This window comes from Lutibacter oricola (assembly GCF_900106565.1).
In the GTDB taxonomy this organism is placed as follows: Bacteria; Bacteroidota; Bacteroidia; order Flavobacteriales; family Flavobacteriaceae; genus Lutibacter; species Lutibacter oricola.
The window spans coordinates 1,038,085-1,095,755 of the sequence record NZ_FNNJ01000001.1 but is presented as its reverse complement, the minus strand read 5'-3'; the positions used below and the strand labels follow the sequence as shown (position 1 = coordinate 1,095,755).

At 29.5% G+C, this 57,671-nt stretch carries 51 protein-coding genes and 1 tRNA gene (2 of these 52 only partly in view); 24 read left to right on the top strand and 28 right to left on the bottom strand.

The window, feature by feature from the left end:
- A protein-coding gene (locus tag BLU40_RS04500) for an MGH1-like glycoside hydrolase domain-containing protein (protein ID WP_090120151.1) crosses the window boundary here: on the bottom strand, positions 1–228 show its 5' end (the start). Its footprint begins 1,068 nt before the window's first position; only the first 228 of its 1,296 coding nucleotides appear in the window; it begins with the start codon at positions 226–228; its stop codon lies off the left edge, out of view.
- Positions 229–349: 121 nt separating this feature from the next.
- Positions 350–3,016 (bottom strand): TonB-dependent receptor domain-containing protein, encoded by a 2,667-nt coding sequence (locus tag BLU40_RS04495; protein WP_090120149.1) that lies wholly within the window; start codon positions 3,014–3,016, stop codon positions 350–352.
- 129 nt (positions 3,017–3,145) lie between these two features.
- On the opposite strand from BLU40_RS04495, the gene BLU40_RS04490 reads away from it, so the two are divergent.
- On the top strand, positions 3,146–4,174 hold the full coding sequence (locus BLU40_RS04490; protein ID WP_090120146.1) for a LacI family DNA-binding transcriptional regulator: 1,029 nt from the start codon (positions 3,146–3,148) through the stop codon (positions 4,172–4,174).
- Here the strand turns inward: BLU40_RS04490 and BLU40_RS04485 are convergent.
- The 5 genes from BLU40_RS04485 to BLU40_RS04465 all read right to left on the bottom strand — a co-directional run bounded on the left by BLU40_RS04485 (position 4,157) and on the right by BLU40_RS04465 (position 8,710).
- Positions 4,157–5,368 carry a BaiN/RdsA family NAD(P)/FAD-dependent oxidoreductase gene (locus BLU40_RS04485; RefSeq protein WP_090120144.1) on the bottom strand — a complete coding sequence of 404 codons (1,212 nt, stop codon included), beginning with the start codon at positions 5,366–5,368 and terminating at the stop codon, positions 4,157–4,159. The genes BLU40_RS04490 and BLU40_RS04485 overlap by 18 nt on opposite strands.
- Before the next feature lie 8 nt (positions 5,369–5,376).
- Positions 5,377–5,718 carry a GIY-YIG nuclease family protein gene (locus BLU40_RS04480; protein WP_090120142.1) on the bottom strand — a complete coding sequence of 114 codons (342 nt, stop codon included), beginning with the start codon at positions 5,716–5,718 and terminating at the stop codon, positions 5,377–5,379.
- A 98-nt stretch (positions 5,719–5,816) separates the two neighbouring features.
- Positions 5,817–6,746 (bottom strand): GYDIA family GHMP kinase, encoded by a 930-nt coding sequence (locus BLU40_RS04475; RefSeq protein ID WP_090120140.1) that lies wholly within the window; start codon positions 6,744–6,746, stop codon positions 5,817–5,819.
- A 1-nt stretch (position 6,747) separates the two neighbouring features.
- Positions 6,748–7,437 (bottom strand): HAD family hydrolase, encoded by a 690-nt coding sequence (locus BLU40_RS04470; protein WP_090120137.1) that lies wholly within the window; start codon positions 7,435–7,437, stop codon positions 6,748–6,750.
- Between the two features lies 1 nt (position 7,438).
- The gene (locus BLU40_RS04465; protein WP_090120135.1) at positions 7,439–8,710 is read right to left on the bottom strand and encodes a hydroxymethylglutaryl-CoA reductase, degradative; all 1,272 of its coding nucleotides are present in this window, start codon (positions 8,708–8,710) and stop codon (positions 7,439–7,441) included.
- A gap of 147 nt (positions 8,711–8,857) precedes the next feature.
- On the opposite strand from BLU40_RS04465, the gene BLU40_RS04460 reads away from it, so the two are divergent.
- The 5 genes from BLU40_RS04460 to BLU40_RS04440 all read left to right on the top strand — a co-directional run bounded on the left by BLU40_RS04460 (position 8,858) and on the right by BLU40_RS04440 (position 16,822).
- Entirely contained in the window at positions 8,858–11,041 is a 2,184-nt protein-coding gene (locus BLU40_RS04460) for a S9 family peptidase (RefSeq protein ID WP_090120132.1), read from the top strand.
- A gap of 32 nt (positions 11,042–11,073) precedes the next feature.
- Positions 11,074–12,564, top strand: coding sequence for a peptide MFS transporter (locus BLU40_RS04455; RefSeq protein WP_245729893.1), 1,491 nt, complete (start codon positions 11,074–11,076; stop codon positions 12,562–12,564).
- 107 nt (positions 12,565–12,671) lie between these two features.
- A complete protein-coding gene (locus BLU40_RS04450; protein WP_090120129.1) occupies positions 12,672–14,153 on the top strand; it encodes an MFS transporter in 1,482 nt (493 codons plus the stop codon).
- Positions 14,154–14,168: 15 nt separating this feature from the next.
- Positions 14,169–16,187: a peptide MFS transporter gene (locus BLU40_RS04445; RefSeq protein ID WP_090120127.1), complete on the top strand. Its 2,019-nt coding sequence runs from the start codon at positions 14,169–14,171 to the stop codon at positions 16,185–16,187.
- A gap of 92 nt (positions 16,188–16,279) precedes the next feature.
- A complete protein-coding gene (locus BLU40_RS04440; protein WP_090120124.1) occupies positions 16,280–16,822 on the top strand; it encodes a thioredoxin family protein in 543 nt (180 codons plus the stop codon).
- Here the strand turns inward: BLU40_RS04440 and BLU40_RS04435 are convergent.
- From BLU40_RS04435 to surE, 4 genes are all read right to left on the bottom strand, one after another.
- The gene (locus tag BLU40_RS04435; protein ID WP_090120122.1) at positions 16,812–18,872 is read right to left on the bottom strand and encodes a ComEC/Rec2 family competence protein; all 2,061 of its coding nucleotides are present in this window, start codon (positions 18,870–18,872) and stop codon (positions 16,812–16,814) included. The genes BLU40_RS04440 and BLU40_RS04435 overlap by 11 nt on opposite strands.
- 63 nt (positions 18,873–18,935) lie before the next feature.
- Complete coding sequence (lpxB, locus tag BLU40_RS04430) at positions 18,936–20,048, bottom strand: lipid-A-disaccharide synthase (RefSeq protein WP_090120120.1); 1,113 nt, start codon at positions 20,046–20,048, stop codon at positions 18,936–18,938.
- A 109-nt stretch (positions 20,049–20,157) separates the two neighbouring features.
- Positions 20,158–20,457 carry a hypothetical protein gene (locus BLU40_RS04425; protein ID WP_090120118.1) on the bottom strand — a complete coding sequence of 100 codons (300 nt, stop codon included), beginning with the start codon at positions 20,455–20,457 and terminating at the stop codon, positions 20,158–20,160.
- Between the two features lies 1 nt (position 20,458).
- The gene (gene surE, locus BLU40_RS04420) at positions 20,459–21,226 is read right to left on the bottom strand and encodes a 5'/3'-nucleotidase SurE (RefSeq protein ID WP_090120116.1); all 768 of its coding nucleotides are present in this window, start codon (positions 21,224–21,226) and stop codon (positions 20,459–20,461) included.
- 255 nt (positions 21,227–21,481) lie between these two features.
- Here surE and BLU40_RS04415 point away from each other — a divergent pair, with 255 nt between their 5' ends.
- From BLU40_RS04415 to BLU40_RS04380, 8 genes are all read left to right on the top strand, one after another.
- Complete coding sequence (locus tag BLU40_RS04415; RefSeq protein ID WP_090120384.1) at positions 21,482–23,590, top strand: carboxy terminal-processing peptidase; 2,109 nt, start codon at positions 21,482–21,484, stop codon at positions 23,588–23,590.
- A 38-nt stretch (positions 23,591–23,628) separates the two neighbouring features.
- On the top strand, positions 23,629–24,723 hold the full coding sequence (locus tag BLU40_RS04410; protein ID WP_090120113.1) for an ABC transporter permease: 1,095 nt from the start codon (positions 23,629–23,631) through the stop codon (positions 24,721–24,723).
- Between the two features lie 325 nt (positions 24,724–25,048).
- Positions 25,049–25,477: a hypothetical protein gene (locus tag BLU40_RS04405; RefSeq protein WP_090120111.1), complete on the top strand. Its 429-nt coding sequence runs from the start codon at positions 25,049–25,051 to the stop codon at positions 25,475–25,477.
- Between the two features lie 20 nt (positions 25,478–25,497).
- On the top strand, positions 25,498–25,818 hold the full coding sequence (locus tag BLU40_RS04400; protein ID WP_090120109.1) for a hypothetical protein: 321 nt from the start codon (positions 25,498–25,500) through the stop codon (positions 25,816–25,818).
- Between the two features lie 49 nt (positions 25,819–25,867).
- Complete coding sequence (locus tag BLU40_RS04395; RefSeq protein WP_139170915.1) at positions 25,868–28,723, top strand: sensor histidine kinase; 2,856 nt, start codon at positions 25,868–25,870, stop codon at positions 28,721–28,723.
- The gene (locus BLU40_RS04390) at positions 28,716–29,459 is read left to right on the top strand and encodes a LytR/AlgR family response regulator transcription factor (protein ID WP_090120104.1); all 744 of its coding nucleotides are present in this window, start codon (positions 28,716–28,718) and stop codon (positions 29,457–29,459) included. The genes BLU40_RS04395 and BLU40_RS04390 overlap by 8 nt, the downstream gene beginning before the upstream one ends.
- Before the next feature lie 32 nt (positions 29,460–29,491).
- Complete coding sequence (locus BLU40_RS04385; protein WP_090120101.1) at positions 29,492–29,941, top strand: acyl-CoA thioesterase; 450 nt, start codon at positions 29,492–29,494, stop codon at positions 29,939–29,941.
- On the top strand, positions 29,931–30,731 hold the full coding sequence (locus BLU40_RS04380; protein WP_090120098.1) for a DNA/RNA non-specific endonuclease: 801 nt from the start codon (positions 29,931–29,933) through the stop codon (positions 30,729–30,731). Before BLU40_RS04385 ends, BLU40_RS04380 begins: the two co-directional genes overlap by 11 nt.
- 62 nt (positions 30,732–30,793) lie before the next feature.
- On the opposite strand, the gene BLU40_RS04375 is transcribed toward BLU40_RS04380, so the two are convergent.
- Positions 30,794–30,875 (bottom strand) — tRNA-Leu (locus BLU40_RS04375).
- A gap of 126 nt (positions 30,876–31,001) precedes the next feature.
- On the opposite strand from BLU40_RS04375, the gene BLU40_RS04370 reads away from it, so the two are divergent.
- A complete protein-coding gene (locus BLU40_RS04370) occupies positions 31,002–32,390 on the top strand; it encodes a dipeptidase (RefSeq protein WP_090120096.1) in 1,389 nt (462 codons plus the stop codon).
- Between the two features lie 69 nt (positions 32,391–32,459).
- Here the strand turns inward: BLU40_RS04370 and BLU40_RS04365 are convergent, their stop codons facing one another.
- Positions 32,460–33,245 (bottom strand): hypothetical protein, encoded by a 786-nt coding sequence (locus BLU40_RS04365; protein ID WP_090120094.1) that lies wholly within the window; start codon positions 33,243–33,245, stop codon positions 32,460–32,462.
- Between the two features lie 195 nt (positions 33,246–33,440).
- Positions 33,441–34,004 (bottom strand): PhnA domain-containing protein, encoded by a 564-nt coding sequence (locus BLU40_RS04360; protein ID WP_090120091.1) that lies wholly within the window; start codon positions 34,002–34,004, stop codon positions 33,441–33,443.
- Positions 34,005–34,260: 256 nt separating this feature from the next.
- Between BLU40_RS04360 and BLU40_RS04355 the strand changes: the two genes are divergently transcribed.
- Positions 34,261–35,364 (top strand): DUF4407 domain-containing protein, encoded by a 1,104-nt coding sequence (locus tag BLU40_RS04355; protein ID WP_090120086.1) that lies wholly within the window; start codon positions 34,261–34,263, stop codon positions 35,362–35,364.
- Between the two features lie 13 nt (positions 35,365–35,377).
- Here BLU40_RS04355 and BLU40_RS04350 read toward each other — a convergent pair whose 3' ends face one another.
- The 6 genes from BLU40_RS04350 to BLU40_RS04325 all read right to left on the bottom strand — a co-directional run bounded on the left by BLU40_RS04350 (position 35,378) and on the right by BLU40_RS04325 (position 41,916).
- Positions 35,378–36,097, bottom strand: a complete 720-nt coding sequence (locus tag BLU40_RS04350; protein ID WP_090120084.1) for a tRNA-uridine aminocarboxypropyltransferase — start codon at positions 36,095–36,097, stop codon at positions 35,378–35,380.
- Between the two features lie 39 nt (positions 36,098–36,136).
- A complete protein-coding gene (locus BLU40_RS04345) occupies positions 36,137–36,346 on the bottom strand; it encodes a DUF6500 family protein (RefSeq protein ID WP_090120082.1) in 210 nt (69 codons plus the stop codon).
- On the bottom strand, positions 36,343–37,014 hold the full coding sequence (locus tag BLU40_RS04340) for a DNA alkylation repair protein (protein WP_090120080.1): 672 nt from the start codon (positions 37,012–37,014) through the stop codon (positions 36,343–36,345). Before BLU40_RS04340 ends, BLU40_RS04345 begins: the two co-directional genes overlap by 4 nt.
- 1 nt (position 37,015) lies before the next feature.
- Entirely contained in the window at positions 37,016–38,335 is a 1,320-nt protein-coding gene (locus BLU40_RS04335) for a S28 family serine protease (RefSeq protein ID WP_090120078.1), read from the bottom strand.
- A 120-nt stretch (positions 38,336–38,455) separates the two neighbouring features.
- The gene (locus tag BLU40_RS04330) at positions 38,456–40,246 is read right to left on the bottom strand and encodes an aminopeptidase P family protein (protein WP_090120076.1); all 1,791 of its coding nucleotides are present in this window, start codon (positions 40,244–40,246) and stop codon (positions 38,456–38,458) included.
- A gap of 86 nt (positions 40,247–40,332) precedes the next feature.
- Positions 40,333–41,916: an aldehyde dehydrogenase (NADP(+)) gene (locus tag BLU40_RS04325; RefSeq protein ID WP_090120074.1), complete on the bottom strand. Its 1,584-nt coding sequence runs from the start codon at positions 41,914–41,916 to the stop codon at positions 40,333–40,335.
- Between the two features lie 162 nt (positions 41,917–42,078).
- Between BLU40_RS04325 and BLU40_RS04320 the strand changes: the two genes are divergently transcribed.
- Positions 42,079–42,921 (top strand): AraC family transcriptional regulator, encoded by an 843-nt coding sequence (locus BLU40_RS04320; RefSeq protein WP_090120072.1) that lies wholly within the window; start codon positions 42,079–42,081, stop codon positions 42,919–42,921.
- Here the strand turns inward: BLU40_RS04320 and BLU40_RS04315 are convergent, their stop codons facing one another.
- Genes BLU40_RS04315 through hemW form a run of 4 tightly spaced genes read right to left on the bottom strand, consistent with a single transcriptional unit; the run spans position 42,922 to position 45,342 of the window.
- Positions 42,922–43,284, bottom strand: a complete 363-nt coding sequence (locus tag BLU40_RS04315) for an MmcQ/YjbR family DNA-binding protein (protein WP_090120069.1) — start codon at positions 43,282–43,284, stop codon at positions 42,922–42,924.
- Entirely contained in the window at positions 43,281–43,571 is a 291-nt protein-coding gene (locus tag BLU40_RS04310; protein WP_090120066.1) for a hypothetical protein, read from the bottom strand. The genes BLU40_RS04315 and BLU40_RS04310 overlap by 4 nt, the downstream gene beginning before the upstream one ends.
- Complete coding sequence (locus BLU40_RS04305) at positions 43,572–44,180, bottom strand: DUF4230 domain-containing protein (protein ID WP_090120063.1); 609 nt, start codon at positions 44,178–44,180, stop codon at positions 43,572–43,574. It abuts the gene before it with no gap.
- Between the two features lie 34 nt (positions 44,181–44,214).
- The gene (gene hemW / locus BLU40_RS04300) at positions 44,215–45,342 is read right to left on the bottom strand and encodes a radical SAM family heme chaperone HemW (protein WP_090120061.1); all 1,128 of its coding nucleotides are present in this window, start codon (positions 45,340–45,342) and stop codon (positions 44,215–44,217) included.
- 116 nt (positions 45,343–45,458) lie between these two features.
- Between hemW and BLU40_RS04295 the strand changes: the two genes are divergently transcribed.
- A complete protein-coding gene (locus tag BLU40_RS04295) occupies positions 45,459–45,746 on the top strand; it encodes an antibiotic biosynthesis monooxygenase (protein ID WP_090120059.1) in 288 nt (95 codons plus the stop codon).
- On the opposite strand, the gene ruvC is transcribed toward BLU40_RS04295, so the two are convergent.
- Positions 45,747–46,298 (bottom strand): crossover junction endodeoxyribonuclease RuvC, encoded by a 552-nt coding sequence (gene ruvC, locus BLU40_RS04290; RefSeq protein WP_090120381.1) that lies wholly within the window; start codon positions 46,296–46,298, stop codon positions 45,747–45,749.
- Between the two features lie 24 nt (positions 46,299–46,322).
- Here ruvC and BLU40_RS04285 point away from each other — a divergent pair, with 24 nt between their 5' ends.
- Together BLU40_RS04285 and BLU40_RS04280 are read left to right on the top strand one after the other, a co-directional pair.
- Positions 46,323–47,285, top strand: coding sequence for a lysylphosphatidylglycerol synthase domain-containing protein (locus BLU40_RS04285; protein WP_090120057.1), 963 nt, complete (start codon positions 46,323–46,325; stop codon positions 47,283–47,285).
- Positions 47,282–48,406, top strand: a complete 1,125-nt coding sequence (locus BLU40_RS04280) for a glycosyltransferase family 2 protein (protein ID WP_090120055.1) — start codon at positions 47,282–47,284, stop codon at positions 48,404–48,406. The genes BLU40_RS04285 and BLU40_RS04280 overlap by 4 nt, the downstream gene beginning before the upstream one ends.
- Here BLU40_RS04280 and BLU40_RS17830 read toward each other — a convergent pair whose 3' ends face one another.
- Entirely contained in the window at positions 48,407–48,541 is a 135-nt protein-coding gene (locus BLU40_RS17830; protein WP_262493697.1) for a hypothetical protein, read from the bottom strand.
- Positions 48,542–48,547: 6 nt separating this feature from the next.
- Complete coding sequence (mnmD, locus tag BLU40_RS04275; protein WP_090120054.1) at positions 48,548–49,207, bottom strand: tRNA (5-methylaminomethyl-2-thiouridine)(34)-methyltransferase MnmC2; 660 nt, start codon at positions 49,205–49,207, stop codon at positions 48,548–48,550.
- A gap of 305 nt (positions 49,208–49,512) precedes the next feature.
- Between mnmD and BLU40_RS04270 the strand changes: the two genes are divergently transcribed.
- The 4 genes from BLU40_RS04270 (at position 49,513) to BLU40_RS04255 (ending at position 55,829) form a co-directional block, all read left to right on the top strand.
- On the top strand, positions 49,513–50,565 hold the full coding sequence (locus tag BLU40_RS04270) for a branched-chain amino acid aminotransferase (protein ID WP_090120052.1): 1,053 nt from the start codon (positions 49,513–49,515) through the stop codon (positions 50,563–50,565).
- 117 nt (positions 50,566–50,682) lie between these two features.
- Positions 50,683–51,678 (top strand): quinolinate synthase NadA, encoded by a 996-nt coding sequence (gene nadA / locus BLU40_RS04265; RefSeq protein WP_090120049.1) that lies wholly within the window; start codon positions 50,683–50,685, stop codon positions 51,676–51,678.
- A gap of 12 nt (positions 51,679–51,690) precedes the next feature.
- Complete coding sequence (gene nadB / locus BLU40_RS04260) at positions 51,691–53,274, top strand: L-aspartate oxidase (RefSeq protein WP_245729892.1); 1,584 nt, start codon at positions 51,691–51,693, stop codon at positions 53,272–53,274.
- 122 nt (positions 53,275–53,396) lie between these two features.
- Positions 53,397–55,829, top strand: coding sequence for a hypothetical protein (locus BLU40_RS04255; RefSeq protein ID WP_090120047.1), 2,433 nt, complete (start codon positions 53,397–53,399; stop codon positions 55,827–55,829).
- A 47-nt stretch (positions 55,830–55,876) separates the two neighbouring features.
- On the opposite strand, the gene BLU40_RS04250 is transcribed toward BLU40_RS04255, so the two are convergent.
- On the bottom strand, positions 55,877–57,671 hold the 3' portion of the coding sequence (locus tag BLU40_RS04250; RefSeq protein ID WP_090120046.1) for a M13 family metallopeptidase. It continues 302 nt past the right edge of the window; the window shows 1,795 of its 2,097 coding nt (coding positions 303–2,097); the start codon falls outside the window, past its right edge; it ends in the stop codon at positions 55,877–55,879.

Sequence of the window (57,671 nt, the reverse complement as noted above, 5' to 3'; positions counted from 1 at the left end):
GGTATCACTCTCTGTATGAAATACAATATGAGGTATAAAACCATTTTCCCATTGAGCGTTTAACAATGTTTCAATTTCTTTTTGTGCTTTTGGCATATCAAAATGCGCAAAACCAATGGCTATAAATCCTGAATCCCACAACCATTGAAATGGGTATAATTTATCACACGGAATGGTAAAACCATCACGCCAATTTTTTAATAGTATTTCTTTTGCTTTGTTTTTCATTACGATAAAGTTCTAGGTAGGTTCAAATAAAATAAGTGTTAACAACAATAACTTAAAAAAACCCACCACCTATTGGTTATATAGGCGGTGAGTTTCGCCAAACATTAATTAAATCAAATTATTAAAAGTTAAAAGTTGCTGTTAAAAAGAATCTTCTTGGTAAAATTGGTCTTCCAAAGAAAAATTCGGCATCACCAGATTGGTCTACATTTCTTGGATCACCTTCAGTTACACCTTCATCATCAAACAAGTTAAATATTGAAAAACCTAATCTTAAATTTTCTTCATCTTCACCAATGTTAAATGTATAACCTGCTCCTAAACGAGCAATTGTAATTGCTTCTAGCTCTACATTGTTATTATCTGCTGCAAACTTTTCTCCTGTATGACTCATAGAAAACACTGCATCATATTTTTTATTATCAAAGTTTAACCCAATGTTACCTAAAAAGTTTGGTTGTCTAGCCAATTCGTTACCTTCATTACTTGTTGTTTTTGTGTTTGCAATTAAATCTTCATCAACATTTTTTGTTAATTCGTGATCTTGGTATGTAGCTGAACCAACAAGACTTAAATTATCTGTAAGTTTATAATTCCAATTTGCTTCTAAACCAATAGTTCTTGTGTTTTGTTCAGACCTTGTTTTATCTACTAAAATTCCATTGTCAAAGCCTTGTGTTAATTTAATTCTATCGCTTAAACCTACATAGTAAGCTGCTACAGAACCTGATAATTTACCATTACCATATTTTATACCTGTTTCAAACTGTACAATTTTTTCTGAATCATATTTAGCTCCTGTTTGCCCTGTAATAATTGGTGCAAACTGTCTAATTTGAGGAAAAAAGTAACCTTTAGAAAAGTTAGCATAGATATTTAAATTATCATTTAATTCGTGTAAAGCCGCTAATGACACTGCCCAATCAGACGCACTTACATTTGCTCTTACAAAACTTCCATCACCATATTTAACATTGCTTAATGCTGGTGTTAAACCTGCTTCATCATATACTTGTTCTTCAGCAATTGATCCATTATTAAAAGTACCTTGCGTATCTTCATATCTAAATCCAACATCAAAACGCCATTTATCAAAAATCATCTCGTCAGAAATATATAAAGCTGTTCTATTTTGAGAAAGGTATTTGTTTGAAGTCATACCAATTCTATCATATAAACCTCCTTGAGAATATGTTACATCGTCTCCGCTCCCATCAGTATAATTTAAGTTTATTATTCTTGGATTGTTATTAAATTCTGAAAGTACTCTATATTGATAATTAACATCTTCAGCTTCAGTACGAGCTAAAAAAGTACCAAGGGTAATATTGTGAGTTCCATTTTCAACATCTATAGTTTTTGTTAATGACGCTTCACCTGAATAATCTGTCATTGGACGTAATCTATCAATATGTAAATTATCAATAACTAAATCATTTCCGCTAATTGGTAATCCTCCTTGAAACTCTGCAGAATAACCTTGGTTAGCAGGATCTATACTATTTACATAAGAATCTAACGTCATAGGATTAGGATTTGCTCCATTTCCACCAATATATAAAGCAAAATTGTGTTTGTACTCTGCAAATTTAACTTTAGACTTAAACTTTAAATCTTCTGCAAAATCATATACAAATTCACCTAAAACATAACCTCCGTTAGTATAAACACCATCTTCAATTGGGCTTTCATATAAGCCTCCTGGTGTTTTAAATGAAGTATTCGCCAATTCTCCAGTAGCTAATGAGTAAACATCTTCACCATCATTACCTTTAAGTCTTGCTCTGGTTCCTCCTTCTAACGGTAAAGGCATAAAAAATTGTGCTTTATCATTTATATATTGTCCGTGAAGTGTAAAAGAACCTTTGTCAAATTTCTTTTTAATATTTCCTCTAAACTGAACACCTTTTGTAGGTAAACCAGTTTCAATTGGTCCATCATCTTTTCTAATAAAACCAGTAAAAGCATAAAATGTATTTGAATCTTCACCGCCTAATTTACCTCCTGTGTAAAAATCAGTTTTAAGTCTTCCTTTATCTGCCCATTCAACGTTTATTATATTTTCTTCATTTGTATCTCCTGTTTTACTAGTATAGTTAATAATCCCAGCAACGGAACCTGCACCATATAAAATTGCTGATCCACCACGTACAAATTCAACACCTTTCATACCAATATCTGGTCTTGCATACACATCGTGAGCAGATGAGTTTAAACCAAACGTACTCATTAATGGCATACCATCATATTGTAACGGGTTAAATACATATTGACCTCCAGAAGGTAAACCTCTTACAAATACATTTGTTGCAGTTTCACCACCACCACCTTCAGCAGTAATACCTGGTACTGTTCTAATAATATCAGCTTGACTATTTGCTGATAACTTTGTAATAGCTGCTTGTTTTACCGAAGAAATAGATAATGCAGCCTGTTTTTGAGAACGAAATGTACTAGATGCTGTAAGCATAACTTCATCCAACACATTACCACCTTCATTTAAAACGGCATTAATTATTATTGGCTTACCATCTAAATTTACTACCTTTTTAAAGCTTACATATCCAACATATGAAAACAACACTTCTTGATTTCCTTCTAAAGTAGTAGTAAATATAAATTTACCATCAAAATCTGATGTAGTTCCCGCAGTACTGCCTTCAATAGTAATATTTGCCCCCATAATTGGGTTACCATTTGCATCTTTAACGTTTCCCGAAATTTGGCTTTGAGCTAACAGCCCCTGAAAGGCGAAAACACACAAAGCGAACACAAGTAATTTTTTCATTATAGTTATAAATAATTGGTTAATATGAAGTAAAACTAATATTACCTCCAAGCAAAATCAATATAAAAATAGTCATTTTCTACCGCAAACGATTGCGGGAACGTTTGTTTTTTTTAGTATATTTGATTTATGAGAAAAAAGGTAAGTACTTTAAAAGAAATAGCGCAAAAACTTGATTTATCGACATCTACCGTTTCTAGAGCTTTAAATGACCATCCGGATATTAGTACTACAACAAAGCAAAAAGTTCAAAAATTAGCAAATAAACTTCACTATACCCCAAATATATTTGCGCAAGGATTTAGAAAAAACAAAACCAATATTATTGGTGTAATTGTACCTAATGTTACTCATTATTTTAGTTCTACACTTATAAAAGGAATTCTAAAAGAAGCTGATATAAAAGGCTATAAAGTTATTATTACCGAGTCTAATAATGATATAAAAAAACAAAGTGAAATGCTGCAAACAATGGCTCAATTTGGAGTTGATGGAATATTAATGAGTGTTTCTAAAAAAACTAAAAGCTTTACTGATATTTTAGATATTATGAACCGAATTCCACTGGTTCTTTTTGATAAGGTGTCCTATAAAATACCTTGCACTCAAATTGTTGTTAATGAAGCTGAGGCATCATATAAAGCCATTGAACATTTAATTCAAACAGGTAAAAAAAGAATAGCAATTATTAAAGAAAATAAGTTCTCTTATAATTCTGAAAGAAGATATGAAGGTTATTTAAAAGCACTAAAACAAAACAACATTGAAATAGATAACAAAATTATTGTTAGTTGCGAAGACTTAAATCTAGAACAAGGTAGAAGAATGACAAAACTTTTATTAAGTTTAAAACATAAACCTGATGCTATTTTCACCATTACCGATAGCGCTGCAATTGGAGTGATTAAGACGCTAAAAAGATTTAAAATTAAAATACCTCGTGAAATTGCTGTTGTAGGATTTAGCAACTCCTTATATTCAACAATTATAGAGCCTAAATTAACAACAATTGATCAGCCAGGTGAAAAAATAGGAAAAACAGCCGTTACTTACCTAATAAATGAAATAGAAAATCCTGAAGAACGAACAACAAGTAAAACGGTAGAAATTGCAACAAATTTAATTGTTAGAGATTCCTCTTTAAAGATTTCCTATTGAGTTCGCAACTATCCAACCACCAGTCCAGGCATTTTGAAAATTAAATCCACCAGTTACAGCATCTATATTTAAAACTTCACCAGCAAAAAATAAGTTTTTATGAAGTTTACTTTCAAAACGTTTAAAGTTTATTTCCTTTAAATCTACACCACCAGCAGTTACAAATTCGTCTTTAAAAGTACTTTTCCCATTGACTTGAAAAGTACATTTAGTTAGTTGACTTGCTAAATTTTCTAATTGTTTGTTACTTAATTGAGCCCATTGTGCAGTTTCAGAAATTTGAGCGGCTTTTACCAATTTAGACCACAATCGTTTTGAAATATCTTCAAAAACCGAACGCAAAATTACTTGCTTTTTTGCATTCTTCTTTTTTTGCGACTTTAAGAACTCTAAAACTCCTTCTGTTTGTTTAGACAGCCAATTTACTTCAATTTGGAACTGATAATTTTTAGCAGCCAATTCTAATGCTCCCCAAGCTGAAAGTTTTAAAATCCCAGGTCCGCTTAATCCCCAATGTGTTACTAATAATGGTCCTTTTTCCGCTAATTTTGAATTTAAAATTTTAACTGAAGCCTTTGGAACCGAAATTCCAGGAATATCCTTTAATCGTTCATCTTTAATATTGAATGTAAATAAAGATGGCACTGGTTTTATAATTTTATGCCCTAACACTTCTACCAAACTCCAAACTTTGGCATTACTTCCAGCAGCAATTAATACATAATCTGCTATAAAATCTTCTGAATTGGTTTTAACAATAAACTTTTCTTCTTTCTTTTCTATTGAATCAACTCGTGTACTTGTTTTTAAAACAACTTTTGCTTGTTTAGCACTTTCCACAAAACAATCTATAATAGTTTGCGATGAATTACTTTCAGGAAAAATTCTATTATCATCTTCAATTTTTAAAGGAACACCTCTATTTTCGAACCATTCCATAGTATCTCCGGTCATAAATTGATGAAAAGGACCTAACAATTCTTTTTTTCCTCTTGGATAAAACTCTGTTAAATCTTTAGGCACAAAACAAGCGTGTGTAACATTGCAACGTCCTCCTCCAGAAACCTTAACTTTTTGTAAAACTTTATTACTACCTTCTAAAATAACAACTTCCAATTCGGGATTTAATTCTGCTGCATTAATTGCTGCAAAAAAACCTGCTGCTCCACCTCCAACTATTATAAGTTTTTTCATATTTATATTTACTTTTTTTCTGTTGGCTGAGCGGAGTCGAAGCCCTTTTTGTTCTTAAAATGAGTTTTATTTTTACATTCCGAAAACTTTGGTAAATCTTCCTTTTTATCTTTAATTAATGTAAGTTTCTTCTTTCTACTCCAACCTTGAATTTGTTTTTCTTTATAAAAAGCTTCAGATATTGTTGTAAACTCTTCAACATAAATCAAATTAACTGGTAGTCTTTTTGCAGTATAATTTGCTCCAACTCCATTTTGATGTTGATTTAGTCTTAACTCAAGATTATTTGTACTTCCTGTATAAAAAGTTCCGTCAGAACATTCTAATATGTAAACAAATCCTTTTTTCATAACATGATTGGCTTCGACTCCGCTCAGCCGCCGTAATATTAATTAATATCCCATTATTACAACTTTAACCCTTTTAGCAAATCCGCTCAGCCACCTACTTATAAAATTAAATCTTTATATGGTATTATTGTTTGGAATCCTTTTTTATTGAAATAGTTTGAAGAATCCTGATTACCAGTTGCTAAAATAAAATCTCCGCCCCAAGCTCCTAAACTTTTTGTTTGTCCAAAATAATCAGAAAAATATGTTTCTTGAACGGTAGGTAATTGAATTGTTTTTGAAACTATTTGCTCGTGTTCAGCCATTAACTTTTCAAAATCGTTTAAATCATTACAATCAACAAAGGCATCAGTTAATCTTGAAATTAATTTAGTTTCAGTACTTAAATTTCCTTTTAACTCTTTAAATCGTTTTATACCTTCTCTGCTATTTTGCTTTTTATTTAAATACACAAAATACAATTGCTCTTTAAACGAAGGATTAAATTTCACTTCTTCAACTATTGGATCGCTTCCATTTCTTGTATATAAAATTGGTGTGTTATGTTTAGCACAAGCCAAATCATAACCGCTTCCACCAAAGGTTTTTTCTAGCAAAAAATACGGATTTACCTCTGCCCAATCTGCTAAATTGTTAATTAACGTAGATGAAGTTCCTAGTCCCCAATTTTTAGGGAAAGTTAAATGAGTTTCAACCAAAAATCCTTCTTCACTATTTAAAAATGAAGGATTTAGATTTCTAACTTCTTGTAAAATCTCCATTAAATTTTCAGCCAGTCTATCATTTCCTCCATCTTCATTCGATTCAAAATCGGCACTAAATAAACGTAGTTTTGGTAAATCGAAAATTGCTTCTAACCAACACTCGCCAGTATTTGTATAGCTTTTCCAAACTAATTGAGGTTCGCTAATTGGTTTTACAATTAAATTTTGCCCACAAGTAGTCGGTACTGCTAAAGATTTTGCTCCATCTAGCACAAAATATTCTCCTGTTAACAATAGTTTTCCGTTGCTATAAAATTCTTTCATTTTACTTTAAAAACTTTATTATTTCAGAAATATTTTCAACTTCTAAATAATTATATTTAGCTAAACTTCCATTAACTTCTTCATGAGACCAAGTAGTATGAAAAGGAACGTGTATTGCTTTTCCGCCAATCTCTAAAACTGGTATAATATCTGATTTAACTGAATTACCAACCATTAAAAAATTCTCTGGTGCACAATCTAAATGCTTTAACAGTTTTTTATAATCTGAAGTTTTTTTATCACTCATCACCTCAATATGATGAAAATGTTTTTCTAAACCAGATTTTATTAATTTACGTTCTTGATCTAACAAATCTCCTTTTGTAGCCATTACAATTCTATAATCTCCATTAAGATCTTTTAATATTTTCTCTACTCCATCTAAAACTTCAACAGGTTTATTTAACATCTCCTTTCCTAAGGCAATTATTTTATTTACAAGAGCAATATCTGCTGTATTATTTGTGATATTAGAAACAGTTTCAATCATTGAAAGCATAAAACCTTTTATTCCGTATCCATAAATAGAAATATTATCTATTTCAACCTTTAAAAGTTCTTTATTAATATCTTCTTCAGGCAGATAATCTTCCAATAATTCAGCAAACTTTTCTTCAGTTTCTCTAAAATAAGGCTCGTTGACCCAAAGTGTATCATCTGCATCAAATGCTATTACTTTTATATCTTTCATTTTACTTTCTTAGGTTATTATAAGCTTCAACAACTGCGTTATGAGTTACCGTTTTATTTTCAAAATAATTAATTAAAAATTGTTTATCTGCTTCACTCGCTCCTAAGCCTTTTATAATATTGGTTAAGTGCATTTTCATATGCCCTTTTTGAATTCCTGTGGTTGTTAAGGCACGTAATGCAGCAAAGTTTTGAGCCAAACCTGCAACAGCAATTATTTGCATTAATTCTTTTGCTGAAGGTTTTCCAAGCATTTGCATAGCTAATTTTGATAAAGGATGTAACGAAGTTAAACCTCCAACAGTGCCTAATGCTAAAGGAATTTCAATCCAAAATTTAAAAATTCCGTTTTCTATGGTAGCGTTGGATAGACTTCTGTATTGTCCATCTTTTGCTGAGTATGCGTGCGCACAAGATTCAATGGCTCTAAAATCGTTTCCAGTTGCAATTACAACAGCATCAATACCATTCATAATTCCTTTATTGTGTGTAACTGCTCTATGTGGTTCTACGTTTGCTATTTGAACTGCCTCCACAAATTTTTGCGCTAAATATTCTGAATTTTCAGCATACAATTCTTCCACTTTACAACTTACTTCTGCTTTTACTAAACATTCAGGAACATAATTTGAAAGAATACTCATTACAACTCTAATATTCTCATTTTCAAACTCATTTGCCATTGCTTCCAAACAAGAATTGATAAAATTAGCCCCCATACTATCAACCGTTTCAAAAGTAACATGTAGTTGATAATAGTTTTCTAATTCTTCAGTTTTGTCGCGTAACTCAACATCCAAAATTCCACCTCCACGCTTACGCATATTTTTGGTAATAGCTGACGTTGCTTTTAATAAATCTTCTTTTTTTGTATTGAAATATTTTTGAAGTTCAGCTTTATCTCCTTCATACATAAAATGTACTTGACCAATTTTAACAGTCGATAAAACTTCTGCCTTAAAACCTCCACGAGTACTCCAAAATTTTGCAACTAATGAGGCTGCTGCAACTACCGAACTTTCTTCAATAGCCATTGGCACTACATAATCTTTTCCGTTTATTACAAAGTTGGGTGCAATTCCAAATGGTAAATAATAATTTGAAATGGTATTTTCAATAAAATCATCGTGTAAATCTTGAATAATTTCATTCTCATTCCAATATTGACTTAAGGTGTTTTTGGCTTCATTATCGCCATTAAAAAAGTTCTCAATTAACCAATCTATCTTTTCAAATTTATTCAGTTTTGAAAATCCGTTTACAGTTTTAGACATATTTAATCTTCAATTATAAAAAAGCAAAGATACTTGATTAATTAAATATACTTATATATTAATACAATTGTATCTTTTATGACATTTTTCACCTACTATTTGCTATATTTTTCTTAAACTTGACACCTATTATAGAATTGATAATTTATGAAGAAATTTCTTGGCTTATTTTTATTACTAACTACTTTAGTTTCAGCACAAAAAAAAGATATTACACTAGAAGAAATTTGGGGAGGAGCGTTTAGAACACAATATATGAATTCTCTAAACTCTATGAATGACGATTTTTACACGTTATTAAATTTTTCGAAACAAGGTACTACCATAGACAAGTACAACTATGCTACGCTAGAAAAGGTTGAAACTATTGCCGATAGTAAAAATTTAAAACAACTTAATTATTTCGAAAGCTATAGTTTTAATAATAACGAAACTAAATTAATTTTAGGTACCGATCTTACTCCGATATACAGACATTCTACTTTAGGTATTTTTTATGTGTATGACATTGCTTCTAAATCGTTACAACTTATTGATGAAGATAAAATACAAGAACCAACATTTTCGCCAGATAGTAAAAAGGTTGCTTACGGAAAAAACAATAATATTTATATTAAAAACCTAGAAACCAATAAAGTTACTCAACTAACTAATGATGGTGAAAAGAACAAAATAATTAATGGTATTTGCGATTGGGTTTACGAAGAAGAATTTGCTTTTGTAAAAGCCTTTGAATGGAGTGCAGACAGTAAAAACATAGCTTTTTTACGTTTTGACGAAACTGAAGTACCAACCTTCTCAATGGATATTACAGGAAAAAGTTTATATCCAACTCAACAAGTTTTTAAATACCCAAAAGCTGGTGAAAAAAACTCTATAGTTATGCTAAACATCTATAATACTGAAGCTAATTCAACTTCAAAAATAGATTTAGGTAATTACGAATATATTCCTAGAATTAAATGGACAAAAAATGCCTCTGTTTTAAGTGCTATAACTTTAAACAGACACCAAAACAACTTGAATTTATTTTTTATTAATGCTTCAACTTCAAAAGCAAGTATAGTTTTAAACGAAACGGATAAGGCTTATGTTGAAATTAATGACAACCTAACATTTTTAAAAGACAATAGCTTTATTTGGACTAGCGAAAAAGATGGCTTTAACCACATTTATCATTATTCAAAAGAAGGAAAACTAAAAAACCAAATTACTAACGGTAATTGGGAAGTTACAGATTTTTATGGTGTTAACGAAAAAACAAAAACTGTTTATTATCAATCTGTTGAAGATGGTTCTATTAACAGAACTGTTTATTCTGTTGGATTAAATGGAAAAAATAAAAAACGATTAACTAATTCTCAAGGAACAAATTCGGCTTCTTTTAGTAAAAATAAAAACTACTTTATTAATACTTTTTCTGATGCTAACACGCCAACTATTTATACTTTACACAATAGCAATGGTGAGCAGTTAAAAGAAGTTTTAAATAATAATGAATTAGCAAACGAATTAAAAAACTACAAACTTTCTAAAAAAGAATTTTTCACTTTAGAAACTGAAAATGGAGCATTTAACGCTTGGATGCTAAAACCAAATAACTTTGATAAAAATACTAAGTATCCATTATTTATGACTCAGTATTCTGGTCCAGGATCACAATCTGTTTCGAATAAATGGAATGGTTATAATGATTATTGGTATCAACACTTAGCTCAAAAAGGATACGTTGTTGTTTGTGTAGACGGAAGAGGAACTGGTTTTAAAGGTAGAGATTTTAAAAAAGTTACTTATAAAGAATTAGGTAAATATGAAGTTCAAGACCAAATAGAATCTGCAAAAAAATTAGGCGAACTAAACTACATTGATAAAAACAATATTGGTATTTGGGGCTGGAGCTATGGTGGTTTTATGTCTAGCAACTGCTTATTAAAAGGAAACGATGTGTTTAAAATGGCAATTGCTGTTGCTCCAGTAACTAGCTGGCGTTTTTATGATAGTGTTTATACTGAACGTTATATGCAAACACCTCAAGAAAACCCAAATGGTTACGATGAAAATTCGCCTTTAAACTTTGCTTCATTGCTAAAAGGTAATTTTTTATTGGCTCACGGAAGTGGAGACGACAATGTACACGTACAAAACACAATGCGCTTAACAAATGCTTTAATAGAGGCTAACAAACCTTTTGAACAAGCCATTTATCCAGATAGAACTCACGGTATTTATAGAGGTAAAAACACACGTTTACACCTTTATAATAAAATGACTAATTTTATCGAGCAAAATTTAGGAAACAGAATTCAAACAATTAAGCTTTTAAAACAATAAAGGCTATTTATTTAAATATATAAATTCAAATTATGACTGAAATGCAAGTAAAACAAGGACATCCAAATGGTTTGATGACCTTATTCTTTTCTGAAATGTGGGAAAGAGTTTGTTACTATGGGATGCGTGTTCTATTAACACTTTATTTAGTGAAATCATTAATGAAGGGCGATGCCGACGCTGCCTTAATATACGGAGCATACACTGCTTTAGTTTATGCAGCACCTATTTTAGGTGGTAAAATGGCCGATAAATTTTTAGGTTATAGAAATGCCGTTTTGCTTGGTGCTATTTTAATGGCAATTGGTGAATTTTTAATTCTTGGAGGTTCTGAACACTTTTTAATGATTGGAATGGGAGCATTAATTGTTGGTAATGGTTACTTTAAAGCTAATATTTCTACAATAGTTGGAAAACTTTATGAAGACAACGATCCACGAAGAGACTCTGGTTTTACAATATTTTATATTGGTATTAACATTGGTGCTTTATTAGCAACTACTGTTATTGCTTATGTTGGTGAAACTTATGGCTTTAAATACGGATTTGGTTTAGCTGGTTTTGGTATGCTATTAGGTTTAATTATTTTTTGGGTAGGAAGAAATAATTACGCTGCTGCTGAAGGTTTAGGATTTACAGAAGAAGGAAAACAAAAAGTAGCTGGACCTTTAAATAAAGCGCATATGGTTGGTATTCTTTCTTTAGTATTAATTCCATTATGTTACTTTTTAATTCAACAAAATAGTTGGTTAGACTATATTCTTTTAGGTTTATTTGTATTTATAGCATACTCTTTAGTAAAAGCAGGAATTGATGCAGATACAAAAGAAAGTGTAAAAGTTTGGAAAGATAGGATGATTGCATTAATCATTTTTATGGTTATAAACATAACATTCTGGGCCTGTTTTGAGCAAGCTGGAACATCGTTAACATTATTTGCAGATAGAAACGTTGATAGAAGTATTTTTGGTTGGGAAATGCCAGCTTCAATGACACAGTTCTTCAATCCATTTTTCATTATTGTATTTGGATCTATATTTTCAGTAATGTGGGTTAAGCTTTCTAAAATTGGAAAAAATCCTAGTATTCCTCTAAAATTTGCTTTTGGTATTATTCAATTAGCGTTAGGTTTCTTAATTACTCAAGTAGGTTTACAATTTGTAAATGAAGCATATCAAGTACCTTTATTAACTTTAGTGTTTTTATACTTATTACATACAACAGGAGAATTATTCTTATCACCAATTGGGCTTTCAATGGTAACAAAATTATCTCCAAAAAGTATGGCTGGTACAGCAATGGGAGCTTGGTTTTTAAGTTTTGCTATTGCCAACTATGTTGGTGGACAAATTGCTGCTTTAACCGGAGGGCATAGTGATAGCGGTGAAAAAATGACAGCTGCAGAAGGTTTAGATAAGTACATAACTACTTTCTCTACAATTGGTTTTGTTTTATTAGGAATAGCATTACTAATTATTTTACTTAATAAACCATTAAAGAAATTAATGCACGGAGTAGAATAATTTCAGTATTATAAATGAACATCAAAAAATAATATAAATATGTAAAAAGCTCATACAAATAATTGTATGAGCTTTTTACATATAATTTCAAATTAAAAAATATAATAATGAGTACAGAAAAAAAATCATTTTTCGGAGTTATGAAATCCTATAACAAAGGGTTTTGGGTTGCAAGTATAATGGAATTATTTGAACGCTGGGCTTGGTATGGTTTATTTGCCGTTTTAGCTTTATACTTAACAGGATCAACAGATAATGGTGGACTAGGATTTACACACACCGAAAAAGGTCAAATTATGGGTATTGTAACCGCAATTCTTTACTTACTACCTATGATAACTGGTGTAATTGCCGATAAAATAGGTTATAAATTATCGCTTATAATTGCTTATCTACTTTTAATTTCAGGTTACTATGTAATGGGCGAAGTCACAAGCTATTCTTCTGTATTTTTAGTTTTCTTATGGGTTGCAGTTGGTGCTGCAATGTTCAAACCAGTTGCTTCAGCAATTATTACAAAAAATACCGATGAATCAAACTCAACACTTGGATTTGGTATTTTCTATATGATGGTTAATATTGGAGGTTTTGTTGGCCCTGCATTTTCATCGACACTAAGAACTCAATTTGGTTGGAAAATTGTATTCCTTCAAGCAGCTATCGTAATTGCTATTAACCTTGTAATACTAATATTCTTCTACAAAGAAAAAGACAGAGTTAAATCTACAGAATCAATGGGTGAAGCTATAATTAGTTCATTTAAAAACATTATTGAAGCTGTTAAAGATAGTCGTCTTTCTGTACTACTTATTATTATGGTTGGTTTTTGGACAATGTTCAACCAACTATTTTATACATTACCAACATTTATTGAAGATTGGGTAAACACTAAAGCATTACATGATTCTATAGCAAATGTATCTCCTTGGATTGCAAGTGCAATGAGTGGTGGTGGTGATTCTGTAAATCCTGAAATGTTAATTAATCTTGATGCAGGATCTATTATATTATTTCAATTAATCGTATCTTACTTTGTATTAAGAATGCGCCATGTAAGTGCAATGATAACTGGTTTTATAATTGCTGCAATTGGTATTGGAATCACGTTCTACACAGGTAATGGTTTATATACAATTTTAGGTATTATGATTTTTGCTATCGGAGAAATGATGACAAATCCAACTTTCTCTTCTTTTATTGCTTTAATATCACCTAAAGGAAAAGAAGCTCTATATATGGGTACATACTTTTTACCTATATTTTTAGGAAACTTTTTAACCACATTTATTTCAGGAAATTTATACCAAGCTTGGTCTGATAAATTAAGTTTATTACAGGCTGAAATGACAACTAGAGGTATTAAAATGCCTGAGGTTACAAAAGAATTTAGTAAGAATGACTACTTTGCTTTGGCTTCAGAAAAACTAGGTATGAATGAAAATGAAATGACGCAATTAATTTGGGACAATTATCAACCAAATAAAATATGGTATGTTATTGTTGGTATAGGAATTGTAACAATTTTAGCATTATCAATTTATGATAAAATGGTAATTAAACCAAAAGAAAAAGCTGCTGCCGAAGCATAATTTAAAATATTATATATGAACTCATCAAAAAACAACGAATTTTTTGAAACTCAAGTACTAGGACATCCTTCAGGATTATTTGTACTATTTTTTACTGAAATGTGGGAGCGTTTTTCATTTTATGGAATGCGTGCTTTATTGGTATTATTTTTAGTTAGTTCTTTAGGTATAGGTGGCTGGGATTGGCCTCGTGAAAATGCATTAGCATTGTACGGAACCTACCTTGCGCTACTTTACTTAACTCCAATTATTGGAGGAACTTTAGCCGACAAATATTTAGGAAACAGAAAAGCAATTATTATAGGTGCACTTATTATGACTTTAGGTCATGCAAGTATGGCTATAGAGTCTAATCCGTTATTTTTATACTTAGGTTTGCTTTTATTAGTAATTGGTACAGGTTTTTTTAAACCTAATATGAGTTCATTTATTTCAATTTTATACAAAGATTTTCCTGAGAAAAAAGATGGTGCTTACACCATTTTTTATATGGGCGTAAACGCTGGTGCCTTTCTTGGTATTATGCTTTGCGGTTATTTAGGTGAAATTTTAGGATGGAGCTGGGGATTTGGATTGGCTGGTATTTTTATGTTGTTGGGATTACTTCAATTTACATTGGCGCAAGGTATTTTTGGTGAAGCTGGAAATAAACCAAACGTAGTAAACAAAAAAATTGAAGCTGATGATCATACAGAAATAGAAGACAAATTAAATCCGTTTACTTTAATTGATAAAATTTTAATTGTAATTGTTGCAACTTTTGGATTAACTTGGGTTATTAATGATCCTTTATCTAAAATTGGAGATGTTAACTTTTTAGAATTTGGAGGAACAGACTATTCAGGTCAAACAATTATAATAACACTAATTTTATTTTTAGTTTTAATTGCTACTCGTATTGCTAGGTATAGCAAAATTACAAGAGATAAAATGATTGCAGTTGTTGTAATTGCTTTTTTCATTATCTTTTTCTGGGCTTCATTTGAACAAGCTGGTGGGTCTATGAGTATTTTTGCAAAAGATTATACCAACAGAATACTATCTGGTAATGCTGCCTTTATTTTTAACATAGTTGATGTTATTATAACTGTTGTACCTATTGCTTTAATTACTTGGGTTCTTTTCTTGTTATTTAAACAAACATTTAAAAAGTATTTAATTTCAAATTTAATATTAGGATTTAGTTTTATACTTATTTGGGGAATTGTTGGTTGGAAAATTTATAACAACTTCAACACATATTCATACGAAATAACTTACAACACTTATAAAACATCTGTAGATAAAGATGCAAAACCGCAAATTATTACTTCGGAAACAGCAGTGTCTGAAAATGCAGTTTTAGGTACACAAACTACCGTAATAAGAACTGCTAATGAATTTGCAGCTAATGATAAATTATCTATTATTGATATAGATAAAAAAGGTGTTAAGTTTAAATATTTAACTGAAGATCAGGCAGCAAATATAAATACTAGTATTAATGCAAAAATTGTTCGTAAAAAAGAAAATGAGATTGAAATTCCGGCAACTTGGTTTTTAATATTAAACTCATTATTTATTATTGCATTTGCTCCTCTATTTTCTAAATGGTGGGAAAGTAAATATAACCCAGCACCAGCTTATAAATACGCCATTGGTTTATTCTTTTTAGGTGTTGGATTTGCATTTTTAGCTTTTGGTGCAACTGGAATTCCACGTGGTGCTACAACGGCCTCTGTAAGTATTCTTTGGCTTGTACTAGCTTATTTATTCCATACTTTGGGTGAGCTTTGTGTTTCACCAGTAGGTTTATCGTATGTTAGTAAACTTGTACCTGCACGTATGATTGCTTTTATGTTTGGAGTTTGGTACTTAGCATTAGCAATAGGTAATAAAACATCAGGAAAAATGGGTGCAATGATTGATGTTATTACTGAAAAGTATGACATTGCAACGTTCTTTTTAATTTTTACATTTGTACCATTAATTATTGGTGTAATTGCTATTTTATTAAACCCTGTACTTAAAAAACTAATGCACGGTGTAAAATAAGTTACACGCTAATAAATTTTCATTTGTAATTTTGGCACACCATTTGCGTCAAACGTTAAGGAAATTAATACTAATAATAAAAAATTAATACATTGAAAAAACTACTAATTTTATCAATAACGCTTTTCAGTTTTACAATTTCAGCTCAAAAAATTAATTGGATGAGTTTAGAAGAAGCTGTTGAAGCTCAGAAAACAAATCCTAAAAAAATATTTATAGATGCCTACACATTGTGGTGTGGACCTTGTAAAATGCTCGACAAAAACACATTTAACAATAAAGATGTTGCAAGTTTTATAAATGAAAATTATTACGCAGTAAAATTTAATGCTGAAGGTAATGAATCAATTAATTTTAAAGGAAATACTTTTACCAACCCTAACTATGATGCTAGCAAAGGAAATGGTAGAAATAGTTCTCATCAGTTATCTCAATATTTTAGTATTAGAGCATACCCTACTTTAGTGTTTTTAGATGAAGAAGCTAATTTAATAGCTCCTTTACCAGGTTATAAAACACCAAAACAATTGGAACTATATTTAAAGTTATTTAAATCTGATGATTATAAAAATATTACTGAAAAAGGTGATTGGGAAAAATATCAAACAGATTTTACATACGAGTTTAAGGAATAATTAAATTTTCCTTTAATATAAAAGCTCCTTTTTGCATAGTATTGTAAAAAGGAGTTTTTGTTTTTATACAGCTCTGCTCCCACTTTTCTGCATAGCTTTTATAATTTGAACCATCAGCAATAATTAGTCTTGGTTTATAAAAAGCAATCACTCTTTCTAAATTTATTTTTGGTGAATTTTGCAAAACAATAATTGTTGGTTTTATAGTTTGAAATTGATACAAACCTAAAGTATCAATTACTAAAATAACATCTTCATTATAACCATGTAAATTCTTATTAAAATAATTTGAAATTTTAGGGCGGTTCAAATTACGTTTTAACAAATAGTTGTCTAAATTATAGTTATTCGAATTAATAGTATCAGATTTAAATACGCTTATCTGTTTTCCAACTCTTTTAAGTTTTAAACTTCCTTTAGATTGGTTAAACACAATAAACTCACTTGTATTTATTACTGTATACTTTTCAAAAAACAATACCGAAATCAGCAAAACAATACTAACAAGAAATAACACCATTCTGTAAAACAATTTTTTTTCTACCCATTTAAAAAACAGTAAAACAACCAAATAAATTGAAAGCATTAGAATTAATGAAATTGCAATTTTTTCAACAATAAACACTTCCTGATTCGAAATAAATTCAACAAATAAATTGAGCTTTTGCAATATATACATATAAGTTTTAGCCAAAAATTCAGGAAGAAAATTAATTAATGACAATACTATTACAATAAAACCTAAAATTAAAACAGCTCCTAATACTGGTATTATTACCAAATTTGAAATAAAAAACAAACCTGGAAACTGATGAAAATAAAATATACTTAAAGGAGCAACACCAATTTGAGCTGCCAACGAAACAGTAAATAACTGCCAAAAATAGTTTACAAATTTATACTTAGGTTTCCAAACACTGCTAATTTTTGGCTGCAACCAAACAATTGAAAAAACTGCTAAATAACTTAACTGAAATCCAACTTCAAACAAATAATTAGGATTAAATAACACCAAGAAAAATATTGAGATAAAGAGCGTATTGTAAATATTAGAAGGTTTATTTAAATACATTCCAATTGTTACCGCACTAAACATTGTAACCGCCCTAACTACTGAAGGTGATAATCCTGCTATAATTGCATATAACCATAAACAACAAATAATTAATACAGAAGCAATTATTTTTCCATTTTTGAAATAAGCAATAGGTTTAAATAAAAAATTAAAAATCAATAAAATAATTCCAATATGCAAACCAGATACTGCCAAAATATGAATTGCGCCAGCCCTAGAATAACTATCTAACAAATTAGAAGTAACGGTTTGTCGCTGACCTAACAACAATGCATTTATTACGGCTAACTCATTATTTTTAAAACCATCTTTTATTAATGAATTATTGATTCGTTTTCTAAACCTTTCTGCATAACCAACTATAGTTTTATTTCTAAAGTTCAACTTTTTATATTCATTTTTATAAATAGTAACTTGATGAAAAACTTGCTTATTATTTAAATACTTTTTATAACTAAACCTGTTTGGATTATCGGCTTTAGCAATAGTTGTAAATGGCTGCTTAAAATAAATAACATCATTAATTTCTAATAAACTTAAACTGTCTTTTTGAATACTCAACAGCAAATTTCCAGAAACTTTATGAGATCTAACCGCTTTAACTTCTGCTATATATTTATTATAATAACTCGATGATTTTAATACTTTTTTAATTGAAACTACACTGTTTACCAAAGTATTATCTTCAACATTAAAATTTGTATAATGATTTGCTTTATTAAAATGATTTTTAAATTCTACTGAAGAAATTCCAATAGTAAAGGAAAGTACAAATGTTAAAATTGTAAATAAATAGGATGTTTTATAGCTTGTTTTTGAAATTAAAAATACAATTCCTAAACCCAATAAAAGCACAGCTAAAACAATCAAAATAACTTTTATAGAAATATCAATAACACCTAATGAAGTTATCAATATTCCAAAAATTAAAAAGATTGTAAGTTGTACAGGTACAAACTTAAACATCTTAATCATAGCGTTATAAAACTACAAAAAAATATTTAGTTTTAATTTAACCTTTTTTACTTGATACTTTTATTAAATTTTAGCGTTTTTTAGTATAAGCTCAACAGTTTTTTTAGAGGCTCCTTTGCCTCCTAATTTTTTTTCTAAATCGAAGTAATCTAAAAACATTTGATCACGATCTTTTCCTTCAATTATTTTTTGAAGTTCAACAGTTAAAGATTCTTCTGTTAAATCGTCTTGAATTAATTCTTTAACAACCTCTTTATCCATAATTAAATTCACCAAAGAAATAAACTTTAAGTTTATCAATCGTTTACCAATTTGATAGCTTAACCAACTAGTTTTATAGCAAACAATTTCTGGAACTTTAAACAAGGCTGTTTCTAATGTAGCTGTACCAGAAGTTACAATTGCTGCGTAAGAAATAGACAATAAATCGTATGTTTTATTACTAACAAACTGCACATTTTCACTTGTAATAAATTGCTTGTAAAACTCGTAATCTTGACTAGGCGCACCAGCAATAACAAACTGGAAGTTATTAAATTTTGCAGGCATTTTTAACATTACAGAAAGCAACTTGGTAATTTCTTGTTTTCTACTTCCTGGCAATAAAGCAATTATTGGTTTATTAGATAAATTATGTTTCGTTCTAAAATCATTTTCACTAATTTGAACTCTATTAGAAATAGCATCTAATAACGGATGTCCAACAAAATTCACTTCATAATTAAACTTTTTATAAAAATCTTTTACAAAAGGTAATATTACATACATTTCATCAATATCTCGTTTTATAGCTTTAACTCTACCCGATCTACTTGCCCAAACTTGCGGAGAAATGTAATAAATAGTATTAAAATTTTCAGCTTTAGCCCATTTAGCTATTCGTAAATTAAATCCAGAATTATCAATAAAAATTAACTTATCTGGATTAAATTCTAAAATATCTTTTTTACAGAATTTTATAAACCCTAAAATGGTAGATAGGTTTTTAATAACTTCTGCAAACCCCATAAAAGCTCGCTCTTTATAATGCTTTACAAGTGTTCCGCCGGCAGTTTCCATTAAATCTCCACCCCAACATCTTATATCAGCATTTTTATCCTGTATTTTAAGTTGTTTTATAAGGTTAGATCCGTGTAAATCTCCAGATGCTTCGCCTGCAATTATATAATATTTCATTATTATTTGTTGAAACGTTAAATGTTTAAAAATTTAGTTATTTAATAAACTTTTACCAATAATTTAATCTTCAGTTTTTAGTTTTTTTACACTCTCTTTTTTTCTACTTCTAGAAAAACAATGTTAAAACCGCTACCAATATAGCTATAATAAAAGACGCTATTAAAACACCTCTTGCTCTATAAATCTGATTCTTTTTTAAAAACACAAAGAACACAAAAAAATTAGCAATAGCACCCAATACCAATACCTTACTTTCTAAATTACCTTCAATAATTAATGCTAAACTTTTTTCGAAACTGTACTTAGAATAAAACTCAACAAAAAGAAAACAACCAATTAGTGTTGCAATAGCTGCTGCTATAATACCTATTCCTATTTCTTTATATATTTTTCCTTTTGAAATCATTTTAATCTAAATTCCAAGAGTTTAATTTTTGAATAAAATGATGCGCAGTTAAATCGAATTGAACAGGAACCATAGAAATATAATTATTTGCAAGCGCCCACTCATCTGTATCTTCTCCATTATCCATATTGGTAAATTTACCTGTTAACCAGTAATATGTTTTTCCTTGTGGATTTTTTCTTTTATCAAATTCTTCTACCCAATTTGCGCGAGCTTGTCTGCACACTTTTACACCTTTAAATGTTTCTGCTTTTGGAAAATTAACGTTTAACACAACACCTTCTGGCAAACCATTTTCTATAACATTTAGGGTTATTTTTTTAATATGCGCTTTTAAAGGTTCAAAATTAGCATCCCAAGAATAATCTAATAATGAAAATCCAATAGCAGGAATACCTTCTACTCCTGCCTCAACAGCAGCACTCATTGTACCAGAATAAATTACGTTAATAGATGAGTTTGAACCGTGATTTATACCCGAAACACATAAATCTGGTTTACGTTTCATAATTTCACTTACAGCAATTTTAATACAATCTGCAGGTGTACCAGAAGTTTTATATTCTACTTGCGGGCCATCATCCACCTTAATTTTACTACAATGTAAAATATTATCAATAGTTACAGCATGACCCATACCGCTTTGCGGACCATCTGGAGCCACAACTACAACATCACCAATTTCGTTCATAACGCTAATTAATGTTCTAATTCCAGGAGCTGTAATTCCATCGTCATTAGACACTAAAATTAAGGGTCTTTTACTCATAATAATCTATTTTGAAACAACAAAATTACTATAAATTATCCTGTTTCAACTTAATAAACTTTAACATTTTATAAAGATTCATTTTACCACATTATAAGTAATATTGTAAATACTAAACAAAATAGTAGCCCTTTTTGTAGTTATTTTAGTATCTCCACAAGGTTATTTATAAAAAAAAGTTAAATTAGTCACTCACTAAAATAATGGCATTGTTTTAGTAGTTATAAAACATATAAAAAACAGTATTGACAGATGATGAATAGAAAATTCAAATTTATTTTACCGATTGTAGTAGCTTTTAGTTTTTTAATAGCTGTTCCAATCAATGCAAACAACAATCCAAAAGATAAAGTATTACTTACAATTTTAAAATATGTTTTAACTCAAGGTCATTATAAACCACAAGAAATTGACGATGATTTTTCTAAAAGAGTTTATACTAATTTTATTGATAGATTAGACCCTTCTAAACGTTACTTTTTAGAAAGTGATATTGAAGAGTTTTCTAAGTATAAAACATTAATTGATGATCAAATTAAAAATGAAGATTTAACTTTCTTCTATTTAGTTTACAATCGTTTTGACCAGCGTTTTAAAGAAGGACAAATATATTATGAAGAGATTTTAGAAAACGAATTTAACTTCAACAAAAAAGAAACATTAGATGTTGATTATGAAAATAAAGATTTTGCTAAAACACAAGCACAATTAATTCAAAATTGGTTAAAACAATTAAAATTTAGCACCTTATCTAGACTACACGATAAAGTTATAGCAGAACAAGACAAGAAAAAAGAAGACAAAACATACAAAGTAAAATCGTTTAAAGAACTTGAAATTGAAGCTAGAGAAGCTACTTTATCTAATATGAACGATTTTTATGAAAGAATGGACGAGCTGACTTATTCAGACTGGTTTTCTACATATATAAATTGTATTTCTGAAGATTTTGACCCGCATACAACATACTTTGACCCAATGGTTAAAAAGCGTTTTGATATTTCTATGGCTGGTAAGCTTGAAGGTATTGGAGCTCGTTTAATGAAAAAAAACGATTACACAAAAGTAAGCGAGTTAATTTCTGGAGGTCCAGCTTGGAAACAAGGAGAGTTAGAAGTTGAAGATTTAATTGTAAAAGTTGCACAAGGTGATGAAGAACCTGTAGATATTGTTGGTATGCGTTTAGATGATGCTATTGAATATATAAAAGGTAAAAAAGGTACAGAAGTTAAACTAACCGTTAAAAAAATTGATGGTAGTATGAAAACAATTTCAATTATTAGAGATGTTGTAGAGCTTGAAGAAACTTTTGTAAAATCTACTGTTGTAAAAAAAGAAGGTAAAACTTTTGGTGTAATTAATTTACCTAAATTCTATATAGATTTTGACGAAAAAAATTATAGAAATTCAACAACAGATATGGCTCTAGAAATTGAGCGACTAAAAAAAGAAAATATTGAAGGTTTAGTTATAGACTTAAGAAATAACGGTGGTGGTTCTTTAAAAACGGCCATCGAAATTTCAGGTTTGTTTATTGAAAAAGGACCTGTAGTACAAGTAAAATATAGAGGTCAGCCAGCAGCAGTACAAAAAGACAAAGATTCTAGCGTACAATGGGATGGACCCTTAGTTGTTATGGTAAACGAATTGTCTGCTTCTGCTTCTGAAATTTTTGCAGCCGCAATGCAAGACTATGGTAGAGCTATAATTATTGGTGGTAAACAAACCTATGGTAAAGGTACCGTACAAAGCGTTTTAGATTTAAATAAATACACCAACATAAAAGAAGATATTGGAGCTTTAAAAATGACCATTCAAAAGTTTTATAGAGTTAATGGTGGCTCAACACAACTTGAGGGTGTAAAAAGCGATATTATGTTACCTAGTAGATATAGTTATATGGAAATTGGTGAGCGTGATTTAGAGAATCCTCTAAAATTTGATAGAGTTCCTGAAGCTACTTATACTCGTTGGGATAATTATTCGAACTTTGATAAAGTTGTAGACAATAGCAGAAAAAGAATTTCATCGAATAAATATTTTAAATTAATTGATGAAAATGCAAAGTGGTTAAAAAAATCTCAAGACGATTCTATTATTTATTTAAACTACGAAGCTTATAAAAAAGATTTAAAAGCACACGAAGATGCTGCAAGTAAATTTAAAGACTTAAAAGATTTTACAACAAAACTTACATACAAGTCTCCAATATACGAGTTAGAACTTACTAAAAACGATGAAGATTTGGCTAAAAAACGTGAGACTTGGCATAAAAATTTAAAAAAGGACATATACCTTTCTGAAGCTTTAAACGTTTTAGCTGATTTAAAAATTAAGCCTTCGCATATATTAGTTAAAAACTAATACTAAAATTGTAAATTTACGCTTGAAATTACAAGCATTTGAAAAATACAAACAACTCATTAACGGATTTAGCACTTCAGAAGTTTAAAAAAAACACTACTGGAGTGCTAAGTTTTTGGTACATTATTGTTTGTGGCCTTGTTGCTATATTTGCTTATTTATTAGCCCCTGATAATAGTAGCAATGCAAACCAAATGCATTTAGAAATACACTCTAAAAAACCTGGTTTTAATGTTCAAATGCTAACACTGCCTTCAGAAAAAAAAATAGATCAAACTTTTTTTAACAAACTTTTTTACGGCAATAAAAACGCAGCAGCAGAAATTCCAATTTCTAACTATTCAATTTCAAATAACGAATTAACGTATACATTATATTCAGAAAATATTAAAACTGCTATTTCAAAAACTATAGATACTTCAACCTATAAAAACGCAGATATTTCAACATTTATAACATCTAAAACTTTTTATTTAGGTACAGACAAATATGGGCGTGATTTATTAAGTAGAATGTTAATTGGTACTCGTATTTCTTTTTTTATTGGGTTTATTGCTGTATTTATATCCTTAGTTATAGGAATTTCAGTTGGTGCTGTTGCAGGGTATTTTGGAGGTAAAGTTGATACTTTTATAATGTGGTTAATAAACATAACTTGGTCTATTCCTACACTTTTATTAGTAATTGCAATAACATTAGCTTTAGGCAAAGGTTTTTGGCAAGTTTTTATTGCGGTTGGTTTAACTATGTGGGTAGAAGTTGCTCGTGTTGTTAGAGGTCAAATTATGAGTAGTAAACAAATGCAATATGTTGAAGCCGCTAAAGCATTAGGCTTTTCGAATTTTAGAATAATTTTTAAACATATTCTACCCAATATTATGGCTCCTGTAATTGTAATTTCTGCAGCAAATTTTGCAGGTGCAATTTTAATAGAAAGCGGACTTAGCTTTTTAGGTATTGGAGCACAACCACCTACTCCATCCTGGGGTGCAATGATTAAAGATCATTATAGCTATATTATTTTAGGTAAAGCCTACTTGGCTATTATTCCTGGCTTAGCTATTATGAGTTTAGTAATGGCTTTTATGCTTATAGGTAACGCTTTACGAGATGCTTTGGATGTTAAAAGCTAAACTCTTCTTCACTTTATCTAACCAAATCGACAGTTTATAGGTTGCCCATTTTAATTTCTAAAACAGATACATACATTTGTTTAACAAGTAATTATATGAATTAATTGTAAATGAATTTTGAGAGGAAAATTGATTTAATATTTGACTGAGAAAAAGACTAGTATCCCCCGCATTTTTATTTACACAAAGGCAGTTGTTTATATTAAATAGCTGCTTTTTCAGTTAATCAAATCAAGGGTACACTTTATCGAATGATACTATTTTTAGAAATGAATCTAATTTAAGTTTGTTTAAGTTTAAAACGAATAAAATAAAAAATAAAATTATGAAAACACTATTTAAAATAGCTCTTTTAATATTAACAATTAGTTTTTCTAGTTGCGATAATGACAACCCAACTACTCCTAATTTAGATGATTGCAATTATGCTGGTTTCACTTTTTACGATAATACAAACACCACTCAAACATTAATTCCTGAATCTGATTTAACTACAGATTATTTTAATACCTCTAGCAATGGTCCTGAAGTAGAAATATATAAAACTACCGATCCAGGAAATTTTTGGTTTGTTACACAAGTTTTAAATTTAAATGGAACTGGAACTGGGCAATTAAGTGTTAACGGAACTATATACAATGTAAATGTAACTTGCCAAAGAGCTGGAACTGCTGTTGGCGAAGAGTTAAGATTCGATATTACTGCTAGCGGTTTAGAGGCTGAATATTGTGTGGTTATAGATTTATTTCACTAAATATAAACTTTAAAAATACTATGAGAAATTTACCTAAAATACTTGTAGTTTTAGCACTACTATTTATTGTTAGTTGCAAAAATACTTCAAAAGAAAAAAAAATAAACAGTACTAAAACTAAGGTAGAGAACAAAGCACTTTCTGATGCTGAAAAAACAGCCATTGTTAAGTATTATTTAACTAACGATAGAAAACTAAGCGAAAAAGATATTTTTAAAATAATATTTTTGAATGATGGTGTAGACAATGTTAAAGTTATACATTATGAAGGTAGAGACTCGTTTTTTACCTTTAAATTTTCTAAAGCACAAGATTATTATACTAAACATTTCAAAAAATAAACTTATAAATAAATAAATTGTTTAATTTAGTTTTTCAACTATACTAAAATTGAATAAAAAAAAACGCTATATAATTATTGTTTTCACATTATTTATGTGGAGTTTTTGTTTTGCTCAACAATACACAAATTACACTACCAAAAACGGATTACCTAGTAATCATATATACACCATAAGGCAAGATCATAATGGCTTTGTTTGGTTTTTAACAGACAAAGGAATGGTTAAATACAATGGTAATAATTTTAAAGTTTTTACTACAAAACAAGGTTTGCCTAACAACGATGTTTGGGAGGCTATGATTTCTTCGGATTCTAAAATGTGGTATTTTTCAAAATCGTCAGAGCTTGGTTATATAAAAAACGATAGTGTTTATAAGTTTCCTAATGCAATTGAAGGCGAAATAATGAACCCTATTTACTCTAACCAAGTTGGAGACAGTATATATCCAACTGGCCCAAGAGAATCGTACAAATTAAAAAATAACAAATGGCAAAAAATAAAATCTAGTTCAATTAAATCTCATGGAGAATCATTTGTTATACACAAAAAGGTTAAATCTATACTTACAAACCTAAGTGCAAATGAAATTAGAATTGTAAACAAAAAGGATAAAGTAATAAAAACAATTCAACTTCCAGAACGGTATGAAATGATTACTCGAAGAAAACAAATTAATGATAGCTTGTTTACTTGGATATCTTCAAAAAAATACAACATTTTAAATTTAAACACACTAAAATTCACCAATATAAGTTTTAAAGATGAAATTGGGTTAGAGGAAGTTGTACACGCTAGAATTACTATTATTAATCATGAGCTGCAAGTTTCTGGAACTGGCGTGGTTGCTGTTTTAGATAAAAATTTTAGAATGAAAAACCCTTTCTTTTTCCCAAAAGAAATTAAATCTCATTTTGCGCTAATTGATAAAACCAATACTATATGGTTGGCAACGTTCTCTAACGGTATTTATAAACTTCCTTATGTAAAACGAAACTTAACTTATAATTTAACTAATAACAAAACTGGAAAATTTAGTCTAATAAACAACAGTTTGTATACAACTGTTTTTAATAAAGGTTTTTTTAAATACAATAATAAAACCAAAACTTTTGATTCTTTTTTAAATGTAAAAGAATACCCTTTTAAAGCTGCTGAAATTAAAGAGTTTAATACAGTTATTTTTCCTTCAAAATATAAATTTACCACATTAAAAAAAGGAAAACTAAATACTCAAAACTTTAAAAATGTTCTTCCTGGAACTAACCCCTATGGTTTTCAATTTGTTTCTTTTGAAAATAGTATTTACAGCCTGTTTTCATTTGGATTAAACAAAATAAATCCAAAAAACATAACCATTGAAAAGGAGTACAAGCAGTCTGGATGCAACCAATTAATTACGTTTAAAAACAAGTTAATAATTGCCACAAATAATGGTTTAAAAGAGTTTAATAAAGGAAATATTACACCTTTATTAATTTCAAACAAAAAAATAAAAAAACCCATTTTAACTATTGACAAAATTTCAGATAGCATTTTACTTTTAAATACTGATGGCTTTGGAAGCTACATTACTAACTTAAAAACAATTAAACAGCTACCGTATACCAATTTTTTAACTGTTGAAGATGCTTATATAGAAAACAATTCTATTTGGTTAGCTACTAACGAAGGAATTTTAAAATACACTAAAAATGAAAACAATTATAAGTTTATAAAAAAATTAACCATTAGCCATGGTTTACCATCTAATAACATAAATGATATAATAATACATAACAATAAAATTTTTGCTAGTACACATAATGGTATTGTGGTTATACCTAAAAACCAAGAGAGTATTTCGCAATTTCTAAATATTTATATAGATAAAGCTTTATATAACAACACCAATATAACAAGTAATAATTCTACAATTGAATACGAAAACGATAACAATGTTTCTATTACCGTTTCTAGTATAAATTATGATGAAAGCTCTAAAGATATTAGCTATAAATATAAATTATTACCTGGCCAACATAAATGGATTACTACTACTTCAAAAACTTTAAACTTTACAGATTTACCTCCAAATAATTATACTTTAAGCCTGGTTTCAAATGGCATTAATAAAAATTTTAGCTTTAAAATAACTCCGCTTTGGTACCAAACAGTACTGTTTAAATTATTTTTTACAACTTCTTCAATTCTTTTACTTGTTTACATTTTAATGAAAATAAGAACTAGAGAATTAGCTAAGAAAACGGCTAAACTTAATACGCAAAAACAACTCGCTGAATTTGAATTACACGCATTACGCTCGCAAATGAATCCTCACTTTGTTTTTAATTCTTTAAACTCCATTCAATATTACATTAATAAAAATGAAATTGAACTATCTGAAAAATACTTGGTGCAATTTTCGAGGCTTATAAGAAAGTTTTTCGATTTTTCTAGAGATAAGTTTATTACGCTTCAACAAGAAATTTCTTTATTAGAAAACTATTTAGAAATTGAAAAAATGCGCTTTGGAAAAGATTTCAACTATCAATTTAATATAGATAACCAATTAAAAATAAATAAACTTAAAATACCCTCAATGCTCTTGCAGCCTATAGTAGAAAATGCTGTAAACCACGGTTTATTTCATAATGAAGGAAAAGGTATTATTAAAATAAATTTCTTCAAAACTGATTTAAATGATTTTACTGTTCAAATTTTGGACAATGGTGTAGGGCTCAAAAAAGCAAAAGAAATTAAAGAGAACTCTATACGAACACACATTTCAAAATCTACAGAAATTATTAAAACTAGAATAGCTTTATTAAACCAATCAAAAGAATGGCTTATAACCTACGAAATTAAAGAGCTTGACAACGAAAATGGAACCTTAGTTCAATTAACTTTTAAAAACAATGAGTAAAAAAATAAACGCCATACTAATTGACGATGAAAAAAATGCATTGGAAAGTTTAGCCTTAAAGGTTAAAAAGTATTTTCCAAACATACAAATAACTCATACTTTTCAAAATCCGCAAGAGGCTCTTATACAAATAAATGCAAACCATCCAGATATTTTGTTTACAGATATCGAAATGCCAGTATTAAGTGGTTTCGATGTATTGTCTAAAATAAAAAATCCAAATTTTGAAATTGTTTTTGTTACAGCATATAATCAATATGCTATTGAAGCAATAAAGCATTGTGCAATTGGCTATATTGTAAAACCAATTGATAATAATGAATTAATAAATGCTGTTAACAACGCTCTTAAAAATATAGAGAAAAAAAATGCCTTAGAAAAAAACGAACAACTTTTAAATAACCTAGTTTCTAGCTCAAAATCAACAATTTCTATACCTACACAAAAAGGGTTAAGCTTTATAAAAATTGAAGATATTATACGCTTTGAAGGAATAGACGGTTACACAAAAATTATTTTACAAAACTCAACAATACTAAGTTCTTACAGCATTGGTAAATTTTCTAAATTAAATAAATTATCAAGCTTTATGTCTGTACATAAATCACATTTTATTAATTTAAATTATATTGCCAACTTTTTAAACGAAGGCTATATTGTTATGGCCAATAACGATTCTATACCTATTGCTAGATCTAGACGAAAAGAATTTTTAGAAAAAATTAAAAACATTTAATCTATTTTAGCCATTCAAAAAAAAATTAACAAATGAAATTTGAAGTAAACTTTAATACCAAATGGTCAGATTTTGATCCAAACCGTCACATGCGTCATACTGCTTATAATGATTATGCTGCAGAAGTAAGAGTCCGTTTTTTTCAAGAACACGGTTTATCTATAAATGAATTTGCAAAACTAAATATTGGTCCAATTTTATTTAAAGAAGAAACTTCTTTTTTAAAAGAAATTCATATCGGCGAAAATATTAATGTGCAAATGGAATTAGAAGGTGTTTCTAAAGGAATAGAACGCTGGAGATTTAACCATCAAATTTTTAATAAAGATGGTGTTTTAGCCGCTGAAATAAAAGTATATGGTGCTTGGATAGATTTGTATAAAAGAAAATTAACAACACCACCAGTTGAGTTTGTAAAAATATTTGCAGATTTACCAAAAACTGAAAACTTTAAAGAAATACCCTTAAAAAGTGCGAAATAGAAAAACCATATATGTTGTTTTAACACTAATATTTACTATCGGTTTTTATTTGTACGATAACTTTTCTGTTGAAGATTTTCAACATATAGCAACTAGTAAAACCGCTGGTAAAGAAAATGATTTTTTACCTACCTCAACAACAGGTCAAATTGTAAAACATAACTTTTACTCACTTTCTTATAGCGAAAAACACGAACAAGCAGAATGGGTTGCTTATAATTTAACTGCAGATCATATTTCAAAAAGTAATTTTAAACGCCCATATTTCGAAAAAGATTTAAAAGTACTATCGCAAAGTGCCCATTATAAAAACTATAAAAATTCAGGTTACGACAAAGGTCATTTATGCCCTGCAGGTGATCGTAGATTTTCAAAATTTGCACACGATGAAACTTTTTTAACAAGTAATATTACACCTCAAAACCATCAATTTAACGCTGGTATTTGGAATAGACTAGAGCAAAAAGCACGTTACTGGGCAACCAAATACAAAAAACTTTACATAGTTACAGGCGGTGTTTTAACAAATAGTTCTAAAACAATAGGCAGCGAAAAAGTTACAGTACCAAATATGTTTTACAAAATAATATTAGACTACCAAGAACCTGAAATTAAAGCAATTGCTTTTTTAATGCCACATAAAGAATCTAACAAAGCACTCTATAAATTTGTAACTTCAATAGATGAAATTGAAAAATTAACAGGTATCGATTTTTTCCCAGAATTAGAAGATTCTCTTGAAAACAAATTAGAAAAATCTAAAAGTTATACCAGTTGGAGTTTTAGGTAATAAAATTTCTTCTATTAAAATTAAAACATAAAAAAAGCTTCTCAAATGAGAAGCTTTTTTTGTGCGGGCGGAGAGACTCGAACTCTCACACCTTGCGGCACTAGATCCTAAGTCTAGCGTGTCTACCAATTCCACCACGCCCGCTTAATTATTGTGGATGCAAATATACACAATAGTTTAATATTGCAAAGTACATTTCAAAAAAATATTTTGCAATTCTAAAACCAAATAAAAAAGTGTATTTTTGGATAAAACAAATCCGAAAAATTAATGGAAAATATTAAAGCATACGTTAATCAACATAAAGATAGATTTATTAATGAATTGATAGAATTATTAAAGATTCCATCAATAAGTGCAGACAGTGCATATAGCCAAGATGTATTGAATACTGCTGAAGCTATAAAAGACTCACTTTCTAAAGCAGGCTGCGATAAAGTAGAAATTTGTGAAACACCTGGCTACCCAATTGTTTATGGAGAAAAAATTATTGATTCTAAGTTACCAACTGTTTTAGTATACGGACATTACGATGTTCAACCAGCTGATCCAATTGAACTTTGGACTTCTCCTCCGTTTGAACCTGTTATAAAAACTACTGATAAACATCCTGATGGTGCCATATTTGCACGTGGAGCTTGTGATGATAAAGGTCAAATGTATATGCACGTAAAAGCATTAGAATATATGACAACACAAGGAGAATTACCTTGTAATGTTAAATTTATGATTGAAGGTGAAGAAGAAATTGGTTCATCTAGCCTAGCTTGGTTTGTAGAGCGCAACCAAGAAAAACTATCGAACGATGTTATTTTAATTTCTGATACGGGAATGATTTCTAACACACAACCATCTATAACTACAGGTTTACGTGGTTTAAGTTATGTAGAAGTAGAAGTAACAGGACCAAATAGAGATTTACATTCTGGTTTATATGGTGGTGCAGTTGCAAACCCAATAAATGTATTAACTAAAATGATTGCTTCATTACACGATGAAAACAACCATATTACTATTCCTGGTTTTTATAATGGTGTTGAAGAGTTATCATTAGAAGAAAGAGCTGAAATGGCAAAAGCTCCATTTTCTTTAGAAGCATACAAAAATGCGTTAGATATTGAAGAAGAATATGGAGAAAAAGGTTACACAACTAACGAGCGTAACTCAATACGTCCAACTCTAGATGTAAATGGTATTTGGGGTGGTTATACTGGTGAAGGTGCAAAAACAGTTATTGCAAGTAAGGCATATGCAAAAATATCTATGCGTTTAGTACCAAACCAAGATTGGGAAAACATTACAGAACTGTTCACAAAACATTTCGAAAGTATTGCTCCAAAAGCAGTAAAAGTTAAAGTAACACCTCATCACGGTGGTCAAGGTTACGTTACACCAATAGATAATGTAGGTTATAAAGCTGCAAACAAAGCTTATACCGAAACTTTTGGAATTCCTGCAATTCCACAACGTTCTGGAGGAAGTATTCCAATTGTAGCTTTATTTGAAAAAGAATTAAAAAGCAAAACAATATTAATGGGCTTTGGTTTAGATAGCGATGCTATTCACTCGCCAAACGAACATTTTGGAATTTTCAATTATTTAAAAGGTATTGAAACTATTCCTTTATTTTACAAGTACTTTGTAGAAATGAATAAATAATAATTCTATTTAAAAAATCTAGTTAAAACAAAAAAGCCAGTAATTTAAATTACTGGCTTTTTTAAAATCTTAATTTTTTTTCTTTACAGCTTTATTAACATCAATAAATTTAATTACTTTATAAATCCGCACATTACGTTCACCAACATAATTCTCTTTCCAATCTGCATAAAAATCTTCAGGAAAATCCATATCCGGAAAATCATTTGGACCTAATGCATCTTTCAATGTAGAAAATATATCATAAGAAAAAGTTTTATACTTAAACTCTTCAGATTTTGGAGTTAATATTAAAGAATTTCCCCATCCTTTAACATTCGTTTTGCCTTCATCCATTGCTTTTTTAAAAAATGGCTTCACTTTTTCTGCTTCAAAATTTAAATGCCACCAAGTATTTTTCATATTATGATAATTAATACGCATATATTTAAAATCTCTTTCAGGAACAACATCTACCCCTTGAATATGGTTTCCTAAATCGCGTAGAAAAATTTTATCCGTAGTAGAGCTTATTTCTCGAGCATCCATATCCTTAAACTTCATTTTTGGAAAAAGTTTAGTTATACTTTTCCAGTCTACTTCTTTATCAATATCTACAAAAGTATTTATTCTTAAAATATTTGGTTCGTTTAGTTGATTTTCTCCACCTACTCTTTTTAACACTGCCCAATAAGTTAAATTTCCCTTTTTCATTTCACTTTCAGCAAATTTACTCCAATAAACAACCTCTCTATTAATGTAGTCATCCATATCTTTAGGAGCAACATACCTATATTCGTGAGTAGTAAATTCTTGCGCATTAATACATACTAAATTAAATAATGCAACAAACAGAACAACAATAATTTTTCTCATAATAATAAAAGTTTAGGTTAGTACTAATATATTTTAAATATCAATTTCACTTTTTATTATTGGGGCTGGGGAATACATTTTTAAAGCTAATTTTAAAAACTTTAATCAACCTACATGGGAATTAATTGTATTAAATATAACAAAAAAGCCTGTAAATAAGAAATTTACAGGCCATTATCTTTGTAACTTTATTACTTAAATCTTTTTAACGTAATCTGTTATAATTACAATTTGAGTTGGTCCAACTTTACCTTCAATATACTTTTCGTTATCTCTATCTAAAGAAATTCGTCTAACAGCAGTACCTTGTTTAGCTACCATACTAGAACCTTTTACTTTTAAATCTTTTATTAAAACTACAGAATCTCCTGCCTCTAAAATAACACCATTTACATCTCTATGTATAACTTTATCCTCTTCAACCTCTCCTTCACCAGTAGCTTTAGCCCATTCTAAGTTTTCTTCATCTAAATACATCATATCCAACAAATCTTGTGGCCAACCTTCAGCACGCAAACGCGTTAACATTCTCCAAGCCACTACCTGTACAGCAGTAACTTCGCTCCACATACTATCGTTTAAACAACGCCAGTGGTTAGCATCCATAGTTTCGGCATCTTCTATTTGAGAATTACATACAGCACAAACAGCAATACTTTCTTTAGATGGCTCAACAGCATAAGCCTTTAAATTCTCGTCTGAACCACACAATTCACACATACCATTACTTCGTTTTTCTAACTCTCTCGATAAACTCATTCTTTTTATTTTTTTGAAATGCAAAAATACACTTATTAAATGAATCAATTACAATTTGGGTGTTCCTTTTCGTTACTCTCAAAGTCGGGCTATACGCTACAAGTCCTCGCTAACGCTGTGGGCTTTTCACTGCTATCCCTAACACAATAAAAATTTAATACTTTAGTTTTTATATAAACTACTTCTATCATTTAACATTTCTGTAATACAATAACTTTAAAAATTTAACGTTCTTTGCATAACAAACTACTATGTTATGCTTAAACAATTCTTTTGGATGTGCTCTGGTGCAGACACAACTATATTAAAAAACAGCTCAATAGCTGAACAAAACAAATTTGCAGGAATTGGAGGCACTGTGTTTTTTACAGCTGTAATGGCATTTATAGCATCGGCTTATGCACTATATACAGTATTCGACAATTATTATACTGCCATATTTTTTGGTTTAATTTGGGCATTACTTATTTTTAATTTAGACCGTTTTATAGTTTCAACAATTAAAAAAAACGATAGTAAATGGAAAGAGTTTATACAAGCAGCACCTCGTTTAGTTTTAGCAATTATTATTGCCGTTGTAATTTCAAAACCATTAGAACTAAAAATATTTGAAAAAGAAATAAATCAAGTATTACTAACTCAAAAAAACGACCTAACACTTGCAAATAAAACTCAAATAGCAACTCAATTTACACCCGAAATAGAAAAAATTAATTCAGAAATAAATGCATTAAAACAAGAAATTGAAGAAAAGCAGACAGAAACTGACAACCTATACAACACGTATATTACAGAAGCTGAAGGCACTGCTGGCACTAAATTATTAGGCAAAGGACCTGTATACAAAGAAAAACGCGACAAACACGATGCTTCTCTTACTGAACTTCAACAATTAAAAACAACTAATAATGCTAAAATATTAACAAAAGAAAACGAAATTAATCAATTAACAACCATACAAAAACAACAAGAAACCGCAACACAACCAATTATTGATGGTTTTGATGGTTTAATGGCTCGTGTTAATGCTTTACAGCAATTACCTTGGTTACCTTCATTTTTTATATTTCTATTGTTTTTAGCTATAGAAACCTCACCAATTATAGCAAAGTTAATTTCACCAAAAGGCGAATACGATTATAAACTACAGGATATTGAAAACTCCGTAAAAACTTGGATAACACAAAAAGAAAATCAACGTAAAAATGTGCTAGATACGGATGTTGCTTTAAACCAAACTATTTATAACGATTTGGCTACCGAAGAAGAGATTTACAATTACAAAAAACAAAAAGCACGCGAAATTTTACAAATGCAGGCCGATGCCTTTCATAAAAGTCAAAAAAGTATTATTGGATAACTGACATTTAACTTTATTCAAAAATAATACGTCCTTCAGTTTTATTCTTATACAGGTTCTTAGAAGTAATCTCACTACCTATATTTGAACATTCGTTTTTATTATTTGGGTCTAGCATATATTCTATTTGATACTCAACCATTTTTTCAAAAGGAACAAGAAAATCTTTCGTATTGCATTGTTCTACGTTACCTTCTTTCAATAAATTTAGAACAGTATAAACGGACTCAATAGTACTAAGGCAAAGAGGTGCTGGTTGCTGCTTAATAATAAATTTCGATGTTATTTTATTATCAAAACTCACTCTTTGTAGTTTTTGTAGGTTTTTACTTAATTTAAGCATTTTACGAGCGCAAGGCCATGTACCATCAAGTATAAATATGTTTGGGGTTTTACCCATAAATAAATTTATTTCTGATTCTTTTCGTACAGACAAGTTGAAACTATCTTTTCCAGGATACAATAAAAAAGAACTACTTTTTTTGTTTGTAAGTATTTCATTTACACGTTTATTATTACTAAAATCGACACCAACTATAATTTCTGAATTTTCAAGTTGAAGCTTAGTAATATGTCCCGTTCCGCTTTTTTCTTTTCTGTACTCTTTCGGGTGCATAAGTATAATAAAACGAGTCTTAGTTTGAAAAGGACTAATATGCTTACAAATACATGTGTTCGAAGGCCTCTTACACTTATAACATTCGCGCCTTGGATTTTCTATTTCTTCATTCAAAATAAATACCTCCTTATTTAAAAAACTGGTTCTAATTAATTATAATACAAGCTCTTTTATTTTAACAGCCTTTTCAAAATGGTCAAGCTTGTGTGTTTTAATCCACCATTCTGCAGCTTCCATTAAAAGCTCTGGGTTATCGTTTTTATTTTTAAAAAACGCATAAAATGATATTCCAACATTATCTCCTTTTTTAGCAATTTTAGTATTACAAACCTTAATTATTTTATCTTTTAATTCTGGACTCATAGCTTTATTAATCTTAATGCTTCTTTTTTACTTAATGAATGTAATTCTGTTTTTTCCACAAAATCTAATACCCAATTTGGATTTGTTCTACTGTATTCTCGTAATACCCAACCTATGGCTTTATTTATAAAAAATTCTTTAGAACCTAATAAATAATTTATTGCTTTACTTAACAAAATTACATCAATGTCTGTTTTATATTTTAATTGAAATAACAATGCACAACGTTGTAACCAAAAGTTAGAAGAATTCAACCATTTACCTACGTAAAATTCTTTTTGCTCAGGATACATTTTAAAATAAGTACCCATTAATTTTACAGCAATAAAATCTACCGTATCCCACCAAGAATTATTTATAACCATAAATTCAAACAATGTAATATCTTCAACCTTAAATTGCTTGTTATATTTAAAAACTAACTCTTGCGCAAAGTAATGAAAATCTCGCTGTGGTTTACTCCAAAGTTCTTTTACTAAACTTTCTAATTCTTCCTTTTTGGGTAAATAAGCCTTTATTAAAAAAGGTTTCTGAACCTCTCTCCTTTCAGGAGATTTTAATCCATAAAACTCAAATTGATCTCGTAAATAAGACTTTTGCTGCTTAGCAACTTTAGGGTTCTCATTTTTTTGAAATTCAAATTCTAATGTTTTTATGAATTCGTCCATATTACTTTTCTAATGGATGAATTGTAACACTATACCCTAACCAACTTTGCAATTTATTATACATACGTTGTTGATCTTCCTTAGAGAAATTTTTTATACGAGTACTATGTGGAGCTCCTTTTAACACCATTTTTAAAGCATCTACATGTGGTTTAGGATTTGGAGCACAAGCACCCCAAGTATCATATTCTCCATAAACATATAAAATTTTGTTTCCTTTATTTTCTACAAAATCACGGACTTCTTTTATATAATTTGGATTAAACGTTAAGTCTGTATTTTTTGGTGCAAATCGTAAATTAGTAGGCTTATGTACAACTTTTAATAAATCTTTTACCGGAGTAGTATCAAACCCGTAATAACCTAACTCCGTCATGTGTTGATAATATGATGGCAATAAATCAAAGTACGTTTTATCGTTATAAAAACTAATACCCACAATGCTATTTATATAACTAAACAACACCTGTGGTGTTGCGGTTTCACCTGGAATAGAACCACAATTACCGCCCCATTGCCAAAACGAAAAAGGAAATTCTAATACAGCATATTCCAATGCTTCTTCAGTAGAAACCTCGGTAAATTTCATATTCTTATCAATAGCGTATGTTTCAATTTCATTTAAAACCTCTGCTCTATTACTTAACACTAAACGTTGAAATTGTGTAATCTTATCTCTACACTCTTTTGTTCCGACAGTATTAATATGTTCTTCTGTTTTCAAATCTTCTTGACCATTAATTAGTGGCGCAACATAAGGAACGGCAACTTCAACATCCCAAGGGTATTTAGACTTATAAATCAATACTGTTTCGCCTCCTTTGCTAATTCCTGTAGAAATAAATTTACCAGAATACAAACGTCTTAAACGTGTATTTATATAATGATAATCTTCAATTGCCTGATCGTTTTTTAAATACTCCCAAGGAATTGGATTTGGACGCGATTTACCGTAAAATCGATATTCTATTTGAACCTGATTTCCCTTAAATATTTTAGACAACTCATATGTTCTTGGGGTAGCACTATACCCTTCAGTAATAAAAACGGTTGGCATTTCTTCATCTACGTGCGATAAATAAATATGATGCTGAAAAGTACCTGCTTCCTTATTATTATGATCTAAAGGTTGTTCTAAAACAATATGATATGCGCTTGTAAAATGATCTTTGGCTTCCATTTTAGAAATTTCGGCATTAGGAAACACCTTTTCTAATTGTTGCTTAAAGGTTAATATTTCAACAGGTTCTAATTTTACTCTACAACTAGAAAATAAAACCGTTACAGCTACAAATAAGAAAACAGACTTAAATAATTTCATATAATAAATTATTAATTTTTAAACATTTTTATTAGGCTTAAATTTACATCAATAATAATGCCTAGCAAATTTATAATTTCATAAAAAAGCCAAAACAAACGTTTTGGCTTTTTTATGAAATTACAATGCTTTACATTTTTCCTTTAACCAATCTTTTTCACTTGGTTTTAATTTAGTTGAAAGCGTATTGTACACTTTTTCGTGATAATTATTTAACCAATCAATTTGACTTTTTTCTAACAATGTAACATCAATTAATTGAGTATCAATTGGAAAAACTGTTAAAGCTTCAAAACCATAAAATTCGCCAAAATCATTAATTTCATTTACTTTAGAAACTACTACATTTTCAATTCTAATTCCGTAAGTATCTTTTTTATAACAACCAGGTTCTATAGTTGTAAACTGATTTGGTTTGTGAGCTTCAGCACCTCTTGAGGTTGTCATATTAGACGTAAAACCTTGTGTTGGTTCGTGTACCATACCATAACTTCCAATTCCGTGACCCGTTCCGTGAGGGAAATTCAATCCTTGTTTCCACAAATGCATACGAGCAAAAGCATCTAACTGCATACCAACAGTTCCTTTTGGAAACTGCATTTGATCCAACTCAATATGCCCTTTTAAAACTGAAGTATACGCCGTTTTAATTTCTTCGCTTACTTCTCCGCCTAACCAAACAGTTCTAGTAATATCTGTTGTTCCATTTTCGTATTGTGCACCACTATCTATTAAAAGTAATCCTTTATTTTCTACCATAGCAGAACCTTTTTCTGGCGCTGTATAATGAATTATTGCTCCGTTACCTTGATACCCAACAATACTCGCAAAAGAATCGTCTTTATACAACGGTTGTTCTTTTCTAAATGAAGTTAGTTTTTTTCCAATTTCATATTCTGAAATTGCTCTCTCTTTTAATTCATCTTCTAACCACATAAAAAACTTAGTCATTGCTAAACCATCTTTTAACATACACTTTTTAGTGTTTTCTATCTCAACTTCATTTTTAATGGTTTTTAATTGCTGAACTAAAGATTGTTGAAAAATAATTTCACCCTCAATAGCATCAAAAGAAGCGTAATTTAATGAAGCTGCATCCGTAACAATCTTTTTGCCTTTACTTAATTCAGGTAATTTATCTGCAATTAAATCATAATCTAATACTTCTATATTTAATGTATTAAATACTTCAATTAATTCAGAAGAATATCGGTTTGTATCGCTAAACAAATACGATTTTTCTTTACCAACAACACCGTAAGCAGTAACTAAAGGCGTAAAATCTATATCGGTAGAACGGATGTTAAACAACCAAGCAATATCATCTAAACTAGAAAGCAAGTAATAATCTGCTTGTTGATTTTCAATTTCGGCTTTAACTTTATTTAATTTTGAAGCTGTGCTTTCTCCACTAAATTCTAATGAGTGAACCTTAACCTTTTCTGAAGGTAATGCTGGTCTATCAGTCCAAATTTCATTAACTAAATGTGGCTGATGATTTAAAACTATATTTTTTGGCGTTGAAAAACCTAATAAATAATCTATTTGAGATTTTGAAAATTGGCGGTAATCTAAACCAATCACAGCATTTTCTGCCAACTCATTACAAATCCAAGGAATATGTTCTGGTGCGTGTGGTACAACTTGTTTAAATAAATGAACATCTGTTCCTGCACATTCTTGCTCAACTTGTAAAAAATAACGCCCATCTGTCCATAAAGCAGCCTCATTTGCTGTTACCACCAATGTTCCTGCAGAACCTGAAAAACCAGAAAAATAAGTTCTAACTTTCCAATAATCACACACATATTCACTTTGGTGAGGATCGGTTGATGGAACTATGTAAGCATCTAATTTTAATGCTTTCATTTTTTCTCTTAACTGCTGTATTCTTGTATTTATAATGTTCATTTTATATAATATTATAGCTATGTAAATCTCTTTTATATTTCTACTTCAAAATTAAAGATTATTTAATCTTTAAAACTTAAAATATGTTAAATTTTAGCCATTGTTTTTTCACCATTAATTTCTCGTGAAATTTGCAATGGATTTTCATTTTTCAATTCGCTTGGCAATAAATTATTTGGCCAATTCTGATAACTAAAAGGTCTAACCCAACGTTTTATTGAATTTACCCCAACTGCCGTAAACCTACTATCTGTTGAAGCTGGGTAAGGACCACCGTGAACCATTGAATTACAAACCTCAACACCGGTTGAAACTCCGTTAAAAATTAATCGCCCTACTTTATTTTTCAATAATTCTATAGAATTTTCAAACTCTACGGCATCATCACCTTCAGAAATAATTGTACCCGTTAGTTGACCTTCTAAATTTCTAATAATTTTAGTTAATTGTGCTTTGTTTTCACATTGCACTACTATTGAAAACGGCCCAAACACTTCTTGATGTAATTTTTTGTTTTGTAAAAAAGTTTCACCTTCAACAGTTACTATTATTTGCTTGCCATAATTTTTTAAAACTTCTTTATTTTGAATGGCAACAGTAGTAACTCCTTCTTCCAATTTAGCTTCATTACTTTGTTTCTCATAAGCACCAATTATTGTAGGATGCAACATACACGATGGTTCAATTTTTATAATTTCTTCACCTAAATTTCTAATAAACTTAGTTAAACTGTTACTTTTTATGCCTAAAATTAAACCTGGATTTGTACAAAACTGCCCGGATCCTAAAGCAATGGAACTTGCATATTGTTTTGCCCAAAATGTTGATTTATGTTTTACAGCATTTGGTAAAATAATAACTGGATTTACGCTTCCCATTTCAGCAAAAACTGGAATAGGTTCTTCTCTTTGTGAAGCTAAATCATACAAAGCTCTTCCACCTTTAAAACTTCCAGTAAAACCTACAGCTTTTACTTTAGGATGCTTTACCAAAGTTTCTCCAACTTCAATTCCCTTACTATTTAAATTTGAAAAAACACCATTTGGCATTCCTGTTGTTTCAGCAGCTTTAATTATTGCTGAAGCTACTAATTCGCCTGTGCCTGCGTGCATTGGATGCGATTTTACTATTACTGGGCAACCTGAAGCCAATGCAGAAGCTGTATCGCCTCCAGCTGTAGAATAAGCCAATGGAAAATTGCTAGCTCCAAAAACTACAATTGGACCTATTGGCACTAACATTTTACGTATATCTGGTTTCGGGTTTGGTTTTCTATCTTCGTTTCCTGTATCTATTGAAGCTTCTACCCAATCTCCTTTTTTCACCAATTCAGCAAAAGATTGTAATTGAAAAATGGTTCTTGTTCGTTCTACCATTGCTCGTTCTTTTGTTAAACCAGATTCGTTAACATAAGTATCTAGTAATTCATCTCCTAAGTTTTCAATTTCATTGGCTATTTCAAGTAAAAATTTACTTTTTTCTAATCCCAAAACCTTTTTATAACTAAAAAATGCTTCTTCTGCCAATTCAACGGCTTTTTCAATTTCAATTAAACTAGCCTCAGTATGTACTACTTTATTCTCTTTATTTAATTGCGGGTTGAATGTTTTAAATGTATTTTTTCCTATAGACGACAATACATTGCCTATATAATTTTTACCTGTAATCATTAATTTTAACTTGAAATTCTTAATCAAATATAAGTTTTAAAAGCGTTTAAATTGCCATATTAATATTCAAAAAATGTAGATTTATACATAAAACAATATTATTTTAACATTTTTTATTATTTTTGGAGCATTACTGACTAATATTTACAAAGTTCTACCTATATGAAGGTGTTACCATTTACAATTCCAAAACCAGAGAATGTAACTTTATTTGTTGAGAGTTATAAGGATGAAACTTTTTACGAAAAGCTTCACCAACATAAAGAAATTCAAATAAGTATTGTTACTGAAGGAGAGGGAACTTACGTTATTGGAGATCACGTTGGTGATTTCAAAAAGAATGACATTTATGTTATTGGAGAAAATTTGCCGCATATTTTTAAAAGAGACGAAGGTTTTTTGAAAGAAACAGAAATGATTTCTATCTTTTTCTCTAAAAATTCTTACGGCGAAACATTTTTTGATTTACCTGAATTTGACCATATGCAATCGTTTTTTAGCGACATAAGTTTAGGTATTAAAGTAAAATCAAATAAAGATGTGTTGCTTCCTTTATTAATGACCATTAAAAATGAAGCGAAGTTTGAGCAATTTTTAAACTTTTTAAATATTTTAAATATTATTTCATCGTCTGAACGTCAAAAATTATCATCGCTTATTAATTTAAAAAAATATGCTGGTAATGAAGGTAAACGTATGAGTGATATTTTTCAATACACTATGAATAACTTTCATAAAGAAGTTAGTTTACACGATGTTGCTGACATTGCAAATATGACTCCAAATGCTTTTTGCAGGTACTTTAAACAACGTACTACTAAAACTTTTGTAAACTTTTTAATTGATATTAGAATTGGAAATGCGTGTAAATTATTAGCTAAAAATAATGATTTAAGTATTACTGAAATTTCATATAAATCTGGGTTTAATAACTTAGCTAATTTCAACAGAAAATTTAAAGCGTTAAAAGGCATAACACCTTCTGAATACAGAAAAAAGAGATAGTTAATTTTTAATAAAACCTAGTTCTCTTTGCATTTTTTTAGTTAATCCACTTACAACTAAGTTGTATGAATGGTCTATTAATTCTTCAATAAAAACAGTTGATAATTGACCTTCAATACAAACCGTATTCCAATGTTTTTTACTCATATGGTAACCAGCTATTATATCTTCATTTTCTTCACGAAGTTCAATTGCTCTTTCTGGGTTACACTTTAAATTTACACTTGCCGGACGTTTTTCTAAACTACATAAAGCAAACATTTTTTCGGCAACCTTAAATACCAATGTTTGCTCGTCGAAAGGAAAGCTTTCGGTAACATACTTTTTAGATAAACAATATTCTCTTAGTTGCTCTACATTCATTTTTTTTGAATTTTTAACAATGCAAAATCTAATTCTTCAATAGCATCTTTATCTTTAAAAGCTAACTTTTTTAATTGTATATTCAATTTTAAGTCAACATAATTTGGCTTTGCAATATCGTGAATATACATTGCTACATCAATTTCTGTTGAATTTGGGAATTTTTCAATTTTTGAAATTATTTCTAAATAATTAGCTTCAGTAGTTTTAGCAACCAATTTCTCTAAGGCCATTTCAACTAAAAAAACACTATGATTTGTTAAGTATTCTTCAATCAACTCGTCCATTTAACCTTCTATTTTTTCTTGCGCCTTAGATAAAACCAATTGTGTGTAATTTAACGACCACCCAGAAGTTTCTATCATTTTTTCTATCATTAAAATAGTGTCCAAGGCCTCCTTACTCGCATTATTTAACAAACCACTTTCTGGTATTTTATCTATAATAAAATTTTTAGCCTCTTTATTTAAAATTGTTAAATCTTCTGCATTAAATTTATTAAAAAAACCATCAGATTTATCATAATACTTTACATCTGTTTCTACAGTTAATACTTGCGGTTCAGGAAAATGCGTTAATACAATTTCTTTTTTTGAAGTATTTGCTTGTAACTGAATTTTAGACAAATCGAATCCAACATGTGCTTTTGCGTTAACCAATAAAATGGCTTTCTTTTTACCTGTAAGCAACCCAAAAAATTGATTTTTAGTATCTTGGTAATGATAAATTTCTGCAAAATCGCCTTCAACTGAAATTAATTTACAAACGCTTTTTATTTTTTCAATTAATACCGCCGACTGATGTTCAATTTTCTGTACGTTCTTTTTTTTATTGAAGAGTGAAATTAATCCAAACATTAATATTCCTCCTAAAAAAATTCCTATAAATAGTTCCATAGTTTTTTGCTATTAATCAAAGATAACAATTGTTTTAAACTTTAAATAAATCACTTGCAATACCATCTGCTAAAAACTTACCTTTTTTTGTTGTTACTAAACAATTTTCAGCATTAATTTCTAATAAACCTTGTTCTATAAAAGACTTAGAATTTTCACTTAAATAAGTAAAATAACTGGTATCAAAATGTTCTTTTACCTTTAATAAATCTACACCCCAAATTGTTCTTAAACCTGTCATAACAAGCTCATTAAACTGCTCATTTTCAGATAAACTTTCAATTTCTAATGGTAATTTATTTTCTTTTAAAGCGTTTACATACTTTATATTATTAGAAATATTCCAAGCCCGCTGCGTTCCATTAAATGAATGCGCTGATGGACCAACACCTAAATAAGGCTTACCTAACCAATAGGAAGTGTTGTGCTTTGAAAAATAATTCGGTTTTCCAAAATTTGAAATTTCGTACTGAACAAATCCCTTTTTTTCGGTTTCTTGAACCAACATATTAAAATGTTCTAAAGCTACACCTTCATCAACACCAGGCACTTTCCCTTTTTTAATAAAATTATGCAGAGCTGTTTTTTCTTCAACAGTTAATGCGTAACTAGAAATATGCGGTACTCCAAAATCAAAAGCTTGTTGCAAGTTACTTTTCCATTTTTCTGAGGTCATATTTGGAACTCCGTAAATTAAATCGATTGTAATATTATCGAAGTACTTTAAAGCCTCTTCCAAACATTTTTTAGATTCAGAAGCATTGTGTGCTCGATTCATAAACTTTAAATCGTCATCAAAAAAAGATTGTATTCCAATACTTAATCTATTTACTGGAGACTTAGCCAATTCTTTAATTTTTTCTGAAGACAAATCATCTGGGTTAGCTTCTAAAGTAATTTCAGCAGAAGCAACAACACTAAAATTCTTATAAATAACCTCAAATATGGAATTCAATTCACTTAAACTTAATAGCGAAGGTGTACCACCACCAAAATAAATAGTTTCAATTTTAGTAGAGCCTATTTCGTTTTTACGAAGTACTAGCTCCTTTTCTATCCCTTTCAGTACTTCATTTTTATATTTTAATGAAGTTGAAAAATGAAAATCGCAATAGTAACACGCTTGTTTACAGAATGGTATATGAATATATATGCCTGCCAATTTTTTGTTTTTTGTTAGCGATAAATGTACGCTTTTTCTAAAAAAAAGACCAAAAGATGATTTATATTAGCTTTTTAACGCGCATTGCATGGTACATTTGAGTAAATACCAAAATTATGTACACTCATATCGTATCATTTAAAGTAAAAAAAGGCGAAGGAATTTCCTTTGTAGAACTTCAACAATTTGAAGAGATAACAGAAGCTAAACCTGCCGGATTGGATCATTTTCACATTTTTAAAGATAGAAATGAAGAGAATCGCTTTTTTTTAGTAGAATACTGGAGCTCTAAAGAAGATAAGGACAGGATGGAAAATTCTAAAGAATATCAGCTTTTTAATGAACACCGAAAATTAGTTATTGAAAAAAAATACGAAACTTTTGAATGCGATGTAATTATATAATTATTTAACTCGTTTTGCATTCTGTTTTACAAAAGAGTCCCAACCTGTATAATTTTTTCCTGTAGTAACTTTACCACTATTATAAAAATGACAAACGGCTGCGGCTAAACCGTCTGTTGAATCTAAATTTTTAGGCATTTCTTTAATTTTAAACAAACTTTGCAACATTTTTGCAACTTGTTCTTTACTTGCATTCCCATTACCGGTTATGGCCATTTTAATTTTTTTAGGTGAATATTCGGTAATTGCAACTTCTCGAGACAAGCCTGCTGCCATAGCAACACCTTGCGCTCTACCAAGCTTTAACATAGACTGTACGTTTTTACCAAAAAAAGGGGCTTCAATTGCAATTTCATCTGGATGATATTCATCTATTAAATGAATAGTACGCTCAAAAATGTGTTTTAGCTTTACATAATGGTCGGTATATTTTTTTAGATTTAATTCATTTAACTGAATTAACTCCATTTTTTTATTTACCACCTTAATCAATCCAAACCCCATAACAGTGGTTCCTGGATCTATACCTAATATAATTTTTTCTGAACTCAATATTCCGTTTATTTGTAAAACCAAATGTACAACAACTTACATAAATATAAATACTACTTTATTCTACTTTTAAAACTAGTAATTGTTAGTGCTGCTATTTATTATATTTTTGAAAAGTTAACTAGTAACACTAATCTTACTCTACAAGAATTTCAACAACAATTAATATTACTAACTAGCAATAACATATGGCTACTAATAGCATTATTACTTTTTACAGATGTTAATTGGTTTTTAGAAATATTTAAATGGAAATCTTTAGCATCTCAAGAACGCAAAATTTCTTTTTTTGAAGCTTACAAACAATGTTTTGCTTCGCTAACAGCTTCCATAATTACACCTAATAGAATTGGAGAATACGGTGCTAAAGCTCTTTTTTTTGAAAAAGAAAAACGCAAAAAAATAATGGTATTAAACTTAGTCGGAAATTTGTTTCAACTTATTTCTACGTTATTTTTTGGTATTATTGGACTTGCTTGTTTCTTTTTAAATTACAACATAAAAACTCCTTATATCTCACTAAAAAACCCAATATATATATTACTAATTAGTGTGCTTTTTATTAGTTCTTTTTTTGTGCCAACTATTAAAAAACAGATTGTTTCAACACTAAATAAAACACTTAATTACCTTAAACAAATACCAAAAAACATTCACTTAAAAACGATAACATTTAGCATTGCTAGATATGTTATTTTTAGCCATCAATTCTATTTTATTTTAATACTTTTAAACACCAAAGTTGATTATTTTACGTGTATGCAGCTTATATTTTCTATGTATTTATTAGCATCTATAATTCCAAGTATTTCAATTTTCGATTGGGCAATAAAAGGCTCAATTGCTTTATGGCTTTTTAGTTTTGTTTATGTAGATAGTGTAACCATATTTTTTACAACTACTTTAATGTGGATTCTAAATTTTGCAATCCCTACATTAATTGGAAGTATTTTTGTTTTAAATTTTAAAGTACCTGTTAAAAAATGATTCTTGTATCTATATTAATTTTAGTAGTGTATTCTATCCTAATTTTATCATTTATAATTGGTTTTGATGCTATTGATTTTTTTGATGAAAAAACTGAACCTAAAAATGAATTTTCTATTATAGTTCCGTTTAGAAATGAAGAAAAAAACTTACCTAGATTACTTCAATCATTTTCAAATTTAAAATATCCAAAACATTTATTTGAAGTTTTACTAGTTAACGACTACTCTCAAGATTCTTCTGTTAAAATTATTGATGAATTTATTTTACAAAACCCACAACTAAACATTCAACTTCTTAAAAATAAAAGAGCTTCAAATTCACCTAAAAAAAACGCCATTAAAACGGCTGTTAAAACGGCTAAATTTAATTGGTTAATTACTACTGATGCAGATTGCGAATTACATAAAAATTGGCTAGAAACTTTTAATAGCTTTATTGAAAAAAAGCAACCTTATTTTATTGCTGCACCTGTAGTTTTTAAAACTAAAAAAACATTTTTAGCTATTTTTCAACAACTAAACTTAACTAGTTTAATTGGTTCTACTATTGGTTCTTTTGGAATTAATAAACCAATAATGTGTAACGGTGCAAACCTGTGTTACAGAAAAGATATTTTTATTAAAATAAAAGGTTTTGAAGGTAATTCTAAAATTGCAAGTGGAGATGATGTTTTTTTACTAGAAAAAATGGTGAAAAAATATCCTGAAAAAGTAATGTTTTTAAAATCTAACAACGCTTTAGTTAAAACAAAAACAGAAAACACTTGGAAAGCTTTTTATAATCAACAATTACGATGGGCTTCAAAAAGTAGCGCATACGAGAACAAATTTTCTCAATTGATTAGTATTTTTGTGTTTTTACAAAATTTTGTAATTATTCTTTTACTAATTTCATTGCTATTTACAACAAATTATTGGCTTCCTTTAGCAATCAGTTTAATAGTCAAATTTTTTATAGACTCTATTTTAATAAGTAAAACCGAACATTTATTGAATGTGAAAAGTGCTTTTTTTCACTATATACTAAGCAGTTTATGTTATCCTTTTTTTGTTTCTACAATTGGGCTTTTAGCTCAATTTAACACCTATACTTGGAAAGAAAGGAATTACAAAAAATAATTATTTACCCAAAAAACCAGCAATAAAATCTTCAGCATTAAACCATAAGTAAAGAATTAAAAATAAGGCTAATACTAAAATAAAGCCTCGTTTATAATTTGGTTTTTTACGTTTTCTTATTCTTTTAAACTCCATAATATATTATTTAATTGCACGTAACATTTCTCGTTTTCCTGGTGGGCCAGCTAATCTTTCTACCTTAAAACCTACCGCTTGCATGGCTCTTCGAACACTTCCTTTTGCACTATACGTTACTAAAACTCCACCTTCTTTCAAGGAGGCGTACATTTTTTCAAAAATCTCTTCAGTCCATAATTCTGGTTGAACTCTAGCTCCAAAAGCATCGAAATATATTAAATTGAAATAATCTTTAGTATCAATTTCTTTAAAAAACTTTTGTTCTTTTTTTAAAATAAATTCTTCTGAAATTTTTATTTCTTCCTCCCAATTACTTGTATGTAATACATCAAATTCTTTTTGAAATTTACTAGCACTCAATTCTTCAACATAATTTAGCTTTTCAATTTCAGATTTTTCAACAGGATAAGCTTCAACACCTGTATAATTAACTTTTAAATTAAGTTTTGGAGCTTCTAACAGTGTAATAAAACTATTTAAACCTGTGCCAAAACCAATTTCAAGAATATTAACATTTGTGTTAGAAAATAATTCTAATCCGCTTTTAATAAATACGTGTTTAGCTTCTTGAATTGCTCCGTGTTTTGAATGGTATTGTTCATTCCACTCGGGCATATGTATGGTTGACGAACCATCTCCTGTTATAATTATCTCTCTTTTCAAAAAAATTAATTTTCACAAAAGTATTAAAAAGAACGGTTCGTACACTAATTAAATTCATTTTAAAAACAGCTAAACCAACTTATTTCTATTGAAGTAAATAAATGAATTATAACCTTTTATGATTTTTATCATAAACAAAATTTAAAGTAGTGCTTTATAACAATAATGTATTTTTTGATTAACCTAATACTTTTTTAAACACTATTAACTTTTAATTATTGATAAAAAGGTAATTAATGCATTCTTCTAAATATTTTTTAATTAAAAAATTTAAGTAATTTTGTTTAATCAAAAAATGACTTATTATGGCTTTAAACATTGAAAAAATTGCAAAATCAAAAATTTCAGATGTAGATTTTAGTAACTTAAAATTTGGTGAAATTTTTACGGATCATATGTTTGAATGTGATTACAAAGATGGTGAATGGCAAACTCCTCAAATTAGACCTTATCAACCAATTGCTTTCGACCCATCAGCAAAAGTCTTTCATTATGGCCAAGCTGTTTTTGAAGGAATGAAAGCCTACAAAGATAAAAACGATGATATTTGGTTGTTTAGACCAGATCAAAATCAAGAACGTATAAACAAATCTGCTGAGCGTTTAGATATGCCTGCTTTTCCAAAAGAATTTTTCTTTGAAGGGTTGAATGAATTATTGAAATTAGACAGTCAATGGGTTCAAAAAGGAGAAGGAGATTCCTTATATATTCGTCCATTTGTTATTGCAACTGAAAACTGTGTCTCGGCATCTGCTTCTACAAATTATAAATTTATGATTATTTGTGCACCAGTTCAAGCATATTATGCTGGTGAAGTAAGAGTAGTTTTTGCTGATAAATATAGCAGATCTGCTAATGGTGGTGTTGGATTTGCTAAAGCTGCAGGTAATTACGCTGCATCTTTCTATCCTGCTCGTTTAGCTGCCGAACAAGGTTACCAACAAGTAGTTTGGACAGACGCTTCTACGCACGAATATTTAGAAGAAGCTGGTACAATGAATGTTTTCTTTAGAGTAAACGACACTTTAATTACGGCACCAACTAGCGATAGAATTTTAGATGGTGTTACTAGAAAAAGTTTAATTCAATTAGCAGAAGATGAAGGCATAAAAGTTGAAGTTAGGCCTGTTTCTAGACAAGAAATTGTTGAAGCTGCTAAAAAAGGCGAACTAAAAGAAATGTTTGGTGCTGGTACTGCAGCAGTAATTAGTATAATTCAAGGTTTTGCAGATCAAGATCAAAAATTTGAATTACCAGTAATGGAAGATAGCTACGCATTACGCTTAAAAACTCGCTTAACTGGTATCCAACAAAATAAACTTGAAGACAAATTTAACTGGACTTATAAAGTTCGATAAGCAGTTGAGCTTACATATAAACAAAATTTAGTAAATTGCAATGCTTAGCAAACGGGTACATACCCGTTTGTTTGGCATATTTTTTGGTCTAAAAACAATATAAACAACGCACATTTTATGACTACACTAGAAAAAGCAAAAAAAAATTTAGAAGAAAAAGGGTTTTTAGATATTGAAACGCCTAAAGATATAGATTACGTTAGTGAAATTAAAAAACTACGTAAAGAAAAAAATGCTGTAATTTTAGCTCACTACTATCAAGAAGACGCAATACAAGATATTGCAGATTTTGTTGGAGATAGTTTAGCTCTAGCGCAAAAAGCAGCAACTACTGATGCTGATATTATTGTTTTTGCAGGCGTACATTTTATGGCTGAAACTGCAAAAATTTTAAATCCAGAAAAAAAAGTTTTACTCCCAGATTTAAAAGCTGGTTGCTCATTGGCTGATTCTTGTCCGCCTTCAGAATTTGCGGCATTTAAAAAAGAACATCCAAACCATTTAGTGGTTTCTTACGTAAACACTTCAGCAGAGATTAAAGCATTGACAGATATTGTTTGTACTTCTTCTAATGCTGAAATGATTATTAACTCTATACCAAAAGATCAACCAATTATTTTTGCTCCAGACAGAAACTTAGGAGCTTGGCTAATTAAAGAAACGGGAAGAGATATGGTACTTTGGGATGGGGCTTGTATGGTGCACGAAGCTTTTTCCATAGATAAAATTTTAGCCTTACACGCTGAAAATCCAGAAGCAGAAATTATTGCACATCCTGAGTCTCAAGCTCATTTATTAAAGGTTGCAAAATACGTTGGTTCAACTTCAGGCTTATTAAATTATGTAAAAAATAGTGAAGCCAAATCATTTATTGTTGCTACGGAAGTTGGTATTTTACACCAAATGAGACAAGATGCACCAGATAAAATTTTAATTCCTGCTCCTGTAGAAGATGACAACTGTAACTGTAGCGAATGTTTTTATATGAAAATGAATACAATGAAAAAACTGTATTTATGCTTAAAACACGAATTACCAAATGTTGAAGTTGAAGCTGAATTAAGTAAAAAAGCATTAGTTTCTATTGAACGTATGCTTGAACTTTCAAAATAATACAAATTTACAATGAACGCTGATAAAAGAATTTTTCAAACTGATTTTTTAGTAATTGGTTCAGGTATATCTGGCTTAACTTTTGCTTTAAAAGTTGCCAATCAATTTAAAGATTGTACCGTTACAATAGTAACTAAAAACGAAAAAAACGAATGTAACACCAAATATGCACAAGGTGGAATTGCAACAGTTTGGAACAAAACAGTAGATTCATTTGAACAACATATACAAGATACTTTAATTGCTGGTGATGGTATTTGCGATGAAAAAGTAGTTAAAATGGTTGTTGAAGAAGCCCCAGATAGACTAAATGAACTTATTGAATGGGGAGCAAAATTCGACAAATTAAAAGATGGCAGCTATTCATTAGGTCGAGAAGGTGGGCACTCTCAAGACAGAATTTTACACCATAAAGATATTACTGGTGCCGAAATTGAAAGAGCACTTATTGAACAAGTAGAAGCTAAAGAAAATATTACTTTTTTAGACTACCACTACTCTATCGATTTAATTACGGAACATCAAGTAAAACAAAAGCAAACCAAAAGGAAAGAGAACATTACTTGCTTTGGTGCTTACGTTTTAGACATAAAAAAAAGTATTGTAAAAACCTTTTCTGCCAAAGTAACTATGCTTGCAACTGGTGGAAATGGACAAGTTTACAATACAACAACAAACCCTGTTGTTGCAACAGGAGATGGAATTGCAATGGCTTACCGAGCTAAAGCTGAAATTGCTGATGTTGAATTTATTCAATTTCACCCAACTGCATTATTTAACCCTGGTGAATACCCTGCTTTTTTAATTTCTGAAGCTGTTCGTGGTGAAGGTGCAATATTAAGAGATTTTGAAGGTAATAGGTTTATGAAAAAATACGATGACCGTGAAGAACTAGCTTCGCGAGATATTGTTGCAAGAGCCATTGATAATGAATTAAAACAAAGTGGAGCTCCACATGTGTACTTAGATTGTACACATATGGACTATGAAGAATTTATTAAACATTTTCCAAATATTAACGAAAAATGCATTAGCTTAGGTATAGATGTTCGTAAAGATTATATACCTGTTTCTCCTGCACAACATTATATTTGCGGAGGTGTTGATGTAAATAAAAAAGCAAAAACTTCATTAAAAAACTTATACGCTTGTGGCGAAGTTACACGCAGTGGTTTACACGGAGGTAACAGATTAGCTTCAAACTCATTATTAGAAGGTATTGTTTATGCTCACAACGCATACCAGAACTTAACTAAACGTTTCCATAAAATTAAAGAGCCAGATAGTATTCCTTTATGGAATGATAGCGGTGTTGTAAAAAACATGGAAAAAGTTTTAATTACTCACGACAGAAATGAAGTTAAAACTATTATGAGTAACTATGTTGGAATTGTTCGCTCTAATGAACGTTTACTACGTGCAGAAAGAAGATTAAGAGGCTTATACGAAGACAATAAAAGATTGTACGATCATTCTGAACTTTCGGTAGATTTATGTGAGCTTAGAAACTTAATTACAACCGCTTACTTAATTACTCAGTTTTCAAAAACTAGGAAAGAAAACAAAGGTGGTTTCTATAGTGCAGACTTAGTATAGTGTTTGTATAATGTTATTTTGTTAAATAAATTGTTTAATTAAACGGTTCTCTTTAAGTTTGTTTAAATTAATAAGTGTATAATTTACTCTTATTAAATCAATATTTTAAACAAATCTATAGAATGAATACTCCCTTAAAAAATATAGCATTTTTAATTGCTTTTCTTTTTATAAACATTACTACAATTTTTGCTCAAAACACCGAGAAAAACCAATCAAAAGTATTAGAAAAAATATACTTACATACAGATAGAAATTTTTATAACATAGGAGAGTCTCTTTGGTATAAAGCGTATAGTTTAAATGCTCAAACAAATAAACCTCATAAGCATAGTAGAATTCTGCATGTTGAACTAATTTCTCCCGACAAAAAAATTATTTCAAAAAGAAAAACCTATCTAGACAGCGGAATGGGTAATGGTGATTTTATTCTTACTGATTCTCTTGGAGTAAAAAAACCAGGAACATACCAATTAAGAGCTTACACTAAGTGGATGCGTAATTTTGGAGATCACTTTATTTTTACTAAAAATATTGAAATAATTAGTATAAACGATAAAAACAAAGCCATTGTCGAAGCTAATAAAAAGAAAAACAAACCTTCAAAAAAAATTGAAAAAGAAGTTGAAATTAAAGACTTTATTGATTTACAATTTTTTCCAGAAGGAGGTTCGCTAGTAGAAAATGTTTATAGCATTGTTGCTTTTAAAGCTACAAAAAATGGCTCGCCATTAAAAATTGAAGGTTTAATAAAAAACTCTAATGGTGAAAGTATTGCTTCTTTAAAAACCGAACATGATGGAATGGGTCGTTTTAAAATTCAACCTAAACTAACTGAAAATTATACGGCAGAAATAACTATTAATAATGAAATTAAAGAATTTAAGCTTCCTGAAATTTATAAAACAGGCTATACTCTGGGTGTAAAAAAAGTTCAAAATAAAATTGTTGGAGTAATTAATACAAATGAAAAAACGTTAAGTACCAAACCTTCTACAAAGTTTAAAATTTTAATTAAAACTCGTGGAATTGTTTACTTTGAAGGCTTGGTTGAATCAAATAAATATTCTACTCCTTTTCTTATTCCAAGTAATGTTTTACCTGAAGGAATTGCACAAGTAACTATTTTTGATGAAGAAGGAAAACCTTACGGAGAAAGACTTGTTTATATTGAAAAACAAAAAAATCATTCTATAACCTTAAAAGCTAATAAAACTGGATATGAACCTAAAGAAAAAGTTACTCTTACTGTAAATGCAAAAGATAAAAACGATAAACGTTTATTTTCTAATTTTTCACTAGCTGCTGTTGACCAAACAAGTAACGGAACTAATTCGGACAACTTTGAAAATATATGCTCGTACTTTTTAATGCAAGCAGACATTAAGGGAAATGTTAATAATGCAGGATACTATTTTAATCCTTCAAACAAAAAAAGATTAATACATTTAGATTTACTATTACAAACACAAGGATGGAGAGATTTTCTTTGGAAAAAAGAACTTAAAACTACCGAAAGAAAATTTGATATAGAATTGGGTATTAACGTAACTGGTAGAGTAAAAAAACTATTTGGTAACGGACCAAAGCCAAACAGTAAAGTTCTTATGTATTATATAGATAAGGAAAAAACTGCTATGAATGTTTCGGAGGCTGATAAAAATGGAAGGTTTGCTTTTGAAAACTTAGTAATATTTGGCGAAACAACAATAATGTTAAGTGCTAAAGATAAAGGTAATAAGTCTAAAGGTGAAATTGTTTTAGACTCTTTAGAAATTGCTCCTCCAGCTATTAAATTTGACATTACTAAAATTAATTCAGAAGAAAAAACAGCTACTGAAACCGTAAAAGAAAACATTTTTAAAAAATTTATAGATTTTGATGTTCCTATTGCAAACCAATTAGATGAAGTTTTAGTAGTAGGAAAAGCCAAAAAAGCAAAAGATGCAAATGAATTTATTAGCTTTAATCAAACTTTTGTTGCTGACGGAACTAATACAGATTTTAATAGTGTTCAAGATTTAATTCAGTTTTCTATACCAAATATTCAAGTTGTAAATGATACTATAAGTTTTTCTAGACATAGAGGCAGACCTGCATTAATTGTATTGAATGATATTGAAATTGACGCAAGTGAAGTTTCTTCAATTGTACCTGAAAGTATTGACAGAATTGAAGCAATAAGTGATGGTTCTATGAGTAATTTTACAAATGGAGTTAATGGTGTTATTTTAATTTACACTAAAAAAGGTGTTGAAGCGACAAGAGAACGAAAAAAATTCCACACTTCGAAAGATGTTATTTTAGGTATTTATAACTGGAGAGCCTTTTACTCTCCTAACTATGAAGAAAAAAAGGAAAAAGCTTGGGATGAATTTGCTGATATTAGGAATACTCTATATTGGAATCCGTATGTAATTCCAAATGAAGAAGGTGTTTACACTATGAGTTATTTTAATAGTGAAGTACCTACAAAAGTAGGTGTTACTTTAGAAGGAATAACTGCAGATGGAATTCCTATTTGCATTAAAACAAATTACACTATTGAAAAATAAAAAAAAGCCAACGATTAATCGTTGGCTTTTTTTTATTACTTTTTTTATTACCAAATTTTTACTCTATCATCTGGTGTTAAATACATTTTATCTCCTTCTACAATATTAAACGCTGCATAAAACGCATCTACATTTTGTAAAGGCATATAAGCTCTATACATACCTGGAGAATGTGGGTCAGTTTTAATTAAGTTACGCATTGCATCGTCTCTCATAATAGTTCTCCAAATTGTACCCCAACTCATAAAGAAACGTTGTTCTGGAGTAAAACCATCAATATTCTCTGGTCTTCCGTTTTTCTCGTAAAATATTTGAAGCCCATCATAAGCAGAATTAACTCCTCCTAAATCTCCAATATTTTCTCCTAATGTAAATTCGCCATTTAACTTAGCGTCATCTAAAGCTTGCACAGCACTATATTGGTCTGATAATTTTTTACCTAATATTGCAAATTTTTCAGAATCCTCGTCTGTCCACCAGTTATTTAAGTTACCATCAGCATCAAACCTAGCTCCAGCATCATCAAAACAGTGAGATATTTCGTGACCAATAACAGCTCCAATTCCACCATAGTTAACAGCTTCATCTGCTTTGTAGTTATAAAAAGGCGGCTGTAAAATAGCAGCTGGAAAAACAATTTCGTTATTTACAGGGTTAAAATAAGCATTCACTACTTGCGGTGCCATTCCCCACTCACTTCTATCTACTGGTTTACCTAATTTTGCCATTTTTTGATCAAAGTTCCACTTTCCAATATTTATTGAATTTTGAAAATACGAACCTCCATCTTTAACACCTTTTACATCTAAAGCTGCATAATCTTTCCATTTATCAGGATACGCAATTTTAACTGTCATTTTTTCTAATTTTTCAACAGCTTTTGCTTTAGTTTCTGCAGTCATCCAATCTAATGCATTGATACGTTTTTCGAAACCTAACATTACATTTTTAATCATTTCTTCAGCTTTAGCTTTAGCTTCTGGCGGAAACTTTTTATCTACATATAATTTACCTAAAGCTTCACCAATATTATTATTTAAAGAACCTAAAGCTCTTTCATCTCTTGCTCTTTGTTGTTTGGCTCCACTTAACTCTTTATTGTAAAACTCCCAATTTGCAACATCTAATTCTTTATTTAACATTCCAGCAGCTCTGTCAATAGTTGTCCAACGTAAATACAGTTTAATATCGTCTATACTACTAGATTTTAAAATAGACTCAACAGCTTCCATATAAGCAGGCTGCATAACAATAACTCTTTCTAAGTCTTTTGCTCCAATACCATCAAAATATGCTTTCCAATTAATTGAAGGAACTAATGTTGCTATTTCTTCAATAGTTTTTGGGTTGTATAGTTTTCTAGTATCTCGAGATTCTTCTTTTGTTAATCTAGGTTCAGCTAAACTGTATTCGTATTTAAAAATACGATTAGCATTTGCTGTTGCATCTTCTTTAGAGTCGCCAAAGAATTGTAGCATTTTTGCTATATGTGCAATATACTTTTCTCTTTTACCTTTAGTATCTTCATCTTGATCTACATAATAATCTCTAGATAAGCCTAAACCTGCAGGAGTTACATAACCTGCATTCATTTTACTATCTTTTAAATCATTAAAAACGGCAAAATTAAAAAATCCAGCACCTCCATAAGGCGCCATATCGGTTAATAATTTATTTAAATCTGAAATATTTTTTAAAGCGTCAATTCTATCTAAAAATGGCTTAACAGGTTCAATTCCTTGTTTTTCTCTAGAAACAGTATCCATAATAGACTCATAAAAATGTACTGCTTTTTGCTGATCTGATTCTACTGTAAAATTTCCTTGTGCATCTTTCAGCTTT

Coding starts and splice junctions, on each gene's coding strand:
- BLU40_RS04360 (WP_090120091.1), bottom strand. CDS start 34,004: ATGAGTTTATCGAGAGAGTTAGAAAAACGAAGTAATGGTATGTGTGAA.
- BLU40_RS04340 (WP_090120080.1), bottom strand. CDS start 37,014: ATGGACGAATTCATAAAAACATTAGAATTTGAATTTCAAAAAAATGAG.
- BLU40_RS04295 (WP_090120059.1), top strand. CDS start 45,459: ATGTACACTCATATCGTATCATTTAAAGTAAAAAAAGGCGAAGGAATT.
- BLU40_RS04305 (WP_090120063.1), bottom strand. CDS start 44,180: ATGGAACTATTTATAGGAATTTTTTTAGGAGGAATATTAATGTTTGGA.
- BLU40_RS04460 (WP_090120132.1), top strand. CDS start 8,858: ATGAAGAAATTTCTTGGCTTATTTTTATTACTAACTACTTTAGTTTCA.
- BLU40_RS04325 (WP_090120074.1), bottom strand. CDS start 41,916: ATGATTACAGGTAAAAATTATATAGGCAATGTATTGTCGTCTATAGGA.
- BLU40_RS04310 (WP_090120066.1), bottom strand. CDS start 43,571: ATGGACGAGTTGATTGAAGAATACTTAACAAATCATAGTGTTTTTTTA.
- BLU40_RS04345 (WP_090120082.1), bottom strand. CDS start 36,346: ATGAGTCCAGAATTAAAAGATAAAATAATTAAGGTTTGTAATACTAAA.
- BLU40_RS04335 (WP_090120078.1), bottom strand. CDS start 38,335: ATGAAATTATTTAAGTCTGTTTTCTTATTTGTAGCTGTAACGGTTTTA.
- BLU40_RS04365 (WP_090120094.1), bottom strand. CDS start 33,245: ATGAGAAAAATTATTGTTGTTCTGTTTGTTGCATTATTTAATTTAGTA.
- BLU40_RS04445 (WP_090120127.1), top strand. CDS start 14,169: ATGAACTCATCAAAAAACAACGAATTTTTTGAAACTCAAGTACTAGGA.
- BLU40_RS04315 (WP_090120069.1), bottom strand. CDS start 43,284: ATGAATGTAGAGCAACTAAGAGAATATTGTTTATCTAAAAAGTATGTT.
- BLU40_RS04330 (WP_090120076.1), bottom strand. CDS start 40,246: ATGAACATTATAAATACAAGAATACAGCAGTTAAGAGAAAAAATGAAA.
- BLU40_RS04400 (WP_090120109.1), top strand. CDS start 25,498: ATGAGAAATTTACCTAAAATACTTGTAGTTTTAGCACTACTATTTATT.
- BLU40_RS04320 (WP_090120072.1), top strand. CDS start 42,079: ATGAAGGTGTTACCATTTACAATTCCAAAACCAGAGAATGTAACTTTA.
- BLU40_RS04285 (WP_090120057.1), top strand. CDS start 46,323: ATGTACAACAACTTACATAAATATAAATACTACTTTATTCTACTTTTA.
- nadA (WP_090120049.1), top strand. CDS start 50,683: ATGACTACACTAGAAAAAGCAAAAAAAAATTTAGAAGAAAAAGGGTTT.
- BLU40_RS04450 (WP_090120129.1), top strand. CDS start 12,672: ATGAGTACAGAAAAAAAATCATTTTTCGGAGTTATGAAATCCTATAAC.
- nadB (WP_245729892.1), top strand. CDS start 51,691: ATGAACGCTGATAAAAGAATTTTTCAAACTGATTTTTTAGTAATTGGT.
- BLU40_RS04270 (WP_090120052.1), top strand. CDS start 49,513: ATGGCTTTAAACATTGAAAAAATTGCAAAATCAAAAATTTCAGATGTA.
- BLU40_RS04490 (WP_090120146.1), top strand. CDS start 3,146: ATGAGAAAAAAGGTAAGTACTTTAAAAGAAATAGCGCAAAAACTTGAT.
- BLU40_RS04255 (WP_090120047.1), top strand. CDS start 53,397: ATGAATACTCCCTTAAAAAATATAGCATTTTTAATTGCTTTTCTTTTT.
- BLU40_RS04470 (WP_090120137.1), bottom strand. CDS start 7,437: ATGAAAGATATAAAAGTAATAGCATTTGATGCAGATGATACACTTTGG.
- surE (WP_090120116.1), bottom strand. CDS start 21,226: ATGAGTAAAAGACCCTTAATTTTAGTGTCTAATGACGATGGAATTACA.
- BLU40_RS04455 (WP_245729893.1), top strand. CDS start 11,074: ATGACTGAAATGCAAGTAAAACAAGGACATCCAAATGGTTTGATGACC.
- BLU40_RS04485 (WP_090120144.1), bottom strand. CDS start 5,368: ATGAAAAAACTTATAATAGTTGGAGGTGGAGCAGCAGGTTTTTTTGCA.
- BLU40_RS04465 (WP_090120135.1), bottom strand. CDS start 8,710: ATGTCTAAAACTGTAAACGGATTTTCAAAACTGAATAAATTTGAAAAG.
- BLU40_RS04495 (WP_090120149.1), bottom strand. CDS start 3,016: ATGAAAAAATTACTTGTGTTCGCTTTGTGTGTTTTCGCCTTTCAGGGG.
- BLU40_RS04415 (WP_090120384.1), top strand. CDS start 21,482: ATGAATAGAAAATTCAAATTTATTTTACCGATTGTAGTAGCTTTTAGT.
- BLU40_RS04280 (WP_090120055.1), top strand. CDS start 47,282: ATGATTCTTGTATCTATATTAATTTTAGTAGTGTATTCTATCCTAATT.
- BLU40_RS04475 (WP_090120140.1), bottom strand. CDS start 6,746: ATGAAAGAATTTTATAGCAACGGAAAACTATTGTTAACAGGAGAATAT.
- lpxB (WP_090120120.1), bottom strand. CDS start 20,048: ATGAAATATTATATAATTGCAGGCGAAGCATCTGGAGATTTACACGGA.
- BLU40_RS04355 (WP_090120086.1), top strand. CDS start 34,261: ATGCTTAAACAATTCTTTTGGATGTGCTCTGGTGCAGACACAACTATA.
- BLU40_RS04370 (WP_090120096.1), top strand. CDS start 31,002: ATGGAAAATATTAAAGCATACGTTAATCAACATAAAGATAGATTTATT.
- BLU40_RS04480 (WP_090120142.1), bottom strand. CDS start 5,718: ATGAAAAAAGGATTTGTTTACATATTAGAATGTTCTGACGGAACTTTT.
- BLU40_RS04385 (WP_090120101.1), top strand. CDS start 29,492: ATGAAATTTGAAGTAAACTTTAATACCAAATGGTCAGATTTTGATCCA.
- BLU40_RS04435 (WP_090120122.1), bottom strand. CDS start 18,872: ATGATTAAGATGTTTAAGTTTGTACCTGTACAACTTACAATCTTTTTA.
- BLU40_RS04425 (WP_090120118.1), bottom strand. CDS start 20,457: ATGATTTCAAAAGGAAAAATATATAAAGAAATAGGAATAGGTATTATA.
- BLU40_RS04390 (WP_090120104.1), top strand. CDS start 28,716: ATGAGTAAAAAAATAAACGCCATACTAATTGACGATGAAAAAAATGCA.
- BLU40_RS04405 (WP_090120111.1), top strand. CDS start 25,049: ATGAAAACACTATTTAAAATAGCTCTTTTAATATTAACAATTAGTTTT.
- BLU40_RS17830 (WP_262493697.1), bottom strand. CDS start 48,541: ATGGAGTTTAAAAGAATAAGAAAACGTAAAAAACCAAATTATAAACGA.